Source organism: Pantoea osteomyelitidis, assembly GCF_044342975.1.
GTDB classification, from domain to species: domain Bacteria; phylum Pseudomonadota; class Gammaproteobacteria; order Enterobacterales; family Enterobacteriaceae; genus Pantoea; species Pantoea osteomyelitidis.
Genome location: NZ_JBGFSN010000004.1, coordinates 1,650,292 through 1,707,962 on the forward strand (window position 1 = coordinate 1,650,292; position 57,671 = coordinate 1,707,962).

Below are 57,671 nucleotides of genomic sequence, written 5' to 3' on the forward strand. Positions count from 1 at the left end.
CCACGGGGTGTTCGGCAGCAGACCAATCTGTACGAAAATACCGGCAACCGGAACGTCGTGGGTGGTCTGATTAACGCGGTCAACATACTGCAGGCTGGTAACCTTGCTGCCGTCGCCTTTCACTTCGGTAGTTTGCGCGTTCAGAATCACGTCAACGTTACGCAGGCTACGCAATTTATTTTGCAGCACCTGGTCAGCGCGCATTTCGCCAGCGAATTCCAGCAGGGTGACATGTTCAACGATGCCCGCCAGATCGATCGCCGCTTCCACGCCGGAGTTACCGCCGCCGATCACTGCAACGCGTTTGCCTTTGAACAGCGGGCCGTCGCAGTGCGGGCAGTAGGTTACGCCGCGGGTGCGATACTCTTCTTCACCCGGTACGCCCATGTTACGCCAGCGCGCGCCGGTCGCGATGATGATGCTGCGTGATTTCAGTACCGCGCCGGTAGCGGTTTCAATCGCATGCAGGCCGCCTGCTGAGGCTGCCGGGATCAGCTTGATTGCGCTCTGCGCTTCGATCACGTCAACGTTATAGTCGTCTACGTGCGAACGCAGCGCGCCAGCCAGCTTAGAACCTTCCGTTTTCGGTACGGAGATGTAGTTTTCAATATCTACGGTGTCAAGAACCTGACCACCGAAGCGCTCGCCCATCAGGCCGGTACGGATACCTTTACGTGCTGAGTAGATCGCTGCCGCCGCGCCCGCCGGGCCGCTGCCGACAATCAGCACGTCGTAGGCATCGCGCTTGTTCAGCTCTTCCGCCGCACGTTTGTCCGCATTGGTGTCCACTTTACCGACAATTTCCGCCAGGCTCATACGGCCCTGACCAAACTCTTTGCCGTTCAGGTAAACAGCCGGCACGCCCATCACGTTGCGTTCCTGAATCTCATTCTGGAACACGCCGCCATCGATCGCGGTGTGGCTGACGCGGGGGTTAATCACCGCCATCAGGTTCAGCGCCTGCACCACGTCCGGGCAGTTGTGACAGGAGAGCGAATAATAGGTTTCGAAATGGAAGTCGCCTTCCAGCGCGGCAACCTGATCCAGCAGGCTCTGCGCTTCTTTCGAAGGATGACCGCCGGTCTGGAGCAGCGCCAGCACCAGAGAGGTAAATTCGTGGCCCAGCGGTGAACCGGCAAAACGCGGTCCGCTGTTTACGCCAGGGTTGGTGATCAAAAATGAAGGTTTGCGCACCGGACGATCGTTCTCTTCGCGGAAGCTGACTTTGTCAGACAGTCCGGCGATATCGACCAGCAGATCTCTGATTTCTGCAGATTTCGCACTGTCGTCCAGCGTGGCAATCAACTCAACAGGTTTGGTTAATTTCTCAAGATAGGCTTTGAGCTGGGTTTTTAAGTTTGTGTCGAGCATAGTGGATTCCTGGTCAAAAAATCGGGTGCCTTGGCACCCGATGTGAGAATGATCGAATTACCGGTGGAAAATCAGATTTTGCCAACCAGGTCCAGTGACGGAGCCAGGGTTGCTTCACCTTCTTTCCATTTCGCCGGGCACACTTCACCCGGGTGAGAAGCAACATACTGTGCCGCTTTCACTTTGCGCAGCAGGTCAGATGCGTCACGGCCAATACCTTCAGCAGTGATTTCGATCGCCTGGATGATGCCTTCCGGGTCAACGATAAAGGTACCGCGATCGGCCAGGCCTTGATCTTCGCGCATGATTTCGAAGTTACGGGTCAGCGCGCCAGTCGGGTCGCCGATCATCGCGTACTCGATTTTTGCAATGGTATCAGAGCTACCGTGCCAGGCTTTGTGGGTAAAGTGGGTATCGGTAGAAACGGAGTAGATATCTACGCCCAGTTTCTGGAACTCTTCGTAATGGTCAGCCACGTCACCCAGTTCGGTCGGGCAAACAAAGGTGAAGTCAGCCGGGTAGAAGAAGAAAACACTCCATTTACCTTCAACGTCTTTCTCGGTTACGTCGATAAATTCGCCGTTTTTGAACGCGGCGTTTTTAAACGGTTTGATTTTGGTGTTGATAATTGACATTCAGATGGCCTCCGTTAAAAGATGTGATGCACGTTACAGAATTTCCGGGCCAACTTCTAATACGCATTCATTATCAAATGTATAAATGAAAGCTATCAAACGGCGATAGACGCGTCCTGCTGCCCCGGTCGTGGGCATTCTACACAACATAAACAAGGATTTAATGCGATTTATCAAAACCAGGCAGAACTGCTAATTTTGTAATGTCCCCCTTTTTGCCGGAGCTTCCTTTATGCACATTCGTCCTTTCAACGAAGCGGATCGTCCTTTTCTTCGTACGCTGTTTCTGGCGTCTCGTCGCGCTAACTGGCACTGGCTGGATGGCAACCACTGGCAGCTGGAGGATTTCGACAGCGTGATTCTGGGGGAAACGGTGCTGGTTGCCGAAAAAGCGGGTCATCGCGTCGGCTTTGCCGGGCTGCTGGAAAACGATAATTTCCTGCACAGCCTTTATATCGATCCCGACTGGCAGGGCCAGGGCATCGGTAGCGCCCTGCTGGAAAAGGTTCAGCAGCGCTTTACCGGCACCGGCGCGCTTAAGTGCCTGTTAAAAAACACAGCGGCTCAGGCCTTTTATGAGAAACATGGCTGGCAGCGGGTCGCGCAGGGAGAGAGCGAGCAGGGAGAATATTTACTGATGCATTTCCCGCTGGCGCAACGCCGCACCAGCGGGAAATAAGGGGTTCAGAGCGCGCGGAAAGCGATGTCGCCCGGAATGACGTCGCCCTGCCAGTAGAGCTGGGCGGCAATGCGCCCGGCCAGCTGGCGGTAAAGCGCGGTAAAATCGCTCGTCGGACGACGGATCACCGTGGGCTCGCCATCATCGAGATCTTCCCGCAGATTAATATGCAGCGGCAGCTGGCCCAACAGCGAAATGCCATAATCCGCCGCCAGCCGCTCTGCCCCGCCGGTGCCGAAAATCGGCTCATGGAAGCCGCAGTTGCTGCAAATGTGCATGCTCATGTTTTCCACCACGCCCAGCACCGGTACATTCACCTTTTCAAACATCACGATGCCCTTGCGCGCATCGATCAAAGCGATGTCCTGCGGCGTGGTTACTACCGCCGCGCCGGTAACCGGCACGTTCTGCGCCAGCGTCAGCTGGATATCGCCGGTGCCGGGCGGCATATCCAACACCAGATAATCAAGCTCGGGCCACAGGGTTTCGTTCAGCAGCTGCATCAGTGCTTTGCTGGCCATCGGCCCGCGCCACACCATGGCGTTGTCGTCAGTCACCAGATAACCGATGGAGTTGGTGGCCAACCCATGCGCCATAATCGGCGCCATGTGCGTGCCGTCCGGCGAGGTGGGGCGCTCATTTTCCGTGCCCAGCATTGCCGGGACCGACGGGCCGTAGATATCGGCATCGAGAATGCCAACGCGCGCGCCTTCCGCCGCCAGCGCCAGCGCCAGATTCACCGCTGTGCTCGATTTACCGACGCCGCCCTTGCCGGAGCTGATAGCGATGATGTTCTTCACCCCCTTCACGCCCGGCTGGTTTTTTACTCTTTTTAAGGTGGCGATATCGTGGCGCAGCCGCCAGTCGATGGCGCTGGCGTCGGTGAGACGCAACAGTTCCGCGCTGGTCTGCTCTTTCAGCTCTTCAAATGCGCTGGCCCAGGCAAAGGGCATGATCAGTTCAACATGCAGCTTGCCATCCATCTGCGCCACATGGTGCAGCGCCTTCAGGCTGGCGAGGTTCTGTTTCAGCGTTGGGTGGACAAAGCTGCTCAGCACCTCAGCGACAATGGCGCGCAGCGCTTCGGGTGAATGGTGTTCCCGGGATTGTGAGGTCATCCCCGCTCCTTTCTTTTCTGTTTCACTCTGCCACGCAGAGGCGTGACAATAATCATATCAGATAGCCATTAAAAGTGAGCCTGCGTGACGCCGCATGACCTGCCATGTTTACGCAGCAAGAGGCTTCGGTTACCATCTAAACCCGTTTTTCATTCAACAGAAAGCTACGCAAATATGACTCAAGTCGCGAAAAAAATAATGGTAACGTGCGCTCTGCCGTACGCTAACGGTTCTATCCATCTCGGCCACATGCTCGAGCATATCCAGGCAGATATATGGGTTCGTTACCAGCGAATGCGTGGCAATCAGGTTTATTTCATCTGCGCCGACGATGCGCACGGTACGCCGATCATGCTGAAAGCGCAGCAGCTGGGCATGGCGCCGGAGCAGATGATTGCTGAAATGAGTCAGGAGCATCAGACCGACTTTGCAGGTTTTGACATCAGCTATGACAACTATCATTCGACCCATAGCGATGAAAACCGCGAGCTGTCGTCGCTGATCTATACCCGCCTGAAAGAGAACGGTTTCATTAAAAACCGCACCATCTCTCAGCTTTACGATCCGGAAAAAGGGATGTTCCTGCCGGACCGTTTTGTTAAAGGCACCTGTCCGAAATGTAAATCGCCGGATCAGTATGGCGATAACTGCGAAGTTTGCGGCTCCACCTACAGTCCGACAGAGCTGATCGACCCGAAATCGGTGGTGTCCGGCGCCACGCCGGTGATGCGCGATTCTGAGCACTTCTTCTTTGACCTGCCCTCGTTCAGCGAAATGCTGCAGGCCTGGACGCGTTCGGGCGCGCTGCAGGAGCAGGTGGCGAATAAGATGCAGGAGTGGTTTGAGTCGGGCCTGCAACAGTGGGATATCTCGCGTGATGCGCCCTACTTCGGCTTTGAGATCCCGGACGCGCCGGGCAAATATTTTTACGTCTGGCTGGACGCGCCGATCGGCTATATGGGCGCATTCAAAAACCTCTGCGACAAGCGTGGCGATATCGACTTCGATGAGTTCTGGAAAAAAGATTCCACCACCGAGCTTTATCACTTTATCGGCAAGGATATCGTCTACTTCCACAGCCTGTTCTGGCCGGCGATGCTGGAAGGCAGCAGCTTTCGCAAGCCGAACAACCTGTTTGTGCACGGCTATGTGACGGTGAACGGCGCGAAAATGTCCAAATCGCGCGGCACCTTCATTAAAGCCAGCACCTGGCTGCAACATCTGGATGCCGACAGCCTGCGCTATTACTATGCCGCCAAGCTCTCTTCGCGCATTGATGACATCGACCTCAACCTGGAAGATTTCGTCCAGCGCGTGAACGCCGATATCGTGAATAAGGTGGTTAACCTCGCTTCACGCAACGCCGGCTTTATCAACAAGCGCTTCGGCGGCAGGCTGGCGGCCGAGCTGGCGGATCCGGCGCTGTATAAAACCTTCACCGACGCCTCAGAAAGAATTGGCGAAGCCTGGGCAAGCCGCGAATATAACCGCGCTATTCGTGAAATCATGGCGCTGGCCGATATCGCCAACCGCTATGTGGATGAGCAGGCACCCTGGGTAGTGGCGAAGCAGGAAGGCCGCGATGCCGATCTGCAGGCGATCTGCTCCATGGGCATCAACCTGTTCCGTGTGCTGATGACCTGGCTGAAGCCGGTGATGCCGTCGCTGAGCGCGCGCGCCGAAGCTTTCCTGAATTGCGAACTGAGCTGGGAAGGCATTGCGCAACCGCTGCTTGATCACGACGTTTCGGCGTTTAAGGCGCTCTACAGCCGTATCGAGATGACGAAAGTTACCGCGCTGGTGGATGCCTCAAAAGAGGACGCTGCCGCCGCGAACAAGCCCGCCAGCGGTCCGCTGGCCGATGCGCCGATTGGCGACGCCATTACCATCGATGATTTCGCCAAAGTTGACATGCGTGTGGCGCTGATTGAGAAAGCGGAGCGGGTGGAAGGTTCCGATAAGCTGCTGCGCCTTGAGCTGGATCTTGGCGGTGAGAAACGTCAGATCTTCTCCGGCATTCGTGCGGCTTATCCGGATCCGGCCGTGCTGGTGGGACGTCTGACGATCGTTGTCGCGAACCTCGCGCCGCGTAAGATGCGTTTTGGCATTTCAGAGGGAATGGTGCTCTCAGCCGGTCCCGGCGGGAAAGATCTCTTTATCCTCTCCGCCGACAGCGGCGCTCAGCCGGGAATGCCGGTGAAGTAAGCGCGCTTTCCTCTTCCCCTCTCCCGTCTGTGGCGAGGGGAATCTCTCTTCTTTTCGCCTCTCCTGACAGCCATTCTCAGCTATAAATGTGATCGGTAGCACGCTAATCCAATTAAGCGTATGATAAGCACAAAGAAAACAGGAGCCTGTCATGTCCAGCGTGCTGTCTGTGATTTGGCGCTATCTGCGCGCCTTCATCATTATTTACCTCTGTCTGTATGCCGGTAACGGCGTGGCCTCGCTGTTGCCCATCACCATTCCCGGCAGCATCATCGGCATGCTGATCCTGTTTGCCCTGTTCGCCTCACGCATCGTACCGGTACGCTGGGTAAAGCCGGGGTGTCATCTGATTATTCGCAATATGGCACTGCTGTTTGTGCCGATTAGCGTCGGCGTCATTAACTACACCGATCTGCTCAGCGCTCAGTTTGGCCCTATCGTGGTCTCCTGTGTGATCAGCACCATTCTGGTATTGCTGATCGTGGGTTTCAGCTCTCATCGGCTGCACGGCCCGCGCCGGGTCTAGGAGCAGCGCGATGAGTGATATCTGGTGGTCGCTGCCGCTGACCCTGGCCGCCTTTTATCTTGCCCGCAAGCTGGCGGTCAGACTGAAAATCTCCCTGCTCAACCCGCTGCTGGTTTCGATGGCGATTATTATTCCCATCCTGCTGCTGACCCATATGCCCTATGCGCGCTACTTTGCCGGCAGCAGCATTCTGAATCAGCTTTTGCAGCCTGCGGTAGTGGCGCTGGCGCTGCCGCTGTTTGAGCAGATGCATCAAATTCGCGCGCGCTGGAAATCGATCATTAGCGTCTGCTTTGTCGGCAGCATGACGGCGATGATCTCCGGCACCGCTATCGCCCTGTGGATGGGCGCAACGCCGCAAATCGCCGCCACCATCATGCCGAAATCGGTCACCACGCCGATCGCCATGGCGGTATCGGCTTCGCTGCACGGCATTCCCGCCATCAGTGCCATCTGCGTGTTGATCGCCGGGGTGTTCGGCGCAGTGTTCGGTCATATGCTGCTCGACCTGTTCCGCATCAAAACCAAAGCCTCGCGCGGGCTGGCGATCGGCAATGCGTCACATGCGCTGGGAACCGCACGCTGCGCTGAACTGGATTTTCAGGAAGGCGCGTTCAGCTCGCTGGCATTGGTGATCTGCGGGATCATTACCTCTCTGCTGGCCCCTTTCCTGTTTCCTGTTCTGCTGCAGCTGTTTGGCTAAAACTTTGCGAGAGATCTCGCAAAGTTGAAACACGCCGAAATGCTTGCATTGTCAGAGCGATGCAGATCACATATAAATCGTTAAGCGGCACACGGCCGTCTGACAATTCTGGCGAGGCAATCATGCATTCACGTTTTCATTCCGCTTTTAGCGCCCTGGCGGAGCCGTTAAAGTCTGCTGTTCAGCCCCTGCTGGACGATGCTAACTTTCAGGCCGTGCTGACACCTGCGCAAATCGCCACGCTGCAACAGCAAACCGGTATAGAGGCTGATGCGCTGGCGCTTGCGCTGCTGCCGCTGGCGGCGGCCTGTGCACTGGCACCGGTGTCCCGTTTCAACGTCGGCGCCATTGCGCGCGGCACCAGCGGCCACTGGTATTTCGGTGCCAACATGGAGTTTCTGCATACGCCTCTGCAACAGACGGTGCATGCGGAGCAGAGCGCCATTACCCATGCCTGGCTGCGCGGTGAAGCGCGTCTGGAAACCATCACGGTAAATTACACGCCGTGCGGCCACTGCCGGCAGTTTATGAATGAGCTGAACAGCGGCACGGAAATTCGCATCAGCCTGCCCGATCGCGCCGTCAGCACGCTGGCAGATTACCTGCCGGATGCCTTTGGCCCGCGCGATTTAGCTATCAAAGCGCTGCTGCTGGATAAAGTGGATCACGGCTATGTGCCACAGGGCGATGCCCTCGCACAGGCGGCGATTCAGGCGGCCAGCGCCAGCCATGCACCCTACAGTCAGTCGCACAGCGGCGTGGCGCTGCTCAGCGCATCGGGACAAATCGTTGCCGGTCGCTACGCAGAAAATGCGGCTTTTAATCCCGCGCTGCCGCCATTGCAGGCGGCGCTGATTTTGTTAAATATGCTCGGAGAAGATTGCCAGCAGATCCAGCGCGCGGTGCTGGCCGAAGCGGAACAGGCTATCTTAACGCAGCGCGACGCCACCCTTGCCACCCTTGCCGCGCTCGGCTGCCAGCATGTTGACGTCGTGGCCCTCCGCCACGCCTGATCGCGAATGTTTTGTCTGCTTTTATTAACAAAAGCTGTACATCTCTCAGAAATTTCATAGGATCGGACGTCAGAATTCTCCTCACAACGATGAAGACTGGCGTTGCCGTGGCAGGCAGAAAGCCAGAAATAACTGAAACCGGAGCACACATTGCATGGAACTCGACTACGAGAGTAAACGTCCGCTTTATATCCCCTACGCTGGCCCGATTCTGTTGGAATTCCCGTTACTGAATAAAGGCAGCGCTTTTTCCCTGGAAGAGCGCAACGAGTTTAACCTCAACGGCCTGCTGCCTGAGGCGGTAGAGTCGATTGAGGAGCAAGCTCAGCGCGCCTGGCGTCAGTTCGAAGATTTTAAAAACAATAACGATAAGCACGTTTATCTGCGCAACATTCAGGACACCAACGAGACGCTGTTCTATCGCCTGCTGGATAACCATCTCGAAGAGATGATGCCGATCATCTATACCCCGACGGTAGGCGCGGCCTGTGAGCATTTTTCGGAAATTTATCGTCGCGCGCGCGGCGTGTTTATCTCTTATCCGAATCGTGACCGCATTGAAGATATGCTGCAAAACGCCACCAAGCAGAACGTGAAGGTTATTGTGGTCACCGATGGCGAGCGTATCCTGGGTCTCGGCGATCAGGGTATCGGTGGCATGGGCATTCCTATTGGTAAGCTTTCCCTTTATACCGCCTGCGGCGGCATCAGCCCGGCGTATACCCTGCCTGTGGTTCTGGATGTTGGTACTAATAATCAGCAGCTGCTGAACGATCCGCTCTATATGGGCTGGCGTCATCCGCGTATCACCGGCGAAGAGTACGATGCGTTCGTCAATGAGTTTATCCAGGCAGTGAAGCGCCGCTGGCCGAAAGTGCTGTTGCAGTTTGAAGATTTCGCGCAGAAAAACGCCATGCCGCTGCTGGAACGCTATCGCGATGAGATTTGCTGCTTCAACGATGATATTCAGGGCACCGCCGCCGTTACCGTAGGCACGCTGATCGCCGCCAGCCGCGCCGCCGGCAGTCTCCTGAGCGAACAGAAAGTGGTGTTCCTCGGCGCCGGTTCAGCGGGCTGCGGCATCGCCGAGCAGATTATCGCCCAGATGAAATCGGAAGGGTTAAGCAATGAAGAAGCGCGCGCCCGCGTCATGATGGTGGATCGCTTTGGCCTGCTGACCGATAAGCTGCCGAACCTGCTCGACTTCCAGAGCCGACTGGTGCAGAAGAGTGAAAATCTCAAAGGGTGGGATGTGAACAGCGATTCGATCTCGCTGCTCGACGTGGTGCGTAACGCCAAACCCGATATTCTGATCGGCGTTTCCGGTCAGCCGGGCCTGTTCACCGAAGAGATTATTCGCGAAATGCATCAGCACTGCGCTCGCCCTATCGTGATGCCGCTCTCGAATCCGACCTCGCGCGTAGAAGCCACGCCGGCAGATATTATCGCCTGGACCGACGGCGCCGCGCTGGTAGCCACCGGCAGCCCGTTCGCGCCGGTCACCTGGAAAGGCAAAACCTATCCGATTGCTCAGTGCAACAACTCCTACATTTTCCCCGGCATCGGCCTTGGAGTTATCGCCGCTGGCGCCTCACGCGTCACCGACTCGATGCTGATGACCGCCAGCCGCGCGCTGGCCGACTGCTCACCGCTGGTGAACGAAGGCGTCGGACCAGTGCTGCCGGAAATCAAGGATATTCAGGGCGTGTCCAAAGTGATCGCCATGGAAGTGGGCAAAGCGGCGCAGTTGGCAGGCGTCGCGGTGGTCACTTCAGAAGATGTGCTGTCACAGGCGATAGCCAGCAACTTCTGGCTGCCGCAGTATCGTCACTATCGTCGTACCTCGATTTGATCCGCCCTGCCGGACCTTAACCGGTCCGGCATCGCTTAAAAAAACTCCAGCCAACCGGCCTTAACTTGCTTCCCCGCTACGCCTCAAGTAGCCTTGAGCGATCAAATTTGTCTGAGGTTGGGTGCCGGGGCGCATGCTGAAACGCATTTTCTTTGGTCTGCTTTTCATCATCTTAATGATGGTGGCGGCTGCGCTCGCCCTGGATCGCTGGATTGGCTGGAAAACTGCCCCTTACATTTACGAAAATGTCGCGTCGTTACCCCATCGTCAGGTTGGCGTGGTACTTGGCACCGCCAAATATTACCGCACCGGCGTGATCAATCAGTATTATCTCTACCGCATGCAGGGTGCGCTGAATGCCTATAACAGCGGCAAGGTCAATTATCTGCTGCTGAGCGGCGATAATGCGCTGCAAAGCTACAATGAACCTATGACCATGCGGCGCGACCTGATCAAGGCGGGCGTCGCCCCGGCCGATATCGTACTGGACTACGCGGGCTTTCGTACCCTGGACTCTATCGTCCGCACACGCAAAGTGTTCGATACCAACGATTTCATTATTATTACCCAACGTTTTCACTGTGAACGCGCGCTGTTTATTGCGCTGCATCTGGGAATTCAGGCGCAGTGCTATGCGGTGCCCTCACCCAAGAACATGCTCAGCGTTCGCGTGCGCGAGGTGGCTGCGCGCCTGGGCGCGTTAGTGGATCTCTATATCATGAAGCGTGAACCACGCTTCCTCGGCCCGCTGGTTCCCATCCCGGCGGTACATGAAATTCCGCAAGACGCACCCAGCTATCCGGCGGTCACGCCGGAACAGCTGTTAGGGCTGGAACAGAAGCGCAGGTAGAGCAAGGATACGGTGAATGCATTATCTGATTGACGATAAAATACTTTTTTTCCCGCAGGAGAACCTGCTGTGCGCTGTGGATGAAAATCAATCAGACTGTAGCCTGCCACGCCCTGCCACGCTATTGCTGCTGGCATTGATCCGCTGTCCGGGAACACTTATTTCACGTGATGCGCTGATGGAGGAAGCCTGGGATGCCCATGGATTCCGCGCTTCCGGCCATAATCTTAATACCTACCTCAGCGTGTTGCGTCATGCCCTGAATGAGCTGGGCGCAGACAGTGAACTGATCAAGACCCTGCCACGTCAGGGTTTGATTATGCGCGATGTGGTGATTGCGGTTAGCGAAACGGACAAGGTTAAGGCGACAGAAAGCGAGCAGCCCGAGCCGACAGTTGCGCCGCAGCCCAACCAGCTCGAAACCTTGTCTGCCCCTCGCGTTTTTTCCCGCAACTTTATCGCCTGGTCGCTGTTACTGCTGACTGCCGCCCTGGCACTGCCCTGGTTTTTTCATGGCTCAGGTGCGCCCGAGATGCCGAAGATGAAAACCTGGCTAGCGGGGGAAGTGAAAGGCTGTCCGGTTTATGCGCTCCGACCGATTTCCGCCGATGAAAAAGCGACCCTGCTGCACGATGTCGCGCAGCTGGATAAAAATCAGCATTGCGAGACCGACCGTTATCACGCCCTGGTTGATGTGAAAGAACGTGGCAATCAGTTTCTCAGCAGCGTCGCCTTCTGCCATACCCATGAAAACGGCTACAGCGCGTGCAGCACTTACTATCAGGAAGGTAAACCGTGGCAGCAATGAAATATATTTCTTCTTTTGCGCTGGCTGCGGCGATCGCCCTGGCAGGCGTGTGGTATCAGCAGCAGCGCGCATCAGGAAGCGTGGCCTGTAACGGTCATATCAATAAGGTTTTTCAGACGGCGGAGAGCAGCCTGACGCTGGAAGGCGTGGTCACGCTGGTTTTTCATAACCCGGAAAAAGGCGACGCCCGCTTTTCCGGCTGGCTGGCGGCGGGAGAACGTCACTACCGTGTGGATCGCATCGTGACATTTACGCTTGCTGCGGAAAACGATGCGGGACTCTACCTGGCGAAAAGTACCCGGCTTGAAACTTCGCCGGATGATGACGCTCCGCCAGAGCTGATTAGAAAAGCTTCATTGCTCAGCCGCACCCACTCTTTTATTTCTATGCATAAGCTGGAGAACGGGACGCTGGTATTGGGTGACGGCCTGGTGCCTTTTCTCTACTGTACGCCAGAGCATGCCGCCTGATTGCCCCTGGTTCAAATCAACTCGCCATACTTCATACAAACCAGCAGCAGTACGGCCCAGATGGTTACACAACCAAACACGGTTAACCGCCACACCCGATGAGGATGGTTAAAAAGATAACGATCAAGAAAAGTAGTTTTATTACGCAAGTACATAATGCCTCCTGAGTTGAGGCGTACAACTTGCCAGCCCGGCCAGAAAGATCAATTTTTAGCTACAAACCCCAAAATATACAGACAAAAAATTCGCTTTCTATAAGCCTCCAGATAGTTATTCTGAAAAATATCCAGGTTCTCTTCAGCTTACGGCCTCCTGGGCAGCCGAATCACCGACCTGATATTTCTGCTTTATAAGGCAGTCCGTCGGTTGCGGACTCTGCGTTTCCCTGTAGGTTTCCTGCCACACCCTCCCTTACTGAAGACATTCTTACCCGCCACCTTTCTTTTTTCCTTACTGTGGGCAGAAACAACCTTTCTGTGCGTTTGTATATTCGACCAAATAGCGCCATAGCCAGAGTAAAAATATAAAAAATAGCTAAATAAAGAATTTTAAAACTGTATAAGTTTAAAAATGTGAAACATGTAACCAATCCAGAGATTTCCTATTACCTTAGCCGCCAGCTCTGAGCGTCCTTGAGATTTTTTTCTAACCCTCTCTGTTTAAAAAGTGAAAGGTAATAATCGTGTCTGTAAAAACACATCTGTCACGTCGTAAGCGCGTATTGCATCGCCTTACCTGGCTAAACATCTGTATTCAACTTGCTCTGCCTGTGATGGCTGGCGTCGCGCCTGCTGTCCATGCCGCGGCCATGAACGATATTCGCACCACAACCTATACGTTAGGCAGTGGCGAGAGCGCAGCGTCAGTGGCAAAAAAATACAACCTCACCGTCACTGAACTGAAAAAGTTGAACCAGCTGCGCACCTTCGCCCACGGCTTCGATCATCTGCAATCTGGCGATGAGCTGGATGTACCGGCTCAGCCGTTGACAAATGACGCTGCGCGTAGCCCCTTCGCAGTGGATCGCGAGGCGCAGTCTAGCCAGACTGAAGCTCATCTGGCACAGCTGGCGGCCCAGACCGGTCAGATGCTGGCGTCAGGCAATTCAGCCGATGCCGCTTCCAGCATGGCGCAGGGTCAGGTAACCGGCATGGCCGGTGCCGCCGCGCAGGACTGGCTGAAACGCTTTGGTAACGCCCGCGTTAGCCTGGGTACCGATCATAACTTTAACCTGGCTGACTCTTCCCTTGAGTTGCTGACCCCTTACTACGACAGCAAAGAGAATTTGGTTTATGGCCAGTGGAACGTGCATCACGCTGATAAACGCACCCAGGGCAACGTGGGTGTGGGTGTGCGTCACTTCCGCGACAGCGATATGCTGGGCGCTAACCTGTTTGCGGATTACGACTTTTCGCAGAGCCATACCCGTGCCGGTGTCGGCGTGGAGTACTGGCGCGATAACCTGAAGCTGGCCGCCAACGGTTACATGGGCCTGAGCGGCTGGAAAAATTCCGATCTGCTGCATGACTATGAAGAAAAAGTGGCTGACGGCTGGGACGTGCGTGCAGAAGGTTATCTGCCCTCTTACCCTGCGCTCGGCGCGAAGCTGCAGTATGAACAGTACTATGGCGACAAGGTTGCCCTGTTCGGTCATGACAGCCTGCAGAAAAACGCCAGCGCCCTGACCGCGGGTGTGACCTGGACGCCGGTGCCGCTGGTTACCGTCGGCGTCGATCAGCGCACCGGTCGCGAAGGCAAAAGCGAAACCGAATTCAATCTGGCGCTTAACTACCGTTTTGGCGATCGCCTGAGCGATCTGCTGGATGCGTCGCAGGTTGGAGAACGCCGTTCTCTGGCAGGCAGCCGCTACGATATGGTCGATCGTAACAATAACATCGTGCTGAAATATCGTAAGAAGCAGGTAATCAAAATGAGCATGGTGAGCCAGGTAAGCGGTGTTGCCAATGCTGAAGTGCCGCTGAACGTGCATGTTAATGCAGCCCACGGCCTGCGTGAAATCGTTTGGGATCAGTCTGAACTGGTGAACGCCGGTGGCGCGCTGAAAGGCGAAGGCTCACAGTGGTCCGTGGTGATCCCGGCCGCGCAGGCGGATGGTCGCAACAGCTGGTCAATTTCCGGCGTGGCCTACGACAACGAAGGCAACGCCTCTGAGCGCGTCTATAGCCAGGTGATTAATACCGGCGGCAACACCGGTAATGAAACTCCCGACCAGCCTCAGCTTGATCAAGCGGAAATTACTGCTGACGGCAGCACAACCCTGACGCTGACGTTGAAAGATGGCTCTGGTCAACCGCTTACCGGTCAGGCTGAACATTTGAAGTTAAATATCGCAGCGAACCCTTCACAGACCCGCGACGGGGAAGCGACTCTGCCAACCAATGATCCGTTTCAAGATAACGGCAATGGCGTTTACACCACGACGATTCACGCTAACGGCAGCCACGGAGAGTTCACTTTAACCCCCACGCTGGATGGTCAAGCCCTGCCCTCGGTCGAACTGATCGTTGATGCGGAAGAAGCAGGTGAAGAGTTTATGGCAATGGCATCTCTTACTCCTGCAACCGTTGCACCTGAGGCAACATCAACGCTCACGGTGACATTGACCGATGCAGCCAATAACGCTGTGACCGGAAAAGCCAGTAATCTTTCAGCCAGTGATGAAAATGGTCTGGCAATGGTAGGCAAATTTACTGAAGTTGAGGGCACGCCGGGAACCTATACCGCTCAGGTGACTGCTGGTAACACAGCGGGTACGGCTACGCTGAATGTCAAACTGGACGATGAGAAGTTAACCGATGCGACGCTGACTATTCAGGCAGATGAGATGCCAACTGCCGAGGTTTCGCTGACAGACCAGGCAATAGAAGCACAGAGTACAACCACGCTGACGGTGAAATTGTCTGATTCACAAGGTGCCGTGACGGGTAAAGCTGACGAGCTGAGAGCTACAGCCACAGCAGCGTCTAAAAAGGATAAAACCCCGACCATTGGTGACTTTACCGAAAGCGATGAGGCTGGCACCTATACCGCCACGGTAAATGCCAATAGCGCAAGCGGCGCATATACCCTGACGGTGACACTGGACGATGAAAATGTAGGATCAACGTCACTGACTGTTAGCGCGCCGACTGTGGTTGCAGGACCCTCAACCGCGACTCTTAAAGCTTCTTCAATTGAGGCCAACAGTGGCACAACGGAATTAACGCTGGAGTTAAAAGATGCAGATGGGAATGCGTTAAATGATCAGCAGGATGCACTGCTAGTCAGCTTTGACGGGGTTGTCATCTCCGGAACGAAGCCGACAGCAACTTCGTTTACGCAAAAAATTCTCAAGAAAGGAACTTACACTGCCATTATTACTGCCGGTAGCCATCCTGCAATATACAAGGTATATGTAAAACTGAACGGTGTGAAAGTGCAGCTCAATGAAGATGTTCCGCTGGAACTCACCGTCACCGATAGCGAATAACAATATTTTCCAGTGATGTTATTTAACGTTAAACATTGCTGATTAATCTGCGATGAGAGGGAATGTTAAGCGCGCTGCCAGTTATTCTGGCAGCGCGCTGTTTTTTTCAATGCTTTTATTTCTTCCTGGAGTACTTCAGTGAATCCAGCGCGACGGCGAAGATAATGATGCCGCCCTTGATAATATACTGCCAGTAAGGGTTTACGCCGATATAAGTCAGGCCGTAGTTGATCACGGTAAAAATAAGCACGCCGGTCACGACCCCAGCCACGGTGCCGACGCCCCCGGCAAAGGAAACCCCGCCCACCACGCAGGCGGCGATCGCATCCAGTTCATACATAAAGCCGAGGTTGTTGGTGGCGCTGCCGATACGTCCCGCTTCCAGCATCCCGCCGAAGGCGTAGAACACGCCGGAGAGCGCATAAATCAGAATCAGGTTCAGGTTAACGTTTACCCCTGACACCTTCGCCGCTTCCGGGTTGCCGCCGATGGCGAAAATGTTTTTACCAAAACGCGTTTTGTTCCACAGGATCCAGACAAACACAATCGCGATAAGGGCATAGAAAGTAATGTAGGAGAGTTTGAAATCGCCAAATCTCAGAAAGCCTTGGGTAAATTTCGAAAAGCCTGAATCAAAGCCTGCAATCGGCGATGCGCCAACGTAATCGTAATAGAGCGAGTTAATGCCGTAGACGATGATCATGGTGCCCAAGGTAGTGATAAAGGGCGTTACCTTCAGGTAAGCGATGATCACACCGTTGACCAGACCAATCACCGCGCCGATAGCGCAGACGATCAGAATGACCACCGGAATCGGCATGGTATCCATCGAGGGAAACACCTTGTTGGCGTTATCCATCGCCTGTAGCAGCGTCGCCGCCACTACCGCCGCCAGCCCGACCTGACGTCCGGCGGAAAGGTCGGTGCCTTGGGTCACAATCAGTCCCGCCACGCCGAGCGCGATAATAATACGCACGGAAGACTGGGTCAGAATGTTACTCAGGTTCATCAAACTTAAAAAGGTAGGATCCTGGAAAATAATAATAGCCAGCAAAACCAGCAGCACGACATAAATGCCGCCCTCTTTTAACCAGGTTAGCGCATTCTTTTTTGTAGTCGCTTTCATGTTAACAGCCCTTGCTTCATTAAAGGTGTAATGACGCTAAACGCAATATTTCGTTCTGCGTAGTCGTTTTGGTATCAACAATGCCCGCCACCTGGCCATTACTCATGACCAGAATACGATCGGTAATGCCTAACAGCTCCGGCATTTCGGAAGAGATAATAATGATGCCCTTCTCTTTCTTCGCCAGCTCGGCAATCAGCTGATAAATTTCAAACTTCGCCCCGACGTCAATTCCGCGCGTCGGTTCATCAAGCATCAATATTTCAGGTTGGGTTAACAGCCAGCGACCAATAATCACTTTTTGCTGGTTGCCGCCGGAGAGCGAACCAATTTGCGTCTGATGCCCCGGGGTTTTTACCCGCATCGCATCAATCACCCACTGGGTATCGCTTTTCATCCGCTTGTTATCCAGCAGCCCGATAGAGTTTTTATATTTTCTGATATTGGAAATAAGCGAGTTAAAGCCAATATCGAGAAAAGCATAAATACCGGTGGAGCGACGCTCTTCGGTCACCAGCGCAAAGCCGTGGTTAATCGCTTCGTTGGCGCTATGGTTATTAATGGCTTTGCCGTGCAGCTTAATGGTGCCGCCCGACTTTTCGCGGATACCAAACAGGGTCTCCACAATATCGGTACGTTTCGCGCCCACCAGCCCGGCGATACCCAGAATCTCCCCTTTATGCAGATCAAAAGAGACGTCACGAATCGACGGCTGTCGCAGCGAGGTCAAATTGCGCACTTCCAGGATGGTTTCCCCCGGCACGTTGGATTTGTCCGGAAAACGCTGGTTAAGCGAACGGCCGACCATCATAGAGATGATCTTATCCATATCCAGCCCTTCCAGCGGCTGGGTGGTGATCCACTGCCCGTCACGCAGAATAGTAATTTCATCGCACAGCTGAAAAATCTCTTCCATCTTGTGCGAGATATAAACAATGCCGCAACCGCGATCTTTCAGCTTACGAATAATGGTGAACAGATGGTTCACCTCTTTTTCCGTCAGCGAGGAGGTCGGCTCATCCATAATCACGATTTTGGCATCGTACGAGAACGCTTTAGCAATTTCGATCATCTGCATTTGCGAGACAGATAAATGAATTACCTTGTCGCGCGGATCGATATTAATATCCAGCTCGTCGAAGATCGCTTTGGTATCGCGATACATTTTTTCCTGATCGACAAAAAAACCTTTGCGCGGATAGCGGCCCAGCCACATGTTATCCATCACGGTGCGCTGTAATACCAGGTTCAGTTCCTGGTGCACCATAGAGACGCCGTTTTCCAGCGCTTCTTTTGAACTTTTAAAGTTTACTTCTTCACCCTGAAACAGGATGCTCCCCGTATCTTTGCTGTAAATACCAAACAGGCATTTTAATAATGTTGATTTACCGGCGCCGTTTTCGCCCATTAAGGCGTGAACGGAATGTGGCCGCACTTTTAAATTCACATTATCTAAGGCTTTTACCCCAGGAAATGATTTTGACACATTCGTCATTTCCAGCAGGTATTCACGCTGCGCGGTCGGATTTTCACTGGCCATAATTTACCTGGCTAAAAAAACGTTGGTCACGAGAAAAAAGGCGCAGCCGCTGGCTGCGCCCGGAACTGGGTTATTTCGTGAACTGCGACAGATTCTCTTTATCAACCGCTATATAAGGTACGCGGACAATCTTATCTGTCATCTTGAAGCTGGTGCCGTCGGTAGCCTGCTTGCCGTCCGCCAGGTTTTTCGCCATATCCAGCGTGGCTTTCGCCTGGTTTTCCGCATCGTTCAACACGGTCCCGGCCATCGCGCCCGATTTAACCAGCGCCAGCGCTTCCGGCAGCGCATCCACGCCGAATACCGGAATGGAAGACTTGTTGTGCGCTTTCAGCGCTTCAACCGCACCCATCGCCATCGCATCGTTGTTGGCGATGATCACTTCGATTTTGTTGGCGTTCGGGCCGGAGAGCCAGGCGTCCATTTTATCTTTCGCCTGAGCGGTATCCCACATAGCGGTATCCATCGCCAGCTGCTGCGTTTTGATGCCGTCTTTGTTCAGGGTGTCGATAACATATTTGGTACGCGCTTCGGCATCCGGATGGCCCGGCTCGCCCTTCAGCAGCACAAACTGAATCTGACCATCTTTATTAAGATCCCAGGCTGGTGTGGACTTCCAGTGTTTTTCAATCAGCTGGCCCTGGATGATGCCGGACTCTTTCGAGTCGGTACCCACATAATAAGCTTTGTCATAACCGGCCAGCACTTTGGCGTTCGGCTCTTTGTTGAAGAACACCACCGGCACGTCGTTACTGCGCGCTTTGTCGACAACCACTGCCGCCGCAGCCGGGTCAACCAGGTTAATCGCCAGCGCCTTAACCCCTTTCGCCATCAGCACGTCAATCTGATCGTTCTGTTTGGACTGGTCGTTCTGCGAGTCATTCATCAGCAGCTGAACGCCGCCAATAGTTTTGGCTTCTTTCTCAATATCTTTGCGCACCATCGACATAAAGTTATCGTCGTATTTGTAGATGGTAACGCCAATGCGTGCGTCCGCGGCATGAGCGGTTGCGCCGAACATCATACTGGCAACCAATGCAGTGAGCGTGAAAACCTTCTTATTCATAGTATCTCCGGTTTTTTTGCAGGGTAGTTCTTGCTCTGCCGCTCCGGTATGGAAGGCAGAACTAACGGTAAAAAACGATCGGCGAGGCGGGTCAATAAAATATTACGCTAAGCCGTTGGACCGCAGCCCAAATCCTGACTTCCCTGTGCGCTAACGCTTCCAGAAAGATATTGTGAAATCAGTGAATTATCTGATGAAACCACGCCAGCGGGGGGAGATGCAGCGTAACATACTGTTTCAGTCAGTAAGACGCTGCCATAATAATGAGCGCGATGTTAATTAACTGTGAAAGCAATCACAGATTGAAAGCGGTTACATTAAGCCATGTGTTAAACAGTGATGGACTGCACATTTTAGCGTGCAGCCACTGAGTGACGGCGTACCAGGGTAGGCATAAAGCAGTGCGTTTCGTTGCGATCCAGCACGCCCGCCGCGCCTTTCAGCGCCAGTTCGGTCGCCAGCTTCGCCATAGAAACAATGGGATAACGCACCGTCGTCAGCTGCGGATCGGTATAGCGCGAGATGGGAATATCATCAAAACCGATGATGGAAAAATGCTGCGGCACCTGAATGCCGTTATCTTTCAGCGCAGTAAGCGCGCCGGCCGCCATGCCGTCATTATACGCAAACGCCGCGGTCAGTTGCTGATTACGCCCCAGCAGCTCAACCATCGCCGCTTCACCGCCCTGCATATCCGGCTCTCCGCTGGCGATCCAGCTTTCCGGTGGCGTGATCCCCTGCTCTGCCAGCGCCTGCAGCCAACCTTCGCGTCGTTGCTCCCTGTCTTCAATAGCGTGACCCGAGCAGAGATAGCCGATACGCTGATGCCCCTGCTGTAACAGCATGCGCGTCGCCATCAGCGAGCCGGTGACGTTATCCAGGCAGACGCAGCGATACTCATAGCCGGGCACGCTGCGGTTAATCAACACCATACCGGGCACTTGCTCCATGAAATCAGCGAGTTCGGCGTCTGAAAGCGTTTTCGCATGTACCACCAGTGCATGACAGCGCTGACGCATCAACACCTCAATCGCATGGCGCTCTTTCTCCTCCTGATGCCAGGAGTTGCTGATTAATACATGTTTTTGCATACGCTGGGCCACGGTATCCACCGCTTTCACCAGCGCGCCAAAAAAGGGATCGGAGACGTCCATTACCACCACGCCAATGGTATCGCTGATCTGCGTCGCCAGCGCCTGCGCGTTGGCATTCGGACGATAGCCTAAAGATTCAACCGCTTGCAACACGGCATCACGGGTTTCCGGCGTGACGACGCTGCTGTTGTTCAGTACGCGCGAGACGGTCGCCACCGACACGCCAGCCTGACGAGCCACATCACGAATCGTTATCATGCAGGTGTTCCACAGAGGAGGAAAAATGCGCATTGCGCTTTATAAGATTACGCAGGCTATTCTGTCAGGCACGTCACTCACACAGCGTGAAACAGCTCACACAGATGAAAACGGTTACATACAATTTTGCAACCTTTGTGATGAAGGTCATTATCTCAGGCGGGCGTTACCGGTGGACTTTCCGGCGGCAAGGTGCGTCAGACGACGCCACAGCCACTCCAGCGGCCCCTGCGGAAAGTAGCGCAGCCAGATTACGGAAAACAGCAGGTTAACCAGCCAGATTGGCGGCACAAAGGCGAGCAGCCACAGGCGGTCGAAGTGCATAAAGAGCTGGAAGCGGTAAAACAGCGTGGTGCAGATCAGGGTTTGCAACAGATAGTTGGAGAGCGCCATACGCCCCACGCACTGAATAGCGTGGCTGATGCGCCAGCGTGAAATCTGCGGCCACCCGGCAAAGCAGAGCGCGGCATAACCGAGGCTCAGAAAGGGGCTGGCGAGATCGCGCGGCAGCTGGAGGAAGAAGCCGCTCCAGCGAAATTCCCAGCCCAGCCGCCATTGCGCAACCACGCCGGGAATGGCGATCAGCCAGCCTACAGCGAGCAGCAGCGCGCCGGTGCGGCGATAGTGCTGCGGCGTAAATTCGCCTTTCAGCCAGCCGCTGCGCATCAGCGCCGCGCCCATCATCATCAGCCCGGCCAGCTGCCAGCCATATTGCGAGGCGAGCGCCATCAGACCGGTAGAGAGATGGTCAAGACGATTCTGAATCGCCTCCCAGCCGCCAGCCAGCTTCCAGTAGCGCTCATACTCCAGAGCCGCCGCGCCCGGCAGCCAGGAACTTCCAGGATTAGGGCTGGATATCAGGCCAAATATCAGCATTACGCCGCAGCCAACCAGGTAAAGCAGCACGCCGGTGTGAAACAGCGAGCGCGTCGAGGGAACCTCGCGGATCATGCGCCAGACAATCAGGCCGATAATGCCGTAGTCGAGCAGGATATCCCCTTCCCAGAAGAACACCGCATGGATAAAGCCCAGCAGCACCAGCCAGGTGAGGCGCGACGTCAGCCAGCGCGAGCCGCGCGGCAGTTGCAGATGCAGCCCGGCGCCAAACAGCAGGGCAAACAGCGTAAGAAATTTCAGTTGGGCGAGCGCATCCATCACCGCCCATGTCCAGGCGTCAGCGGTGGAAGCATTCCCCTGCCAGGCGGGATTGAGATAGGCGGCGGCGGGCAGGCCAAAACCCACAATGTTGAGTAACAGAATACCGAGAATGGCAACGCCACGAATAAAATCCAGCGCGAGATAGCGTTGCGGCATGCGAAATCCTGTTTCAGCAGGTTAAGACGGGCGAAGCGCTTCGCCCGGCATAAGAAGTCTTAGCTGTGACGCACCGCGCGCAAAAATTCCTGGCGGGTATTCTGGCTTGATTTAAACAGGCCGCCCAGCGAGGTGGTGGTAGTTGCGCTGGTGGCATCCTTCACGCCGCGCGCCTTGACGCAGTAATGTACCGCATCAATAGAAACCGCCACGTTATTGGTGCCGAGCAGCGTTTGCAGTGCAATCAGCACCTGCTGCGTCAGACGCTCCTGCACCTGCGGGCGCTGCGCAAAGAACTGCACGATACGGTTGATTTTTGACAGGCCGATCACTTTATCTTTGGGGATATAGGCGACGGTAGCTTTACCATCAATAATGACGAAATGGTGTTCGCAGGTGCTGGTTAGCGTGATGTCGCGCACCGTCACCATCTCATCCACCTTCATTTTATTCTCAATGAGGGTGATCTTCGGGAAATTGGCGTAGTCGAGGCCGGAGAAGATTTCATCCACATACATTTTGGCGATGCGATGTGGCGTTTCCATCAGGCTGTCATCTTCAAGGTCCAGATTCAGCAACTGCATAACTTCGGTCATGTGGCCAGCAATCAAGCGTTTGCGGGTTTCGTCGTCCATTTCACGCGTCGGCGCGCGTAACGGGGTCTCCAGGCCACGCGCGACCAGCGCTTCATGAACCAGGGCGGCTTCCTGACTTAACATCGTCATTTTAGGTTTCTCCGGCAGGTGATGCTCCCGCCGGTCAGACCCGCGGGCAATATTTCTCAGCGCGTATTGTGAAGGACTCTGCAGAGGTAATCCAGCAATCAATCTGATTGGTCATGAAAGCTTTTCATTATGTTCCGCGTGCTTTTCATGGCCCCGCCAGAAGAGAAGTTTTCCCCCGATTAAGGCTTGCGATCAGTATATGCGATGATTATACTCACGAAAAGTGAATAATTCATCCATAGTTGCTTACAGGGAGAGAATAGATGGATTTAGTCCAGTTACGTATGTTCTGTTCCGTGGCCGAAAGCGGTTCGCTGGCGCGCGCGGCGGAACAGCTGCACCGCGTCCCTTCCAATCTGACCACCCGTTTACGCCAGCTCGAAGAGGAGCTGGGCGTGGATCTCTTTATCCGCGAAAAACAGCGCCTGCGCCTGTCGCCGATGGGACATAACTTTCTCTGCTACGCGCAACGCATTCTCGCCCTGAGCGACGAGGCGCTGAGCATGACGCGTGCCGGCGAGCCTGCCGGGAATTTCGCCCTGGGTTCGATGGAGAGCACCGCCGCGACGCGCCTGCCGGGCCTGCTGGCCGCCTATCATCAGCGCTATCCGGCGGTATCGCTCTCGCTGATTACCGGCACCTCGGGAGAAATTATCGATCGGGTGCGGGAAGGCACGCTGGCCGCTGCGCTGGTAGATGGTCCTGTGCTGCACGACGAGCTTAACGGCTGCATCGCTTTTCGCGAACAGATGGTGCTGATCACCAGCCTGGATCATGTGCCGATTCGCAGCGCGCGCGACGCCGCGGGCGATACGCTGTTTGCCTTTCGCAACAGCTGCTCTTACCGGCTGAAGCTGGAGGCCTGGTATCGCGACAGCAACACGCAGCCCGACAGCGTGATGGAGATTCAGTCTTATCACGCCATGATGGCCTGCGTCGCGGCGGGAGCGGGTCTGGCGAAGATACCCGCCTCAGTGCTGGCGCAGATGCCGGATCGCGCCCGCGTGCAGCAGCACGCTCTGCCTGCGCAATATCGCGATACCGCCACCTGGCTTATCTGGCGACGCGACGCCTTTACGCCCAACGTCGAGGCGCTGAAATACCTGATTATTGAACAGTTTGATGACCGTCCGCTGAATGATGAGTTACTGCATCCGTTAAAAGCGGCGGAGTAGTTGTCGATTTACGCGCTATTTTTATCTTTTACACACCATCACCGGACGTTACCGGCCCTGCCGGCACGCCCTGAAGAGAGAAGAGGGACTGCATGAACATGATCAAAACCCGCGCCGCCGTCGCCTGGGCCGCTGGCGAACCGCTGAAAATCGAAGAAGTGGATCTGATGCCGCCACAAAAAGGCGAAGTGCTGGTGCGTATCGTCGCCACCGGCGTCTGCCACACCGACGCCTATACCCTCTCCGGCACCGATCCGGAAGGCGTTTTCCCGGCCATCCTGGGCCATGAGGGCGGCGGTATTGTGGAAGCGGTAGGCGAAGGCGTGACCAGCGTGGAAGTGGGCGATCATGTGATTCCGCTTTACACGCCGGAATGCGGTAAATGTAAATTCTGTCTCTCCGGCAAAACCAACCTCTGCCAGGCGATTCGCGCCACACAGGGCAAAGGTTTGATGCCGGACGGCACGACCCGTTTCTTCAAGGATGGCAAACCCATTTTCCACTATATGGGCACTTCAACCTTCTCTGAGTACACCGTGGTGCCGGAAATTTCGCTGGCGAAAATCAGCAAAGAAGCACCGCTGGAAGAAGTCTGCCTGCTGGGCTGCGGCGTGACCACCGGCATGGGCGCGGTGATGAACACCGCCAAAGTACAGGAAGGCGACACCGTGGCGATTTTTGGTCTGGGCGGCATTGGCCTGTCGGCGATTATCGGCGCGAAAATGGCGAAAGCGGGCCGCATCATCGGTATTGATATCAATACCAGCAAGTTCGATCTGGCGCGCAAGCTGGGCGCAACCGATCTGATCAACCCGAAAGATTACGATAAGCCGATTCAGGATGTCATTGTTGAATTAACTGACGGCGGCGTCGATTTCTCCTTCGAGTGTATCGGTAATGTGAACGTGATGCGTTCCGCGCTGGAATGCTGCCATAAAGGCTGGGGCGAATCGGTGATTATCGGCGTTGCCGGCGCGGGCGAAGAGATCTCAACCCGTCCGTTCCAGCTGGTTACCGGACGCGTCTGGCGCGGCTCGGCGTTTGGCGGCGTGAAAGGTCGTTCTCAGCTGCCGGGTATCGTGCAGGATTACCTCGACGGCAAGTTTGCACTGAACGATTTTATTACCCATACCATGCCGCTGGAAGAGATTAACAATGCCTTTGACCTGATGCATGAAGGTAAATCGATCCGCTCGGTGATCCATTTCGCTAAATAAGCAGGAAAATTTTATGGCTCCCATGCTGGAATTACTGGAAGAGCATCGCATATTCGGCGGCTGGCAGCAGCGCTGGCGTCACGCGTCGGCAGTGCTGAATTGCCCGATGACTTTCAGTATCTATTTGCCGAATCCCAAAGGCGACACGCCGCCGCCGGTGGTGTGGTTTCTTGCGGGCCTGACCTGCAGCGATGAGAACTTTACTACCAAAGCGGGCGCGCAGCGCGTAGCCGCCGAGCTGGGACTGGTGCTGGTGATGCCGGATACCAGCCCGCGCGGCGAACAGGTGGCTAACGATGCGGGTTACGATTTGGGTCAAGGCGCGGGATTCTATCTCAACGCCACCGAAGCGCCCTGGTCAGCGCATTACCGCATGTTTGACTATCTCAGCGAGGAGTTGCCTGCGCTGATTAAGGATAACTTCAAGGTGAGCGAGCGTCAGTCGATCATGGGACATTCGATGGGCGGCCATGGCGCGCTGATGATGGCGTTGCGTCTGGGCGGACGCTTCGCCTCCGTCTCGGCGTTTGCACCGATCGTTAACCCGTGCGATGTACCCTGGGGTCAGAAAGCGTTTCAGGCCTATCTGGGTGACGATCGCGCCGCCTGGCGAGCCTGGGACAGCTGCCATCTGATGCGCGAGGCGCAGCATCGTCTACCGATGCTGATCGATCAGGGCGACAGCGATCAGTTCCTCGCCGATCAGCTGCAGCCGGAGCGCCTGGAGGCCGTCGCCAGCGAGACAGGTTTTCCGCTGACGCTGCGTATTCAGCCGGGGTATGACCATAGCTATTACTTTATCGCCAGCTTTGTGGAGGATCACCTGCGGTTTCATGGTCAGCATTTGCTGGCGTGAAAGAGAATACAGCCCGCTAAAGTAGCGGGCTGTACAGATGAAAGCGCAGTATAAAACTGCGCCTGAAACGGGATGACTTACTCTTTGAAAGCGGGAAACTCCATCTCGTCGTACTTCACAAAGCGCGTACCGCGCGCCAGCTTGTAACCAAACCAGATAATCAAAAACAGCGGAATGCCGATGTAGGTGGCCGCCACGCCGTACCAGTCAATACGATCGGCCAGGAATGCCTGATAGTTCTGGCCGAGGGTAATAATCAGGCAGAGCACGAAGGCGAAAATCGGTCCCAGCGGGAAGAAGCCCGAACGGTAAGGCAGATCCGCCAGATGACGCCCCTGCGCCACGTAGCCGCGACGGAAGCGATAATGACTGATGGCAATCCCCAACCAGGCGATAAAACCGGTCATTCCTGAGGTATTCAGCAGCCAGAGGTATACGTCCTGATTGCCGAATTTTGAGGTAAGGAAGCAGAGACCCGCTACCACTGTGGTGGCGATCAGCGCATTGCGCGGCACCCCGCCTTTGGAAAGCTTAGCGAAAATACGCGGCGCTTTGCCTTCGCTCGCCAGGTTAAACAGCATACGCGTCGAGGCGTACATGCCGGAGTTACCGGCCGAGAGCACCGCCGTCAGGATTACCGCGTTCATCACCGCCGCCGCTGAAAGCAGACCAGCATTCTGGAACACCAGCGTAAAGGGGCTGACGCTGATATCGGTGACGTCGTTGTGCAGCAGCTTGGGATCGGTATAGGGCAGGATCAGGCTGATGATTAAAATCGCAAACACATAAAATAGCAGAATACGCCAGAACACCTGACGCACCGCGCGCGGAATGTTTTTCGCCGGATCTTCCGACTCGCCCGCCGCGATGCCGATCAGCTCGGTTCCCTGGAAGGAGAAGCCGACAATCATCGCCACGCCAATCATCGCGCTAAAGCCACCGGCGAAAGGCGCCTCGCCCACCTGCCAGTTCTGCCAGCCCGCATTCTCCGCACCGCGCAAAATTCCGACGATCATCAATACGCCTACCGCGATAAAGATGATCACCGTGGCGACTTTGATCAGGGAGAACCAGTATTCCGCCTCACCAAAGCCTTTTACCGAGATGTAGTTCAGCAGGAACATCAGCGCCAGAAACAGCGCGCTCCAGATCCAACCCGGCGCGTCCGGAAACCAGTAGCCCATCACCAGCTGCGAGGCCACCAGATCCACCGCGATGGTCACCGCCCAGTTGTACCAGTAGTTCCAGCCAAGGGCGAAGCCAAAACCTTCTTCCACATATTTTGCGCCGTAGGTAGCAAAAGAGCCGGAAACCGGCATAAAGGCCGCCAGTTCGCCAAGGCTGGTCATCAGAAAATAAACCATCAGACCAATCAGCGCATAAGAGAGCAGCGCGCCGCCTGGGCCTGCCTGAGAGATGGTCGCGCCAGAGGCGACAAACAGGCCGGTACCAATCGATCCGCCAATGGCGATCATCGTCAGATGACGCGCCTTTAATTCGCGTCGTAACGCAGGTTGTTGTGTTGTTTTTGAGTCGTTATGCATATGTAAACGCTACGCTGGGTAAAAATGAGGCGAGATTGTAGCAGCTCATCCTGAGCTGTATAGCATTAGCGCGCTGTTATAAGTTACCTTCATAATTCCGCAGGAATTATTAGAAACCGGGGCAGCCTTATTCGCGGCAGTAGGAGAGAAAGCGGCTCAGCGCTTTGGAAATATGCTTTTGCCGGTGATGAATGCGATAGAGTGTGCGCGACAGCTTCGGCAGCGGAATGTTTAGCTCCACCAGCGTGCCCGCCTCCAGCAGATCGGCAATCACCCGGCGTGACAGGCAACTGATGCCCATACCATGGCGCACCGCATGTTTGATCGCCTCGGAGTTCCCCAGCTCCATGCCGAGATAAAACTGCGGCAGATGCGACAGCAGCAGGTAATCGACGATTTCCCGCGTGCCGGAGCCGCGCTCGCGCAGGATCCAGGGCGCGGCCGCGAGGCTGTCCAGCGTAACCGGCTGTTGCAGGATCGCCGCATCCGGCGCGGCAAACACCACCAGCTCATCCTCCAGCCAGGGCTCACTGACCAGCTCGTTCATATGACAGGGCCCTTCTATCAGGCCGACGTCAACACGGAAATCGGCCACGGCGTTGATGACATCCTGACTGTTGCCGACGCTCAGCTCCAGCGGCAGAGCAGGAAAATCGCGGCGGTAGTTGGCGATCATGCCGGGCAGCAAATAGTTGCCGATGGTGCTGCTGGCGAAAATGCGGATGGCACCGTTGTCCTCTTTAAACAGCTGCTCGATTTCGTTCGCCTGTTCCAGCAGGCCGATGGCGCGCGGATAGAGCAATCGGCCATGCTCATTTAGCACCAGCCGCTTGCCGACGCGATCAAACAGCTGAACGCCGAGCTGGTTTTCCAGATCCGCCAGCGCGGCGCTGACCGCAGACTGGGACAGCGCCAGCACCTGCGATGCCTGGGTAGTGGAGCCGCTTTTCAGCACCTCGGTAAAAACTTCTATCTGACGCAGCGTAATGTGCATGCAGGCTCCTTACATCGCGTAGTGGTTCACCAGATAAATAATCACGGCGAGCCAAATCAGCAGCATCAGTATCAGGCCGGAAAAGCTGACCACCTTTTTTCCACGCGCGCGCTGCACTTCCGCGCGCTCGGCGCTGCTGATACGCACCTCGCGCGGCAGCAGGCGCAGCAGAATCATTACGCCGAGGGGGATCAGGATGGCGTCATCCAGCAAACCCAGTATCGGAATAAAATCGGGGATCAGATCGATCGGGCTGAGCGCGTAGGCCACCAGCCCGGCCGCGAGTAGCTTATACCACCAGGGAGTGCGCGGATCGCGGCAGGCAAACCACAGCGTCAGCACATCCTTCTTTATCAGCGTGGCCCAACGACGCAAACGCGTAAACAGCATCACTCTCCCCTTACCGGTTATTCTGGTTAATTGTAAATATATTATCAATTTCACTTTTAAGCCAGCAGCATGCTGCGCATTGCAAAAGATTCCCGCCCGGCTGGCAATGATGCCATCAATCTTCCGGTTCATCGTTTCATGGGGTAGAGGCATCGAGTATGATGCACGGCTTGCATTCAGGCCACGATCAGGAGAACCGGCATGAAATATATCGGCGCACATGTCAGCGCGTCGGGCGGCGTAGAGCAGGCGGTTATTCGCGCCCACGAATTGGAAGCCACCGCGTTTGCCCTGTTTACCAAAAATCAACGTCAGTGGCGCGCCGCCCCGCTCTCTGCTGAAACCATCACGGCATTTCGTAACGCTTGTGAAAAATATGGCTACGGTCCGCAGCAGATTCTGCCGCACGACAGCTTTTTGATTAATCTCGGCCACCCGGAGATGGAGCCGCTGGAGAAATCGCGCAACGCCTTTATTGATGAGTTACAGCGCGCCGACCAGCTCGGCCTGACGCTGCTGAATTTCCACCCCGGCAGCCATCTGAAACAGATTGATGAAGAGACCTGCCTGAAGCGCATCGCCGAATCGGTGAATGTGGCGCTGGATAAAACTCAAAACGTCACTGCCGTAATCGAAAATACCGCCGGTCAGGGCAGCAACCTTGGCTTCCGCTTTGAGCATCTCGCCACCATCATTGAGCATGTGGAAGATAAGTCGCGCGTCGGCGTCTGCATCGATACCTGCCACACTTTTGCTGGCGGCTACGATCTGCGTACCGAAGCGGACTGCGAAGCGACCTTCGCTGAATTTGAGCGGGTAGTGGGTTTCGACTATCTTCGCGGCGTGCATCTTAACGATGCGAAAAGTACGCTGGGCAGCCGCGTTGACCGCCATCACAGCCTGGGCGAAGGCAACATCGGCAAAACGGTGTTCAGCTGGATGATGAAAGATGGCCGCTTCGACAACATTCCGATGATTCTGGAAACCATCGATCCGGATCGCTGGAAAGATGAAATCGCCTGGCTGAAGTCGCAGCAGGTTGCCTGAGGGTAAAACAAATAAGGGAGCCAATGGCTCCCTTTTAAATGCCTGATAAGGTGCCTGCGCAGGTAACGCAGGCAGATCGTAAAGACGCAAAAAACGTCATCCCTGGCGCGGGACGCTTTACTCCTCTGCCTGCGTTCCCTGCGCCTTACGTTTATCAGCCGTATGCAAGAAAACCGTCGCTCCCTTTTGATATCCGGCGATATCAGGCTTTCGCCAATTCGTCTTCCGGCCGTTTCAGGATCGCATAGCTGAACCCGGCCAGCGCGGTGCCAATCACAATCGCCAGCAGATAACCCAGCACCGGAGTGATAGCGCCAGGGATCAGCAGCACGAACAGACCGCCGTGCGGCGCCATGAGTTTCGCGCCAATCGCCATCGAGATCGCGCCGGTCACCGCCCCGCCCACGATACAGCAGGGCAGCACGCGCATCGGGTCACGGGCGGCAAAAGGAATCGCCCCTTCGGAGATAAAGCACAGGCCCAGCACCAGCGCTGCCTTGCCCCCTTCCTGCTGACCTTTATTAAACTTACGGCGCGCGACCAGCGTCGCCACACCCATCGCCAGCGGCGGCACCATACCGGCGGCCATAATCGCCGCCATCGGCGCATAGGTTTGCGAACTCAGCAGCCCCACGCCAAAGGCATAGGCTACCTTGTTCACCGGCCCGCCCATATCGGTACACATCATGCCGCCAAGAATCGCCCCCAGCAGCACCGCATTCGCGGTTCCCATATTGCTCAGCCAGTGCGTCAGGCCGTTCATAATGCCCGCAACCGGTTTGCCCACCACGTAGATCATCAGCAGACCGGTGATCAGGCTGGCAATCAGCGGAATAATCAAAATCGGCTTCAGCGCTTCCATACTTTGCGGCAGCTTCAGTCGACTACTGATCAACTTCGCCGCATAACCGGCAATGAAACCGGCAATAATGCCGCCGAGGAACCCGGCGTTAATGCTGGTGGCGATCATGCCGCCAATCAGGCCTGGGGTCAGGCCGGGACGATCGGCGATAGAGAAGGCGATAAAGCCCGCCAGCACCGGCACCATCAGGGCGAAGGCGCTGCCGCCGCCAATTTGCATCAGCGCAGCGGCCAGCGTGCCCTGCTCTTTAAACGCGGTGATACCGAAGGCGAAGGAGAGCGCAATGCTCAGACCGCCCGCCACCACCATTGGCAGCATGTAGGAAACACCGGTCAGCAGGTGACGATAAGCGCCGGCGCTCTCTTTTTTCTCTTCGTGACCGCCTGACGCCTGCGCACCCGAGGGCTGGAAGATTTTGGCTTCGGCCACCGCTTTATCCAGCTCCTGCGCGGTTTTCTTCAGCGCCAGGCCGGTAGAGGTGCGATACATCGGCTTACCGGCGAATTTCGCCAGATCCACTTCGATGTCTGCCGCCACGATCACCAGATCCGCTGCCGCCACCTCCTCCGGAGTAATGGCGTTACCGGCGCCCACAGAGCCGCGGGTTTCCACCTTCACCCACCAGCCGCGTTTGGTCGCTTCCGACTGGATAGCTTCGGCGGCCATAAAGGTATGCGCCACGCCGGTCGGGCAGGCGGTGATCGCCACAATGCGTTTCTGGCTGTTGGCCGGCGCGGTTGACGACACCGCGACCGGCGCGGTGGCCTGCCAGGGTTTCGCTTCCACTTTGGCGCGATTAAGGAAATTTTCCGGGTTGCGCACCGCCTCCTGGATATCGCCCAGCCAGAGCGCTTTACCGTTCAGCGCCGCATCGTCAGGAACATTGCTCCCGGCGACGATAACCAGATCGGCGGCGTCAGGATTGTCGATCAGCGTCAGTCCGGCTTTCTCTGCCGCCGCAACCATGCGCTGTTTTGCCATATAACCGGAGGCCAGCCCCAGTGAAGGATCGATCTTCAGCAGCGTTTTCATTATACCTCTCCTGCTGTCAGTTAACGGGTTGTAAGTCGACGCGCGCCATCATCGCGGCCAACTGGGTACGATCGGTAATGCCGACGTTGCTCTGGCTGACTGCCAGGGCTGCCACCGCCGTGGCGAGACGCAGCGTATGCTCACTTGATTCACGCATCAGCAGGCCGTAAATCAGGCCGCCGACCATGGAGTCGCCAGCACCCACGGTACTGACCACTTCACAGGCGGGCGGTTTGGCAAGCCATTCGCCGGAAGCGTTCACCCAGAGCGCGCCTTCCGCGCCGAGGGAGATCACCACATGGGCGATGCCCTGCTCGCGCAGCTCATGCGCCGCGCCAATCACATCGTTTAAAGCAGGTAATTTACGCCCCGCCCATATCTCCAGCTCGCGGCGATTTGGTTTCACCAGCCAGGGCGCCGCTTTCAGACCGGCGACCAGCGCTTCGCGGCTGCTGTCGAAAATAATGCAGGGACACTGGCTGCGCAGATCGCTCATCCAGCGGGTAAAGGCGTCCGGATCGACGCCAGCCGGCAGGCTGCCGCTGACGCAGACCATATCGAACTGTCCCAGCCAGGTAAGCGAGTCGTTGGTAAAGCGCTCCCAGTCCTGCGGGGTGACGTCGAAGCCGGAGAAGTTAAGATCGGTCACATCGCCGCTTTTCTCGGTCAGCTTGACGTTAATGCGCGTACGGCCCGGCACCACCTGAAAACGGTTGGCAATGCCCAGCTCGCTGAACAGCTGCTGAAAGCCATCCTGATTCTCTTTGCCGAGGAAGCCGCCAACGGTGACGTCGATGCCAAGATCTTTCAGCACTTTAGCGACGTTGATCCCTTTGCCCGCCGCGTGCAGGCCGGTGGTTTTCACCAGGTTGACCTCGCCGCGTTCGATTTCCGGCGTAAAGCCCACCAGGTCGTAAGCCGGATTCAGGGTAATCGTAGCAACGCGTCTGCTCATGCTGCCCCCTCGCCGAGGCCGCTGTTAATCGCCTCTTCAATGGCGCTCAGCGCCTGTGGCGCATCTTCGCCGCTGGCGGTAAAGCGCAGGCGATGGCCTTTTTTCACCCCCAGCGCCACTACCTTCATCAGGCTGCGGCCATTGGCCGGTTTGCCGCTGCCGTCCAGATTGGTCACGGTAATGTCGCTGTTGAACTGTTTGATCACGCTGACCAGCGCGGTACCCGGACGGGCGTGCAGCCCGTGTTCGTTGCGGATAGTGAATTCTGCGGTCAGCACGTCAGCCTGTTCATCCACCTCGCTGGTCAGCAGCGCCAGCACGCCAGCCGCATCCGCCTTCAGCAGGCGATTCGCCTTTTGCTTCAGCAGCAGATCGCTGAGGTAGCCGAGCACCTCCAGCGGACGGTCATCTGCCGCCGCCACGGTAATCAGCATGTTCACCGCTTCCCCTTGATGCTCGAAGGCGTTCGCCGCGCGGCTTACCGCTACGGCGCTGTTCAGGTTGCCCTGCTGGCTGTCGCTCAGCCAGATGCCCTGTCCCAGGCTGAGCGGACTTGCAGAGATTACGCTGGCGACGAAGCTGGCGTCGACCGCGCCCGCCGTTTGCAGGCGACCGGCGTTCAGCGCCTGCAGCGTCATCAGATCGCTGGCGGCCACGTCGACAGCAATCAGCGAGGTATCAAATTTAAATTCAGCCGATTGTTTTTCACCCATCAGCAGCGCACGCAGCTCTTCCGCCGACGCGCTTTTTAACTGCTCTGCCACGCTGTCGTCGCTGAGTACATGAGTCAGCTGGCGCAGCAGCGCCAGATGCTCATCCGATTTCGCGGCGATGCCGATCGCCACCCAGGCCGTTTGATCTTCGCCCCAGGCAATGCCCTGCGGGAACTGGAAAACCTGGACGCCGGTTTTCAGGACCAGATCGCGGGTATCGGTAGTGCCGTGGGGAATGGCGATGCCGTTGCCTAAAAAAGTGGAAGTTTGTTGTTCGCGCGCCAACATGCCCTCGACGTAGCCTTCGCTAACGTTACCGGCTGCGGTGAGCGCAGCGGCAATTTTGCGAATGGCCTCTTCTTTGTTATGGGCGTCGGCGCCGGTATGAATGGCTTGCAGATCGAGCTGGAACATATTTCTCCTCGCTTGCTGAAAGTGAATCGTTTCAGCCTGATGGCGAAAAAAGACGTTGTCGCACGGCAATAAAGTTGATGCGGACAACGCTGAAACGTTTCAAGAATTCTGGTACAGCGCGATTCGGCAGGCAAGAAAATGCGCAAACCACGTAGCAGATATTTGATGTTCCGCACACTTCAGAGAAGATTTAAGAATTTGCCAGAGTGCTGCTGAATAGTCTGCTGTAAAGAAAGCGAAAAACAGGCGGGCGTATCAGCAGTGGTTCAGCGGGATAATCAGGGCGCGGTTTCCGCTTCCAGCAGCAGCAGGTAAATCATCGCCTCGTTGCGTGTGTTTCCGCACATCTCTGCCGAAGGTTGCAGCCCCGCGCAGACCGCCGGTCGCAGCGGCGACCTAAACAGTTTGCAGCGCAGCGTCTCATCAAGCTGGATGCAGGGCGTATTGGCTGGCTTGCCGTTGGGCATACCCGGAATGGGCGAGGAGATAGAGGGGGCCGTGCAGCAAGCGCCGCACTGGCTTCGGCACAACATATTGCGCTCCTGAGGAGGGATTCGTCGGCGACAATAGCAGCCCCACTGCGGGAATGCCATGCTTCTCTTTATCTTCCCCGGCGTCGCTCGCAAAATTTCCTGCGGCGCGTCTTGCCTGTTTTACGCCGCGCGAGTAACGTTGCGCGCACTGTTTATGACTGAGCGAGAAAAGCTATGCCAAAAGCGAATGAAATCAAACGTGGGATGGCCGTTACCTGGAACGGTAAACTGCTGATGGTAAAAGATATTGATATTCAAAGCCCCAGCGCGCGCGGCGCCGCCACGCTGTACAAGATGCGCTTCACGGACGTGCGCACCGGATTAAAAGTAGAAGAGCGTTTCAAAGGCGACGATATTCTGGACGCCATCTCTCTGAGCCGCCGTGCTGTGACCTTCTCTTATGTAGACGGTGACGAATACGTGTTTATGGACGACGAAGATTACACCCCCTACAGCTTTAAAAAAGAGCAGATTGAAGATGAACTGCTGTTTATTCCCGAAGGCGGCATTCCCGGCATTCAGGTGCTGACGATGGATGGCCAGGTGCTGGCGCTGGAGCTGCCGCAAACGGTGGACATGGAAATTACCGACACCGCGCCGGGCATCAAGGGCGCTTCCGCCAGCGCACGTACCAAGCCTGCCGGCATGAGTACCGGTCTCGTGGTGCAAGTGCCGGAATATCTCAGCAACGGCGACCGCATTCGCATTCATATTCCAGAACGTCGCTATATGAGCCGCGCCGACTGATTCCTGTTGCGTCAGCCAATATTGTTATAATATAACAGTCACTTTCTCAGCAGCGTTGGGCCGCGGTCTCTCCCACGCTGCGCCATTTGATGATCAGGAGGCGAACGGTGACAAAGGTTAATTTAATCACCGGCTTTCTCGGCAGCGGTAAAACCACTACCCTGCTCCATCTGTTAACCCACAAGCCTGAAAACGAAAAATGGGCGGTGCTGGTTAATGAGTTCGGCGAAATCGGCATTGACGGCGCGTTGCTGGCTGAAGGCGGCGCAATCCTGAAAGAGATCCCTGGCGGCTGCATGTGCTGCGTTAACGGACTGCCGATGCAGGTGGGTCTGAACATGCTGCTGAAACAGGCGAAACCGGATCGGCTGCTGATTGAACCCACCGGCCTTGGCCATCCGCGACAGCTGCTGACGATGCTGACTTCCCCGGTTTATGAACCCTGGCTGACGCTGAACGCCACGCTGACACTGCTCGATCCGCGACAGCTGAGCGAGGCGCGCGTGGTGGAGAATGAAAATTTTCGCGATCAGCTGACGGCGGCGGACATTATCATCGCCAATAAGCGCGATCGCTGGAACGAGCAGGATAAAGCGCACCTCGCCGAATGGGCGCAGGCGCAGGCGGGCGAACGCCAGCTGATCGTCACCGAACATGGCAAAATCGACCCGGCGCTGCTGGATACGCCACGCGGCCCGGCGCGCGAACTGCCGCAGGCGCAGCATCATCACGCCCCTGCCGCCCCTGTATCAGGGCTGGCTGCGCTGAAGCTTGAAGGTCAGGCTCGCTGGCGGCGAGCCATGAATCAGGGTCAGGGCTACTACGCCTGCGGCTGGATTTTCGATCAGGAGACGGTCTTTGACACCATCGGGCTGCTGGAGTGGGCGCGGCTGGCCCCGGTTGAGCGGGTGAAAGGCGTGCTGCGTATTGCGGAAGGCGTGGTGAGCATTAATCGTCAGGGCATGGATTTGCAGATTGAAACGCGCCAGTCGATGCCGCCAGATAGCCGGATAGAGATGATTCATAGCAGCCAGGCTGACTGGAACAGTTTACAGAGCACATTGTTGAAGCTTCGTTTAAGCTGACCAGGGTAGGTTTTGCCGTTATTTTTTACACTGAGTCGAAAAGATGCGTGCAACTCGTCTGGTAACTATTCTTCTGCTGAATGCGCTGGGTATCGCCCTGTTTTTTTCCTGGTTTCTGCCTCCGCAGCATGGCTTCTGGTTTGCGCTGGATAAAGCGATCTTTTTTGGCTTTAACGATCGTATGGTGAATCATCCCGCCTTCGCCATGCTGGTGGCGATCACCAATTTTCGCGGTTTCGATCTGGTGTCGCTGCTGGCGATGGGCCTGCTCTGGCTCTGGTTCTGGCGTCGTGAAACGCCGCCGGGTCGCCGCCGTCTGCTGGCGATTGGCATCACCATGCTGCTGACCGCCGTCATCCTCAACCAGCTCGGCCACCTGCTGCCGGTTCAGCATGCCAGCCCAACGCTTTATTTTAAAAACGTTCACCGCGTCAGCGAATTAACCGGAATTCCGGCCAAAGACGCTTCCAGCGACAGCTTTCCGGGCGATCACGGCATGATGCTGATTATCTTCGCCTGCTTTATATGGCGCTATTTTGGCTTCCGCGCCTTTCTCGTCGCCGCAGCCATCGTGGTGATCTTCGCGCTGCCGCGCGTGATGGCTGGCGCGCACTGGTTTACCGATATCGCGGTGGGTTCGCTGTCGGTGGTGCTGGTGGGATTAAGCTGGTGGCTGCTGACGCCCGCAAGCGACAAATTGGTAAATTGGTTTTATCGCGCCCTGCCGGGCAAGCATAAACCTCAGGTCTGAATGTTTAGCGCGGGCGACATCGCTGAAAAAAGAGCGACGCCCGCGCTAATAAATACATATTATTTATTATTAGCCTGCTAATTAAAATCTCTGATAAAAGAAAACATTATGGATAAAATCTCTTCGGAATAAGCGCACTTAGCCATCGTCCAGTGGAAAATCTCTGAAAATCTCTCCTATGCCGCGAATTACCCCCTTTATTTACCCTTATTCTCGCCTTTATTTACTCATAATTGTCGATAAAGTAACCAGCGTGTTAAAGGCTGATTTCACATCGCAAAAACCTATAAGAATTTTCATAAAACCCCTCGCCACGGGGCTTTTTATCAGTTAACCTCAGTCGCAGTGAGGCAAGGCATAGCAGAAAATAAGGTTTTTTCGCAGATGAAATGTGTTCAGTAACACATTTTATTAATTAAGGAATTGTCTTAGGCTGATTTGCTTATTAATCTCATTCCGTTTTGTCATCTGGCTGGCGACAATTATGTCGTAAGGACTTCGAAGGAAAACACCCATAATGGTCAAATCTCAACCAATTCTGAGATATATATGGCGGATTGTGCCCGCAGTTGCGTTAGCCACACTCTTGTCAGCATGTAGCGGTACTCATAACGGTCAGAATGCGAAAAACGAGAATCATGAAGTTAACAACCAGAATGGTTTTTTACTTCAGGCGTCTCAGGATGAATTCGAACAGATGGTGCGGAATGTGGATATCAAATCCCGCATCATGGAGCAGTACGACGACTGGAAAGGCGTGCGTTATCGCCTGGGCGGCACCACGAAACGTGGTATTGACTGCTCTGCCTTTGTTCAGCGTACTTTTCGTGAGCAGTTCGGTTTAGATCTTCCCCGTTCCACCTGGGAACAGCGCGATACCGGTAAAGAAGTCTCCCGCAGTAAATTGCGTCCCGGCGATCTGGTATTATTCCGCGCCGGTTCAACCGGTCGGCACGTCGGCATTTATCTCGGTAATGATAATTTCGTACATGCCTCTACCAGCAGCGGCGTCATGATTTCAAATTTGAATGACAGCTACTGGAAAACGCGTTATCGCGAAGCCCGCCGCGTATTAGCCCGTAACCCCAGCTAAAAAACGTCGCCTTCGGACGTTCTCTCAGCCAGAGAAAAAAGAGACGCTGCCATCGCAGCGTTTTTTTTATTTTACTTAAAGCTTCTTTTCCCCTCCTCTCTTCTGAAAAGCGATTGCGAATCATAATAATATCGAGACATTCCCCCGGATCTCGTTATATTCTCGTTTCCTTACGCCAGAGAGCAGTTGTACGCAGTTTAATAATAAAAAGGCAAGACAGGAGAATGCACTCCATGCCACTGTCCGGGACGCTGATGCGTCATGCAACTTATCCGCGCCGTATCGCCTGGAGCAGCGCGATCGCCGGTATCGTGTTCTTTGTATTGTTCGTCTCACTGGTATTGTTGCTGACCTGGCACAAGCGGGTACGTCAGCATGACGAGCTGGCCAGCTACAGCCAGCAGGATTTACGCCAGGTGCTGAGCACGCTGGCGAAGACCCTTAACCCGTTACTGCAATATACCCGGTTCGACTGCGAGCAAATTGGCCGTGAGCTGACCACGCGCGCCGCTTTTGCCGGTAATATCCGGGCGATTCTGCTGGTGCGTGACGGCAACGCCTATTGCTCCTCCGCCACCGGTTCTTTTCTGCTGCCGGTCGATACTATCTCTTCTGAAATCGATCTCGATCGTGATAACGATTTTCGTCTGCTAAACGGCACGCCGCTTCAGCCCAATAAACCGGCGCTGGCGCTGTGGCTGAAAACCGCTGGCGAAACGCAAACCGGCGTGCTGGCCAGCATGAATCTGGCGCTGACGCCTTATCAACTGCTGGCGTCTTATCATTCGGAAATTACCGGCATGGCGGTGGTGACGCAGGATTATGCGATGGTAAGCTGGCAGTCCGGCCTGGTCAGAACGCGCGACCTGCCCGCCGCCGCGCTGACACGCATCGCGCTGCCCGATTATCCGCTGCAGTTCGTGCTCTATGGCACCACGCTGACCGCCCGCGACTACATTGGCACTACGCTTAGCGGCCTGCTGTTTGCCATGCTGGTCAGCGCAGGCTGCTGGCTGATGTTGACGCTCGCTGTGCGTCCGGGCAAAGAGATTATCCAGGGCATCAGGCGCGGCGAATTTCACGTGGAGTATCAGCCGCAGATCACCACGCTGAATAGTCAGCCTTATGGCCTGGAAGCGCTGTTGCGCTGGAATCATCCCACTAAGGGCGCGATTCCGCCAGATGCGTTTATCAGCTATGCCGAAGCGCAAAACCTGATTATTCCCCTGACGCGTCATTTGTTTCAGCTGGTAGCGCGCGATGCGCACCAATTGCGCCAGCATGTGCCGCAGGGCACGCGCATGGGGCTTAACCTTTCGCCTCTCCATCTCGCCTCTGACGATTTCCGTCGCGACGTGATGCAGTGGATCAGCACCATGCCGCAGGGGCACTTTAACTACATATTTGAAATTACCGAGCGCACCATGGTGCGCGATAAAAATGCCGGCGAGGTTTTCGCCTGGCTGCACAAAAACGAGATTAAAATTGCCATCGACGATTTCGGCACCGGTCACAGCGCGCTGATCTATCTGGAAAAATATCCGTTCGACTACCTGAAAATCGATCGCGGCTTCGTACAGAGCATCGGCACGGAAACCGTGACCTCGCCGGTACTGGATGCGGTTCTCCATCTGGCGAGAAAGCTGAATCTGAAAACCGTGGCCGAGGGAGTGGAAACCGGCGATCAGGCGAGCTGGCTGGTCAGCCGCGGCGTGACCCATCTGCAGGGTTATCTGTTCAGCCGACCGCTGAAGCCGGAAAAGCTGATCGATTACTATCGTCAGCGGGCGGTTACCCTGTAACCGCGCTACTGCTACCATAGGATGCAGATCATTATCAGGAGAGTGTCACGCTTATGCTGCTGCGCATTGCGACCGCTTTACTGCTTTGTGGCCTGATTGCGCCACTGCGTGCGGAGATCATCAACGAGAGTCAGGTCTTTTCCAAACTCGGCGTGCCGAAATATGCGACGGGTTTTATCCACTACGATTACGCTAATCCGGCCGCGCCAAAGGGCGGCAAAATGACGCTGGCGGTAGTGGGCACCTATGACAACTTCAACCGTTTCGCCTCGCGCGGCAACCCTGGCGCGGCGACAGATACCCTTTACGACGCCCTTTTCGCCACCTCTGATGATGAGCCAGGCAGCTACTATCCGCTGATTGCCGCATCGGCGCGTTATCCTGATGACTATCGCTGGATGGAAGTGACCCTCAATCCGCAGGCGCGCTTTCAGGACGGCTCGCCGGTTACCGCCAATGACGTCGCCTTCACCTTTAAAAAATTTATGGCCGAAGGGGTGCCGCAGTTCCGCGTGGCGTTTAAGGGCGTCGAGGTGAGCGCGCTGAACCCCATGACGGCGCGCATTACCCTGCCGAAAGCGGATAAGGATTTGATTCTCAGCTGGCTGACGCTGCCGGTGCTGCCGGAAAAATTCTGGCAAGATAAACCTTTTAACGAGCCGCTTGGCTACCCGCCGCTATCGGGCGGCCCGTATCGCATCACCGCCTGGAAGGTCGGGCAGTTTATCGAGTACAGCCGGGTAAAAAATTACTGGGCGGCCAGCCTGCCGGTAAACCGCGGCCGGTTTAACGTTGATACGCTGCGCTACGACTACTATCTCGATGATAACGTCGCCTTTGAAGCCTTTAAGGCAGGCGCTTTCGATCTGCGCGAAGAGTCGTCGGCGAAAAAGTGGGCGACGCAGTATCGTGGCCGCCGCTTCGACGACGGTGAAATTGTCAAAGAGGTGACGCCCAATAACGTCGCGACCGATACGCGCTGGCTCGCCTTTAATAATGAAAAGCCGCTGTTTGCCGACCGACGCGTGCGCGAAGCCCTGACGCTGGCCTTTGATTTTGAATGGATGAACAAAGCACTGTTTTATGGCGCCTGGAAACGTACGCAAAGCTATTTCCAGAACACCGACTACGCCGCGCAGGGCGTGCCGGACGCGGCTCAGCGCGCGCTGCTCGCCCCCTTCCGCGCCCAACTGCCGCCCGCGCTGTTTACCCAAGCTTTTACGCCGCCCCACTCTGACGGCAGCGGCTACGATCGGGCAAACCTGCTGCACGCGCTGGCGCTGCTGAAAGAAGCAGGATGGACGATCAAAGATCAGCAGCTGGTCAACAGCAAAACCGGCCAGCCTTTCCGCTTTGAGCTGCTGCTGCGCGGCGGCACCAGCAACGAGTGGGCGCTGCCCTTCCAGCACAGTCTGGCGCGTCTGGGCATCAGCGTCACGCTGCGCCAGGTCGATAATTCACAGTATCTGCGCCGCCTGCGCCAGGGAGATTACGATATGGTACTCGCCAACTACTACGCGATGCCCTGGCCCTCCACCTCATTGCAGTATGTCTGGCAATCTGATTTTATTGAGTCCACCTGGAATACCGCGCGGGTGAAAGATCCCATTGTCGATGATTTCGTTAAGCAGATCGTGGCGCGCCAGGGCGATCAACAGGCGCTGCTGCCGCTGGGCCAGGCGCTGGATCGCATCCTGCTGTGGAATTACTACATGATCCCGCTCTGGTATAACGCGGAGCAGCGGCTGGCATACCGGGACAAATTTTCCCATCCCGCCATCAAGCCTGCGTTCAGTACCGGGCTGGAAAACTGGTGGTACGATGCTAACAAAGCCGCGCGTCTGCCGGCTGAGCGACGTTAAGGAGAGTGGTTTGGGTGCCTATTTTCTACGCAGGCTGCTGCTGGTTATTCCTACCCTCTGGGCGATAATCACGCTCAATTTTTTTATCGTGCAGATAGCACCAGGCGGCCCGGTGGATCAGGCGCTGGCGAACATTCAGTTCGGTCAGACCAGCGGCATCCCCGGCAGCAGCAATGCCGCAGCGGGGCGCGCCAACCTGAATGGCGGCAACCCCGGCGACAGCCAGTATCGCGGCGCGCGCGGGCTTGATCCCGAAGTCATCAAGGAGATTACCCGACGTTACGGCTTCGATAAGCCGCTCTGGCAGCGCTACGTTGAGATGCTGTGGAACTATATCCGCTTCGACTTCGGCGACAGTTTGTTTCGCAGCGCCTCGGTGATCCAGCTCATCAAAGAGAGTTTGCCGGTCTCCATAAGCCTTGGCCTGTGGAGCACGTTGATTATTTATCTGGTCTCTATCCCGCTGGGGATCAAAAAAGCGGTGCGCAACGGCAGCGCTTTTGACGTCTGGAGCAGTACCTTTATCATTGTCGGCTACTCTGTTCCGGCGTTTTTGTTTGGCATCATGCTGATTGTGCTGTTCGCGGGCGGCAGCTATCTCGACTGGTTCCCGCTGCGCGGGCTGACCTCGCCGCAGTTCGACACCCTACCCTGGTACGGCAAAGCGTTGGATTATCTCTGGCACATTACCCTGCCGGTGCTGGCTACGGTGATTGGCGGCTTCGCCACCCTGACGATGCTGACGAAAAACGCCTTTCTCGATGAGGTGCGCAAACAGTATGTGGTCACCGCGCGCGCCAAAGGACTGGATGAGCGACGTATCCTTTATCATCACGTGTTTCGTAACGCCATGCTGCTGGTGATTGCCGGTTTCCCCGCCACCTTTATCAGTATGTTTTTTACCAGCTCGGTATTGATAGAAGTCATGTTCTCGCTGAACGGTCTGGGCCTGCTGGGCTATGACGCCACTATCCAGCGCGACTATCCGGTGATGTTCGGCACGCTCTATATCTTCACACTGATCGGCCTGCTGATGAATATCCTCAGCGATCTCACCTATACGCTGGTCGATCCGCGTATCGATTTCGAGGGCCGCTGATGCGTTTATCTCCCGTCAACCAGGCGCGCTGGCAGCGCTTTCGTTATAACCGGCGTGGCTACTGGTCGCTCTGGATCTTCCTGATTATCTTTCTGCTCTCGCTTTGCGCCGAACTGCTGGCGAATGACAAGCCGCTGCTGGTGCATTATCAGCAGCGCTGGTACGTGCCGCTGTTGATCAACTACAGCGAGAGCGACTACGGCGGCCCGCTGGCGACCGCTGCCGATTATCAGGATCCCTGGCTGAAACAGCGTATCGCGCAGCATGGCTGGGCGCTCTGGGCGCCGATTCGCTTCAGCGACAGCACCATTAACTTTGCCACCGAGGTACCGTTTCCCTCACCGCCCTCGCGGCAAAACTGGCTGGGGACCGATGCCAACGGCGGCGACGTGCTGGCGCGCCTGCTGTACGGCACGCGCATCTCGCTGCTGTTTGGCCTGCTGCTGACGCTGTTTTCCAGCGTGACGGGAATTGTGGTAGGCGCGGTGCAGGGCTATTTCGGCGGCAAAACTGATCTGATCGGCCAGCGGATCATCGAGGTGTGGTCCGGCATGCCGTCGCTGTTTCTGCTGATTCTGCTCTCCAGCGTAATCCAGCCCGGCTTCTGGTGGCTGCTGCTGGTCACGGTGGTGTTTGGCTGGATGAGCCTGGTCAGCGTGGTGCGCGCCGAGTTTCTGCGCACGCGTAACTTCGACTATATCCGCGCCGCGCAGGCGCTGGGGGTAAGCGACACGCGTATTATGCTGCGCCATATGCTGCCCAACGCCATGGTAGCCACCCTGACCTTTCTGCCATTTATCCTGTGCGGTTCAATTACTACCCTTACCTCGCTTGATTTTCTCGGCTTTGGTCTGCCGGTGGGATCCCCCTCGCTGGGTGAACTGCTGTTGCAGGGCAAAAATAATTTACAGGCGCCCTGGCTTGGCCTCTCCGGCTTTTTTGCGCTGGCGATCCTGCTGTCGCTGCTGATTTTTATTGGCGAAGCGGTGCGCGACGCCTTCGATCCCGCTAAAGGAGTCTGAATGACGCAGCCGCTGCTTTCCGTCAATCATCTCGCCATCGCCTTTCATCAGGGCGCGCAGCAGCGCCGGGTGGTCAACGATATTTCGCTGCGTATTGAGGCGGGTCAAACCCTGGCGCTGGTGGGTGAATCAGGATCCGGCAAGAGCATTACCGCGCTGTCGGTGATGCGTTTACTGCCCTCACCGCCGGTGGTTTATCCCGGCGGGGAGATCCTGTTTAACGGTCAGGATCTGCTGCGCGCCAGCGAGCGTACGCTGCGCGGCGTGCGCGGCAACCAGATCGCGATGATTTTTCAGGAGCCGATGGTGTCGCTCAATCCGTTGCATAACGTAGAAAAGCAGCTGTATGAGGTTTTATCGCTGCATCGCGGCATGCGGCGCGAAGCGGCGCGCGGTGAAATGCTCAGCTGTCTTGATCGGGTGGGTATCCGTCAGCCCGCATCGCGCCTGAACGATTTCCCCCATCAACTCTCCGGCGGCGAACGCCAGCGCGTGATGATCGCCATGGCGCTCCTGACGCAGCCAAAACTGCTGATCGCCGATGAGCCGACCACCGCCCTCGACGTGACGGTGCAGGCGCAGATCCTGAAACTGCTGCGCGAACTACAGCGCGAAATGAATATGGGGATGCTATTCATCACCCATAACCTGAATATTGTGCGTCAGCTGGCCGACGAGGTGACCGTGATGCGTCACGGCGAAGCGGTAGAGCATAATCGCTGCCAGCCGCTCTTCACTGCGCCACAGCATCCTTACACGCGCGAGCTGTTGCAGGCGGAACCCGAGGGCACACCTCAGCCGGTGGATGATAAGGTGGCGCCGCTGTTGCAGGTGAACAGCCTGTCGGTGGCCTTCCCGGTGCGTCGCGGCCTGCTAAAGCGCACCGTGGCGGAACATCATGCGCTGCGCGCCCTGAGCTTCAGCCTGCGGCCGGGGGAGAGTCTCGGCCTGGTAGGCGAATCGGGATCGGGCAAAAGCACCGCCGGTCTGGCGCTGCTGCGGCTTATCGCCTCGAAAGGGGAAATCTGGTTCGACAATCAGCCGCTGCATCAGCTGAACCGCCAGCAGATGCTGCCACTGCGTAAACGTATCCAGGTAGTGTTTCAGGATCCCAACTCTTCGCTGAATCCGCGCATGACGGTCGCGCAGATTATTGCCGAAGGTTTGCAGGTACACCGCCCTCTGCTTAGCGCCACGCAGCAGGAAGAAAAAGTGATCGCGGTGATGGAGGAAGTGGGACTGGAGGCGGCGAGCCGGCATCGCTATCCGGCAGAGTTTTCCGGCGGTCAGCGCCAGCGTATCGCCATTGCCCGCGCGCTGATCCTGGAACCTGAGCTGATGATTCTGGATGAGCCGACCTCATCGCTGGATCGCTCGGTGCAGAAGCAGATCCTGACGCTGCTGCGTCGCCTGCAACAGCAGCACCGGCTTGCTTACCTGTTTATCAGTCACGATTTGCAGGTGGTGCGCGCGCTCTGTCATCAACTGGTGGTGCTGCGTCAGGGCGAAGTGGTGGAACAGGGCGCGTGCGAAGCGCTGTTTGCCGCCCCACAGCAGGATTACACCCGGCAGTTGCTGGCCCTCTCGCGCTAAGCTACAGCCCGTTAAAGTTTTCCGCGATAGCCACGCCGCGATTTTTCAGGCAGCAATTGGTGGCGCTCTCATCGCTGAGCTGGATGAACAGACAGGGCTGCCCTTCACACTCGGCGATACGGCAATCTACCTGTATTTCCGCCAGCGTTTCCTGCAGCTGGCGCAGGATTTCCCACGCCGGATGACCGTCATGACTTAACAGACGCAGCGCGATAAGATCCTGTTCATTAGCAACATCACCCGCCTTATGCGCTTCGATTGCGCCCTGGTTTTCTACAGACCAGCGATAGCGCTGCGGCAGGCGATGCACAACGGAAAGTTGCGGCATATTCAAAACAAGAACCCCCAGAGACGATAACTTTATTCACGACGAAGGGCATCTGTGCGGAGCCTGAAAAAAGAGACGTCAAGGCTTGCCTTCTCATTTTTGAAACCGTGCTAAGCGGTAAAATTATTATTTGCGAGTGGACTCGCATTTTATTGCTATATGTACCGCGTTCACGTTCGGTTAACAATCATTTTAGACGCAATGTGGTTACTTTTTCATAAATTAATTTTCACATAGTGGAAACATTAAGTTTGAGCAAGGGGATGTCGGGCAGGGTAAGGAATATCTGAAGGGCGAACAGATGTTCGCCCCTGGGTCAGGCGGTTTTTTTGCGAGGTCGTGAGGCGTAGTAAAAAAGTAATAGCGAGAGCGTGGCGCAGAGCGCAATGGTGCCGACCATTGGCCAGGCGCTGTTAAAACTCACCAGCGACAGCAGCGCGCCCACCAGCGCGCCGACGCCGAAGCGCAGCGTACCCGCCAGTGAAGAGGCGGTGCCGGCCATGTGTGGGAATTCATCCAGCACCACCGCCATCGCGTTTGAAGAGACCATCGACACGCAGCCGATAAACATCGCCACGCCAAACACCAGCGGCAGAAAGCCCAAATCGAACGCGCTTACCGTCAGCAGCCACAGCCCGGTACAAAACTGGATAACCAGTCCGCAGCGGAACATCGCCAGCGGCCCGAAACGCCGAACCGAGCGGCTGTTAATCAGCGTCATCACAAACAGAAACACCACGTTCAGGCCGAAGTAGTAACCGAAGTTTTGCGGCGAAATATGGTTGAGTTCGATATAGACAAAGGGACCGGCGTTCAGAAAGGTGAACAATCCGGCAAAGGAGAAGCCGCTCGCCAGCATGTAGCTAAAGACGCGACGATGGCGAAACAGCGCAACAAAGTTACCGAGCATGGTGCGCAGGTGGAAAGGCTGGCGTTTTTCCGGCGGCAGGGTTTCACGGATCTGCGTCACCACCAGTACGGTCGTAACCACGGCAGCCAGCGACAGCGCCCAGAAGATAGCGTGCCAGTTCCACAGCAGCAGCAGCCAGCCGCCAAGGATAGGTGCCATCAGCGGCGCAATGGTGGTGATCAGCATCACAAAGGACATCATGCGCGAAAACTCCTCTTTGGAGTAGCTGTCACGCATCAGCGCATTGATCACCACGCTGGCGGCGGCGGCGGAGAGACCGTGCAGGAAGCGCATCAGAATCAGCTGATCGATGGTTTGCGCCAGGGCGCAGGAGGCGGCGGCCAGGGCAAAGATCAGAGTGCCGAGCAGGATCACCGGCTTCCGGCCATAGCTGTCCGCCAGCGGGCCATAAATCAGCTGGCCGAGGGCAAATCCCAGAATATAAAGGTTGAGCGTCATCTGAACGCTGCCCGCCGACACGGCGAATTCCCTGGCGATCTGCGGCAGCGCCGGCAGATACATGTCGATGGAAAGCGGCATCAACATGGCCAGTAGGCCGAGAATAATCACCAATCCTGTGGAAGAATTTTTTTCCTTGCGCACCGCTCTCTGCTCCTGCTTATTTAAGTTGTTTTATCTCATCGGGCAAACCAATGCTGGCGATTTCCTCGTCCGTCAGCGGACGGTATTCGCCTGGTGCCAGCTCGGCGTCCAGCGCGATGCTGCCAATCGCCTCGCGATGCAGCGCCACCACATGATTGCCCGCTGCGGCAAACATCCGCTTCACCTGGTGATAGCGCCCTTCGCTGATGGTGAGCAGCACCTCATGAGGCGTAACGATCTCCAGCACTGCCGGTTTGGTCAGGTTTTTTTCGCCGTGCAGCTGTATGCCAGCGGTAAATTGCGCCGCCACGTCATCCGCGATCGGCGATTCCAGCGTGACGCGGTAGGTTTTGTCGCAGTGGTGACGCGGCGAAGTGATACGGTGCGACCACTGACCATCATCGGTCATCAGCACCAGGCCGGTGGTATCGATATCCAGCCGCCCTGCCGCGTGCAGCTTCCATGCCATCGGCTCTTCGATAAAATAGAGGATGGTGGGATGATCGGGATCGTCGGTGGAACAGACATAGCCCTGCGGCTTGTTCAGCATAAAGTAGCGCGGCCCGCTCTGCATTTGCAGCAGATTCCCTTCATATTCCACCTCATGCTCCGGCAGAAGTTTAAAAGAGCCTTCGCGTACCACTTCACCGTTTACCGTGACTTTTTTTGCGCGCAGTTCGCGTGCGGCAATGGCACGGCTGATTTCCAGTTGCTGAGATAAGAATTTGTCGAGTCGCATTAATTCGCTTTGCCTGTTGCTACGAAGGGAAACTAAAACGGTGTTTTTAACCGTTAAAAAAGTGCGCGCAGTATAGCCTGAAGTCAGCAGCGCTAACAGTGCCGATCCTGCGGTTGCCGCGCTTTCATGGCATAATGGAGGCTGGTTTACAGAAAAGTAGAGATCCATGTCGTTTACCCTGCGTCCCTATCAACAGGAAGCGGTGGATGCCACTATCGCGCATTTCCGCCGTCACGCTGAACCTGCCGTTATTGTGCTGCCGACCGGCGCCGGTAAAAGTCTGGTGATCGCCGAACTGGCGCGGCTGGCGCGCGGTCGGGTGCTGGTGCTGGCGCATGTCAAAGAGCTGGTGGCGCAGAACCATGCCAAATATCAGGCGTATGGTCTGGAAGCGGACATTTTCGCCGCGGGCCTGCAACGCAAAGAGAGCCAGCGCAAGGTGGTGTTCGGCAGCGTGCAGTCGGTAGCGCGCAATCTGGCGCTGTTCGACAGCGCCTTTTCGCTGGTGATCGTTGATGAATGTCACCGTATCGGCGACGATCAGGCGAGTCAGTACCAGCAGATTTTTAATCATCTGCGCCAGCACAATCCGCAGCTGCGCCTGCTCGGCCTGACCGCTACCCCTTTTCGGCTCGGCAAAGGCTGGATTTACCGTTTTCATTATCACGGCATGGTGCGCGGCGACGAAAACGCGCTGTTTCGCGACTGTATCTATGAGCTGCCGCTGCGCTACATGATCAAGCATGGCTTTCTGGTGCCGCCTGAGCGGCTTGATATGCCGATCGTGCAGTATGATTTCAGCCGTCTCACTGCTCAGGCCAGCGGCCTGTTCAGCGAAGCGGATCTGAATCGCGAGCTGAAACAGCAGCAACGCGTCACGCCGCAAATTATCCGCCAGATTGTGGAGTTCGCCGAAGAGCGCCGGGGCGTGATGATTTTCGCCTCTACCGTAGAGCACGCGCGCGAAATTTTGTCGCTGCTGCCCGCGCAGAGCGCGCTGGTCTCCGCCGAAACGGCGGCCAAAGATCGTGACCGGCTGATTGCGGAATTTAAGGCGCAGCAGCTGAAGTTTCTGGTGAACGTCGCGGTGCTGACCACCGGGTTCGATGCGCCCCATGTGGATCTGATCGCGATTCTGCGCCCCACCGAGTCGGTCAGCCTTTATCAGCAGATCGTCGGACGCGGCCTGCGTCTGGCGCCGGGAAAAACCCACTGTTTGATCCTCGATTACGCCGGCAACCCGCACGATATCTTTACCCCGGAAGTGGGTGCGCCAAAAGGGGCGAGCGACAACCAGCCGGTGCAGGTGTTCTGCCCCGCCTGCGGTTTCGCCAACACCTTCTGGGGCAAAGCCACCGCTGACGGCATGGTGATTGAACATTTTGGCCGCCGCTGTCAGGGCGTGCTGGAAAATGATGAAGGCGAGCGCAGCCAGTGCGATTTTCGCTTTCGTTTTAAAAGCTGTCCCGACTGCGGCGCAGAGAACGATATCGCCGCCCGGCGCTGCCACCAGTGCGACAAAATACTGGTCGACCCCGACGATATGCTGAAAGCGGCGCTGAAGCTGAAAGATGCGCTGGTGCTGCGCTGCGGCGGCATGGAGCTGGCGCAGGGGCGCGACGAAAAAGGGGAATGGCTGAAGGCAACCTATTTCGATGAGGACGGCACCAGCGTCAGCGAGCGCTTCCGGCTACAGACCCCGGCCCAGCGCAAAGCCTTCGAGCAGCTTTTTATGCGCCCGCATCAGCGCGCGCCCGGCGTGCCGCTCGGCTGGCAGTGCGCGGCGGATATCATTGCCCTGCAGCCGCTGCTGCGCCATCCCGATTTCGTGGTGGCGCGCGCCAAAGGCCAGTTCTGGCAGGTACGCGAGAAGCTTTTCGACTATCAGGGACGCTTTCGCCGCGCCAACGAGCTGCGTTAAACGGCGGAATTATTTGTACGTGCAAGGCAATGTCGCTATAATGCCGCCCGCTTTTGCCTTCGCAAAAGCCTTGTTGAATAACCTGTCTGTTGCTGGGTCGCCTGTAACAGACGTCATAAAAGAGACATTACGATGTTCACTATCAATGCAGTAGAACGTAAAGAGCAGGGTAAGGGTGCGAGCCGCCGCCTGCGCACAGCGAACAAATTCCCGGCCATCATCTATGGTGGTTCAGAAGCCGCTGTTGCCATCGAACTGGATCACGACTCTGTGATGAACATGCAGGTTAAGCCTGAGTTCTACACCGACGTGCTGACTCTGGTTGTCGACGGTAAAGAAACCAAAGTAAAAGTGCAGGCTGTACAGCGTCACCCGTTCAAGCCGAAACTGCACCACATCGACTTCGTTCGCGCTTAATCGCGTAACGGGTTGAAAAAAAACGCCGCATCTGCGGCGTTTTTTTATGGGCGCGATTCAGCTTCCGCCGCCGGTGCGACGCTGTAACTGATCGCGCAGGTTGGGCGGCGTGCCTTTGATGGTCAGCGTATCGGTCGCGGCATCCCAAAAGATGCGTTCGCCCAGCAGCATGGCATCGAAATTGAGCGTCAGTCCCCCGCCGCTGCCGGTAAATTTTGTCAGCTGACGCAAGGTGCCACGATCCGCCGGAAAGTGTTCCTCCAGCTCGTAGCCCTGCTCCTGAGTGAAAGACTGGAAGCTTTTCTCCCCCAGCGGCGGCAGCTCTTTCGACAAATCTTCCAGCGCAATTTCTTCACCCGACTGCAGCTGCTCGTTGCAGTAGCTGTAGACCTGCTGGCGATAATTCTGGCGCTCGTTTTTATCGAGATTCGACTCGCTGCAGTAGTCATCCACCGCTTGCAGCAGGCCGCGGTTTTGCGCTTTGGTGTCGAGCCCCACGCTGGCACCGAGGAAATCCATAAAGAAATCCGCCACCTTGCGCCCTACCCGTCCGCGCAGGAAGGTGAGATAGCGCGTGGATTCCGGATTGGTTTCCCATTCGGTCAGATCGATGCGCGCCACGATATCGGCATGATTGATATCCAGATAGTGGGTGCTGCTGATATCCAGCTCTTCGTTAACACGCATGCTCGACTGGCTGCTGAGCACCGCCACCAGCAGATACTCTACCGCCAGATAACGATAGTGAACAAACAGCACCACGCCGCCTTCGGCAAAGGGATATTTCGCCAGCTCATCGCGCAGGCGACCGGTCGCCGCGCGGCTGAAGGCGAGAAAATCATCCTCCCCTTTGCGGCAGTTGCGCAGCGCGTCCGCCAGTTCGCTCTCCGCATTGAACAGGCCGTAGGCTTTGCTTTTCGCGCTGTAGACGCGGTGCAACTCCTCCACCATCGCCTCGACGGTGGCATTGGCTGGCAGCAGCGAGTCGCGCAGCACCAGCTCAAGATTGTTTTCATCGCGTTTGATTAACTGATGCAGGGCAATCTGGTCGATATCCAGACTCATGGTAGACTCTCCTTTAGGCTCAGGCGCGTATTCAAACACCGCCCGCAGCCGCTTTCAACTCCATGCGCATTTTGCGCCGTACGCTTACGATAAAAGTGCAGAAAAAAGCGCGTTGTTACGGTAATATATCGTCTTTTGAAACTTGATTAGTTGACGATATGCCTCAATCATCCCGTTACAGTGACGAACGCGTGGAAAAACTCCTCGCGGAAATGGCCCGGATTCTGGAAAAGGATCAGGCGCCCACCGATCTTTCCCTGATGGTACTGGGAAACATGGTGACCAATTTGATTAACAGCAGCGTTGCCCCTGCTCAGCGCCGCACACTGGCCCGTTCTTTCGCTGAGGCGTTGCAGGCTTCGGTACGCGAAGACAATGCCCATTAATTTAGTGATCTGACCTCATAATATGGTAACCAACCGGCAGCGCTACCGTGAAAAAGTCTCCCAGATGATCAGCTGGGGACATTGGTTTGCCCTGTTCAATATCTTCTTTGCCTTGATTTTAGGCAGCCGCTACCTGCTGGTGGCTGACTGGCCCACTTCGCTGGCCGGTCGCCTTTATGCATACAGCAGTTGGATCGGCCATTTCAGCTTTATTGTTTTCGCCGCCTATCTGCTGGTAATTTTTCCCCTGACCTTTGTGGCGATGTCGCAGCGACTGCTACGCGTGTTTTCAGCCATTCTCGCCACCGTCGGCCTGACGCTGGTGATGGTGGACAGCGCTGTTTTCAACCGTTTTCACCTGCATCTTAACCCCATGGTTTGGGAGTTGGTGATCAACCCGGACCAGAGCGAAATGGCGCGCGACTGGCAGCTGATGTTTATCAGCGTGCCGGTGATTTTCCTGGTTGAGATGCTGGTGGCGACCTGGAGCTGGCAGAAGTTACGCAGCCTGAATCGCCGAAGTTTCGGCAAGCCGCTGGCGACGCTGTTTATCATCGCTTTCTTCGCCAGCCATCTGATGTACATCTGGGCGGACGCGAATTTTTATCGTCCCATTACCATGCAGCGCGCCAATCTGCCGCTCTCCTACCCGATGACGGCGCGCCGCTTTCTGGAGAAGCACGGTCTGCTGGATGCGCAGGAGTATCAGCGCCGTCTGGTGCAGCAAGGCGATCCGGAAGCGGTTTCGGTGCAGTATCCGCTGAGCGATATTACCTTTCGCGATGCCGGTACGCGGCATAACCTGCTGGTTATCACGGTGGATGGATTGAACAACGCCAGCGAGGAGAAAGCGCTGCCTTCGCTGTCGCAGTTTGCAGCGGATAACGTACGCTTTACTCAGCACTACAGCGCCGGCACCACGCCGGAAAGCGGGCTGTTCGGCCTGTTTTACGGCATCTCGTCCAGCTATATGAATGGCGTGCTGGCTGCGCGTATGCCTTCAACCTTGCTCAGCGCATTAAACGCTCAGGGTTACCAGTTTGGTCTCTTCTCCTCTGAAGGATTCAATCAACCTCTTTACCGTCAGGCGCTGCTGGCGGATTACACCCTGCCTGTAACCGGCAAGCAGTCGAACGCTGAAACCTTTACTCAGTGGCAAAACTGGCTCAACGGACGGAAAGCGGTTACCGCGCCCTGGTTCTCCTGGGTGGCGTTCAGCGGTGTTAACGTCAGCGGTGAGAGTGTTAAAACGCGTCAGCGCAGCTATTTGCGCCAGGCCGCCTCTCTTGATGAACAGATTCGCAACGTGCTGACAACGTTGCAGCAGCGTGATTTATTGAAAAGTACGGTGGTGGTGATTACGGCTCAGCGCGGCGTGACGCTGGACGAAAGCAGCGACAACGCGGGCAGCCGCACGGCGCTGCAGGTGCCGCTGGTGGTGCACTGGCCAAACACGCCTGCGCAGCGGGTGGATCGCCTGACGGATCATCAGGATGTGATGGTGACGCTGATGCAGCGCTTGCTGCATGTGCGTACCAATCCCGTTAACTATTCGCAGGGCGAAGATCTGTTTGCCGCTCAGCGCCGTCATAACTGGGTGGTCAGCAGCGAGGGCAATAAATTAGTGGTGACCACACCGCAAATCACGCTGGTGCTGGGTAATAGCGGCAACTACAAAGCGTATGATGTTGCCGGTAAGCCGTTGAAAGATCATAAGCCGCAGCTGGCGCTGCTGCTGCAGGTGCTTACGGAAGAGAAGCGATTTATCGCTAACTGATTAATAATAAGGCAGTTAGACGGTTAGCATCTTGCAATCTGACGAATAATCAGTAGTATATCCCTCCACGTTCGGCACGTAGCGCAGCCTGGTAGCGCACTGTCATGGGGTGTCAGGGGTCGGAGGTTCAAATCCTCTCGTGCCGACCAAAATTCCCTTTAAAAGCAGCCTGTTATGGCTGCTTTTTTATTTGAGCCAAATTTAACAGGCTGAACGTTCCCGGCTATGCCTGCCACCGGTAAATCATTACTTTTTATAGCCGGTAAGCCGGGAGTAAGCCCGAACGCCCCAACGGGTTACGGCGATGAGTACGATGAGCATAGTGATAAATTTAGAAATTAATTCCCTCCTTGACGCGCAAGCAAAGTCCATAACTAAAGCGCTTCGCAATAATGTAAAGGCCACAATAAATAATGCTAAGTAAGTTACATAGTAAAAAAAGGCTTTCATCAGTTATCCTGGAAAAGTGGTAATAGAATATGCCTTTTACCAAGTACATTGTCCGCCGAAGTCACTTGATGTCTTATTTCCACCACTATTACCTCCTTTACTAAAGCTATCGGAATTGCATTGACCGGCAATCATTCCGCCAACAACACCTACCGCCATACCTGCTGGTCCACCAAGACTTCCTGCTACAAGGCCTCCGAGTATGCCCGCGCCACATGAATTAACACCGCCATAAGCCCCACCTTTTCCTTTGTTAATCCCGCCAGATCCATTGCCAACATCGCGTCCATTGGCTCCTGCACCACTGACATTAATTAGATTAATTTCATCCATTACATTCATGACTGAATTCCTTAATAATATAAAATATACCACTACAAGTGGAATATTCATCGACACGCGCAAAATTTATTTATACATTATATAACCGAGAGAGCTGTGATATTAATCACAAATCATGCATCAAATAAAAACCAAAACCCTCTGAACTCTTCTAAGTAATTTCTTACAAAGAACACCACTCGTTAGTTAGTTATTATTTAAAGAAAAATTTTAACATTACTTATTATTAATGAAATTGACCCCTACCACAGGCCAGATAAAGATCATGAATTAATTTTCATACCTGGTTTTATTATTTATACGAATCGGCTGATGCTGCGCTCTGCTAACGATAGAGGATTGTACTACACAGACATCCCTAATATCACTAGTGATTTTTAACCAAAAAGAGTCTTATCCTACCCCTTCGCATCAAACCTGACTAAAATTGAGTAAGAAGCGAAAATAAATAACAGGCAAAGCACAGCGATAAGAAATTATGTTGATTAAACTCATGCTAACTGACACAAACAGAAAAGCGAAACACTCGAGCACAAGGAGATCAGCATGAGATGGATTTTGTTGGATACCGTAATCAGCCCGGAGACAGGCACCTCCTTCTCCCGGTTAAGCACAGCCAGAAACAATCAGCTTATCGTCTGGCATGCTTATAACCGGCATATTTGTCCGGGAAAAGATGTGATTTATCGCAGCGGTAAGGTCTGGGTAAAAGGCACAGGTAAAATTCATATCATTAAAGTCCTGAAGTCGGATATTTATACCCGAGAAGCATGGGAAAACCTGAAAAAATATTGCGGCTGCGATAAATATCTCAGGGGCGAAGGCTGCACCTATATTCATCATTGTGTTATCTCCTGGTGTCCACTGGAATATCGCTGAAATTTCCTCTCTGATATTCAATCAGGCACGCCGTGCGAGACAAACAACAGAACGCTATCCGCACAGGCACATTTTTCAGCCGGAGCAGGCGCAAAATTATATGCAGCGCGGTAACATTCTGAGCACAAAAAAACGCATTTTTTTTCATATCTCCCGCTCTCCCTCTCGTCAGGCTGGCCTACGCTTTTAGGACTGTGCCTTAAACATGTTGTGGAGACGTATGAAACATCAGAATAAAAACATTGGCATTGCCCCCTATGGCGGTTCAGCGGGCGGCTGGGGTGCGTTGAAGGCGGTGGCTGATGCAATACGTGGTCAGATGTCCGTGAAGCAGGATGTGATTGCTCTGTTTAAAGTCAACCAGCCGCAGGGATTCGACTGTCCTGGCTGCGCATGGCCCGATCCGCAGCACGCCTCTTCCTTTGAGTTTTGTGAAAACGGCGCGAAAGCGGTGTCGTGGGAAGCGACCAGCAAGCGCACCACACCAGAATTCTTTGCCGCGCATACCGTCAGCGAACTCTGGCAGCGCAACGCGTTTGAGCTGGAGGGTGAAGGTCGGCTGACGCATCCGATGAAGTACGATGCGGCAACCGACACTTATCAACCCATCGAATGGGAAACCGCCTTTCGCGAGATTGGTGAAAAACTGCGTAGCTATGATGATCCCGACAGCGTGGAGTTCTATACCTCCGGCAGAGCCTCCAACGAGGCCGCTTTCCTGTGGCAGCTCTTCGCCCGCGAGTATGGTACCAACAATTTTCCTGACTGCTCCAATATGTGCCACGAGCCTACCAGCGTCGGTTTGCCGGTCTCGATCGGCGTCGGCAAAGGCACCGTTGAGCTGGAGGATTTCGACCACTGCGATCTGGTGCTCTGTATCGGCCATAACCCTGGCACCAACCATCCGCGGATGCTGGGTACGCTGCGTGAAGTCTCGAAGCGCGGCGCAACCATTGTGGCGATCAATCCGCTGCGCGAGCGTGGCCTGGAGCGCTTCACCTCGCCGCAAAGCCCGATTGAGATGCTGTCCCTCAGCTCTACCGAACTGGCCTCGACCTATTACAAGGTGCGCGTCGGCGGCGACGCCGCGATGCTGAAAGGGGTGATGAAGGTTCTGCTGACGCTGCATGACAAGGCGCTGGAGGCGGGCGAAGCGCCGGTGCTGGATGAAGCCTTTATCCATGAGCACACCGAGGGCTTCGCGGCGCTGAAGGCGGATCTGGAGGCGACCAGCTGGGAGCATATTTTCAAGGTGTCCGGCATGGAGTATGAAGAGATCCAGAACATTGCCCGCCTTTACGCCTCCTCGGAAAGAACCATTATCTGTTACGGCATGGGCATTACCCAGCATCAATACGGGACGCAAAACGTTCAGCAGATCGCGAATCTGCTGTTGATGCGCGGCAACATCGGCAAACGCGGAGCCGGTATTTGCCCGTTGCGCGGCCACTCAAACGTGCAGGGCGATCGCACCGTAGGTATTACGGAAATCCCTTCTGATACCCTGCTGGATAGCATTGAGAAAGTGTTCGGCTTTAAGCCGCCGCGCAAACATGGGCATGGCGCGGTTGCCGCCATCCAGGCAATACGCGACGGCCACTCGAAAGCGCTGCTTTGCCTCGGCGGCAACCTGGCGGAAGCGATCTCCGATCCGCAGGTCACTTTTGAAGCGATGCGCAAGCTTGATCTGGTGGTGCATATGGCGACCAAGCTCAACCGTTCTCACCTGCTGCTGGGCAAGCATAACTATCTGCTGCCGGTGCTGGGGCGCACCGAAACGGATCGGCAAGCCTCTGGCGAGCAGAGCGTAACCGTTGAGGATTCGATGTCGATGGTGCATGCCTCACGCGGCATGCTGAAGCCCGCCTCAAACTGGTTAAAATCGGAGCCTGCGCTGGTGGCCGGTCTGGCAAAAGCGACCCTGCCGAACAGTAAGGTGGAATGGGATAAGATGATCGGCGATTACAGCTTTATTCGTGACGCCATCGAAGCCGTGTTCCCCGCCTTTAAAAATTTCAATGAGCGTATCCAGAACCCAGGCGGCTTTCGTCTGTATAACGCCGCCTCTGAACGCGTCTGGCTGACGCCGGGCGGCAAGGCGCAGTTTATGGTAATGGAGGGCATCAATGAAGATCCCCGCTCGCTGAAGTGTCACGATCTGGTGCTGACCACCTTGCGCAGCCATGACCAGTACAACACCACGTTGTATGGCTTAAATGACCGCT

The 57,671-nt window shown here is 55.7% G+C and carries 51 protein-coding genes and 1 tRNA gene (2 of these 52 only partly in view); 30 read left to right on the plus strand and 22 right to left on the minus strand.

What is annotated here, in order from left to right:
* Together ahpF and ahpC are read right to left on the minus strand one after the other, a co-directional pair.
* Positions 1–1,371, minus strand: the 5' portion of a protein-coding gene (gene ahpF, locus ABU178_RS12825; protein ID WP_397215378.1) for an alkyl hydroperoxide reductase subunit F. It extends 198 nt beyond the left edge of the window; the window shows 1,371 of its 1,569 coding nt (coding positions 1–1,371); it begins with the start codon at positions 1,369–1,371; its stop codon lies off the left edge, out of view.
* A gap of 71 nt (positions 1,372–1,442) precedes the next feature.
* A complete protein-coding gene (ahpC, locus tag ABU178_RS12830; protein ID WP_397215379.1) occupies positions 1,443–2,006 on the minus strand; it encodes an alkyl hydroperoxide reductase subunit C in 564 nt (187 codons plus the stop codon).
* Positions 2,007–2,238: 232 nt separating this feature from the next.
* Between ahpC and ABU178_RS12835 the strand changes: the two genes are divergently transcribed.
* Positions 2,239–2,685, plus strand: a complete 447-nt coding sequence (locus ABU178_RS12835; protein WP_397215381.1) for a GNAT family N-acetyltransferase — start codon at positions 2,239–2,241, stop codon at positions 2,683–2,685.
* A gap of 5 nt (positions 2,686–2,690) precedes the next feature.
* On the opposite strand, the gene apbC is transcribed toward ABU178_RS12835, so the two are convergent.
* On the minus strand, positions 2,691–3,803 hold the full coding sequence (gene apbC / locus ABU178_RS12840) for an iron-sulfur cluster carrier protein ApbC (protein WP_397215383.1): 1,113 nt from the start codon (positions 3,801–3,803) through the stop codon (positions 2,691–2,693).
* 174 nt (positions 3,804–3,977) lie between these two features.
* Here apbC and metG point away from each other — a divergent pair, with 174 nt between their 5' ends.
* From metG to ABU178_RS12880, 8 genes are all read left to right on the plus strand, one after another.
* Positions 3,978–6,008 carry a methionine--tRNA ligase gene (gene metG / locus ABU178_RS12845; protein ID WP_397215385.1) on the plus strand — a complete coding sequence of 677 codons (2,031 nt, stop codon included), beginning with the start codon at positions 3,978–3,980 and terminating at the stop codon, positions 6,006–6,008.
* A 151-nt stretch (positions 6,009–6,159) separates the two neighbouring features.
* A complete protein-coding gene (locus ABU178_RS12850; RefSeq protein WP_397215386.1) occupies positions 6,160–6,534 on the plus strand; it encodes a CidA/LrgA family protein in 375 nt (124 codons plus the stop codon).
* A 10-nt stretch (positions 6,535–6,544) separates the two neighbouring features.
* A complete protein-coding gene (locus ABU178_RS12855; protein ID WP_397215388.1) occupies positions 6,545–7,237 on the plus strand; it encodes a CidB/LrgB family autolysis modulator in 693 nt (230 codons plus the stop codon).
* 122 nt (positions 7,238–7,359) lie between these two features.
* A complete protein-coding gene (gene cdd / locus ABU178_RS12860) occupies positions 7,360–8,250 on the plus strand; it encodes a cytidine deaminase (RefSeq protein ID WP_397215390.1) in 891 nt (296 codons plus the stop codon).
* 154 nt (positions 8,251–8,404) lie between these two features.
* Positions 8,405–10,102 (plus strand): NAD-dependent malic enzyme, encoded by a 1,698-nt coding sequence (locus ABU178_RS12865; protein WP_397215392.1) that lies wholly within the window; start codon positions 8,405–8,407, stop codon positions 10,100–10,102.
* A gap of 133 nt (positions 10,103–10,235) precedes the next feature.
* Entirely contained in the window at positions 10,236–10,952 is a 717-nt protein-coding gene (gene sanA / locus ABU178_RS12870) for an outer membrane permeability protein SanA (RefSeq protein ID WP_397215394.1), read from the plus strand.
* 16 nt (positions 10,953–10,968) lie between these two features.
* Entirely contained in the window at positions 10,969–11,760 is a 792-nt protein-coding gene (locus tag ABU178_RS12875; protein ID WP_397215396.1) for a transcriptional regulator, read from the plus strand.
* Positions 11,748–12,230, plus strand: a complete 483-nt coding sequence (locus ABU178_RS12880; RefSeq protein WP_397215398.1) for a hypothetical protein — start codon at positions 11,748–11,750, stop codon at positions 12,228–12,230. The genes ABU178_RS12875 and ABU178_RS12880 overlap by 13 nt, the downstream gene beginning before the upstream one ends.
* Before the next feature lie 11 nt (positions 12,231–12,241).
* Here ABU178_RS12880 and ABU178_RS12885 read toward each other — a convergent pair whose 3' ends face one another.
* Positions 12,242–12,385 (minus strand): hypothetical protein, encoded by a 144-nt coding sequence (locus ABU178_RS12885; RefSeq protein ID WP_397215400.1) that lies wholly within the window; start codon positions 12,383–12,385, stop codon positions 12,242–12,244.
* Positions 12,386–12,912: 527 nt separating this feature from the next.
* On the opposite strand from ABU178_RS12885, the gene ABU178_RS12890 reads away from it, so the two are divergent.
* On the plus strand, positions 12,913–15,720 hold the full coding sequence (locus tag ABU178_RS12890) for an inverse autotransporter beta domain-containing protein (protein ID WP_397215402.1): 2,808 nt from the start codon (positions 12,913–12,915) through the stop codon (positions 15,718–15,720).
* 115 nt (positions 15,721–15,835) lie between these two features.
* On the opposite strand, the gene mglC is transcribed toward ABU178_RS12890, so the two are convergent.
* The 6 genes from mglC to folE all read right to left on the minus strand — a co-directional run bounded on the left by mglC (position 15,836) and on the right by folE (position 22,843).
* On the minus strand, positions 15,836–16,846 hold the full coding sequence (mglC, locus tag ABU178_RS12895; protein ID WP_397215404.1) for a galactose/methyl galactoside ABC transporter permease MglC: 1,011 nt from the start codon (positions 16,844–16,846) through the stop codon (positions 15,836–15,838).
* 19 nt (positions 16,847–16,865) lie between these two features.
* Positions 16,866–18,386, minus strand: a complete 1,521-nt coding sequence (mglA, locus tag ABU178_RS12900) for a galactose/methyl galactoside ABC transporter ATP-binding protein MglA (RefSeq protein ID WP_397215406.1) — start codon at positions 18,384–18,386, stop codon at positions 16,866–16,868.
* Between the two features lie 70 nt (positions 18,387–18,456).
* The gene (mglB, locus tag ABU178_RS12905) at positions 18,457–19,452 is read right to left on the minus strand and encodes a galactose/glucose ABC transporter substrate-binding protein MglB (RefSeq protein ID WP_397215408.1); all 996 of its coding nucleotides are present in this window, start codon (positions 19,450–19,452) and stop codon (positions 18,457–18,459) included.
* A gap of 353 nt (positions 19,453–19,805) precedes the next feature.
* Complete coding sequence (galS, locus tag ABU178_RS12910; protein WP_397215410.1) at positions 19,806–20,804, minus strand: HTH-type transcriptional regulator GalS; 999 nt, start codon at positions 20,802–20,804, stop codon at positions 19,806–19,808.
* Positions 20,805–20,954: 150 nt separating this feature from the next.
* On the minus strand, positions 20,955–22,118 hold the full coding sequence (gene yeiB / locus ABU178_RS12915) for a DUF418 domain-containing protein YeiB (protein ID WP_397215412.1): 1,164 nt from the start codon (positions 22,116–22,118) through the stop codon (positions 20,955–20,957).
* Between the two features lie 59 nt (positions 22,119–22,177).
* Positions 22,178–22,843: a GTP cyclohydrolase I FolE gene (gene folE / locus ABU178_RS12920; RefSeq protein WP_397215414.1), complete on the minus strand. Its 666-nt coding sequence runs from the start codon at positions 22,841–22,843 to the stop codon at positions 22,178–22,180.
* A gap of 263 nt (positions 22,844–23,106) precedes the next feature.
* Here folE and ptrR point away from each other — a divergent pair, with 263 nt between their 5' ends.
* The 3 genes from ptrR (at position 23,107) to fghA (ending at position 26,091) form a co-directional block, all read left to right on the plus strand.
* Entirely contained in the window at positions 23,107–24,018 is a 912-nt protein-coding gene (gene ptrR, locus ABU178_RS12925; RefSeq protein WP_397215415.1) for a putrescine utilization regulator PtrR, read from the plus strand.
* Between the two features lie 92 nt (positions 24,019–24,110).
* Entirely contained in the window at positions 24,111–25,235 is a 1,125-nt protein-coding gene (locus ABU178_RS12930; RefSeq protein ID WP_397215417.1) for an S-(hydroxymethyl)glutathione dehydrogenase/class III alcohol dehydrogenase, read from the plus strand.
* 13 nt (positions 25,236–25,248) lie between these two features.
* Positions 25,249–26,091 carry an S-formylglutathione hydrolase gene (fghA, locus tag ABU178_RS12935; RefSeq protein ID WP_397215418.1) on the plus strand — a complete coding sequence of 281 codons (843 nt, stop codon included), beginning with the start codon at positions 25,249–25,251 and terminating at the stop codon, positions 26,089–26,091.
* Between the two features lie 77 nt (positions 26,092–26,168).
* On the opposite strand, the gene ABU178_RS12940 is transcribed toward fghA, so the two are convergent.
* From ABU178_RS12940 to ABU178_RS12950, 3 genes are all read right to left on the minus strand, one after another.
* Entirely contained in the window at positions 26,169–27,635 is a 1,467-nt protein-coding gene (locus tag ABU178_RS12940) for an amino acid permease (RefSeq protein WP_397215420.1), read from the minus strand.
* 127 nt (positions 27,636–27,762) lie between these two features.
* Positions 27,763–28,629, minus strand: a complete 867-nt coding sequence (yieE, locus tag ABU178_RS12945; protein ID WP_397215421.1) for a DNA-binding transcriptional regulator YeiE — start codon at positions 28,627–28,629, stop codon at positions 27,763–27,765.
* 9 nt (positions 28,630–28,638) lie between these two features.
* On the minus strand, positions 28,639–29,019 hold the full coding sequence (locus ABU178_RS12950; protein ID WP_397215422.1) for a YkvA family protein: 381 nt from the start codon (positions 29,017–29,019) through the stop codon (positions 28,639–28,641).
* Positions 29,020–29,220: 201 nt separating this feature from the next.
* On the opposite strand from ABU178_RS12950, the gene nfo reads away from it, so the two are divergent.
* Complete coding sequence (gene nfo / locus ABU178_RS12955) at positions 29,221–30,066, plus strand: deoxyribonuclease IV (RefSeq protein ID WP_397215424.1); 846 nt, start codon at positions 29,221–29,223, stop codon at positions 30,064–30,066.
* Positions 30,067–30,268: 202 nt separating this feature from the next.
* Here the strand turns inward: nfo and fruA are convergent, their stop codons facing one another.
* The 4 genes from fruA to ABU178_RS12975 all read right to left on the minus strand — a co-directional run bounded on the left by fruA (position 30,269) and on the right by ABU178_RS12975 (position 34,575).
* Positions 30,269–31,960, minus strand: a complete 1,692-nt coding sequence (gene fruA, locus ABU178_RS12960; protein WP_397215426.1) for a PTS fructose transporter subunit IIBC — start codon at positions 31,958–31,960, stop codon at positions 30,269–30,271.
* Positions 31,961–31,976: 16 nt separating this feature from the next.
* The gene (fruK, locus tag ABU178_RS12965; RefSeq protein WP_397215428.1) at positions 31,977–32,915 is read right to left on the minus strand and encodes a 1-phosphofructokinase; all 939 of its coding nucleotides are present in this window, start codon (positions 32,913–32,915) and stop codon (positions 31,977–31,979) included.
* A complete protein-coding gene (gene fruB / locus ABU178_RS12970; protein ID WP_397215429.1) occupies positions 32,912–34,042 on the minus strand; it encodes a fused PTS fructose transporter subunit IIA/HPr protein in 1,131 nt (376 codons plus the stop codon). Before fruB ends, fruK begins: the two co-directional genes overlap by 4 nt.
* 278 nt (positions 34,043–34,320) lie before the next feature.
* Entirely contained in the window at positions 34,321–34,575 is a 255-nt protein-coding gene (locus ABU178_RS12975; RefSeq protein WP_397215431.1) for a YkgJ family cysteine cluster protein, read from the minus strand.
* Between the two features lie 174 nt (positions 34,576–34,749).
* Here ABU178_RS12975 and yeiP point away from each other — a divergent pair, with 174 nt between their 5' ends.
* The 9 genes from yeiP to yejF all read left to right on the plus strand — a co-directional run bounded on the left by yeiP (position 34,750) and on the right by yejF (position 45,629).
* Positions 34,750–35,322, plus strand: coding sequence for an elongation factor P-like protein YeiP (yeiP, locus tag ABU178_RS12980; protein WP_397215433.1), 573 nt, complete (start codon positions 34,750–34,752; stop codon positions 35,320–35,322).
* Positions 35,323–35,429: 107 nt separating this feature from the next.
* Positions 35,430–36,407: a CobW family GTP-binding protein gene (locus tag ABU178_RS12985; protein WP_397215435.1), complete on the plus strand. Its 978-nt coding sequence runs from the start codon at positions 35,430–35,432 to the stop codon at positions 36,405–36,407.
* 43 nt (positions 36,408–36,450) lie between these two features.
* On the plus strand, positions 36,451–37,158 hold the full coding sequence (locus tag ABU178_RS12990) for a phosphatase PAP2 family protein (protein ID WP_397215437.1): 708 nt from the start codon (positions 36,451–36,453) through the stop codon (positions 37,156–37,158).
* Positions 37,159–37,675: 517 nt separating this feature from the next.
* The gene (mepS, locus tag ABU178_RS12995; RefSeq protein ID WP_397215439.1) at positions 37,676–38,251 is read left to right on the plus strand and encodes a bifunctional murein DD-endopeptidase/murein LD-carboxypeptidase; all 576 of its coding nucleotides are present in this window, start codon (positions 37,676–37,678) and stop codon (positions 38,249–38,251) included.
* Positions 38,252–38,484: 233 nt separating this feature from the next.
* Positions 38,485–40,053: a cyclic di-GMP phosphodiesterase gene (locus tag ABU178_RS13000; RefSeq protein ID WP_397215441.1), complete on the plus strand. Its 1,569-nt coding sequence runs from the start codon at positions 38,485–38,487 to the stop codon at positions 40,051–40,053.
* A 53-nt stretch (positions 40,054–40,106) separates the two neighbouring features.
* Positions 40,107–41,915, plus strand: a complete 1,809-nt coding sequence (locus tag ABU178_RS13005; protein ID WP_397215443.1) for an extracellular solute-binding protein — start codon at positions 40,107–40,109, stop codon at positions 41,913–41,915.
* A gap of 10 nt (positions 41,916–41,925) precedes the next feature.
* Entirely contained in the window at positions 41,926–43,014 is a 1,089-nt protein-coding gene (locus ABU178_RS13010; RefSeq protein WP_397215446.1) for a microcin C ABC transporter permease YejB, read from the plus strand.
* Complete coding sequence (locus ABU178_RS13015; RefSeq protein WP_397215448.1) at positions 43,014–44,036, plus strand: microcin C ABC transporter permease; 1,023 nt, start codon at positions 43,014–43,016, stop codon at positions 44,034–44,036. Before ABU178_RS13010 ends, ABU178_RS13015 begins: the two co-directional genes overlap by 1 nt.
* Complete coding sequence (gene yejF, locus ABU178_RS13020) at positions 44,037–45,629, plus strand: microcin C ABC transporter ATP-binding protein YejF (RefSeq protein WP_397215450.1); 1,593 nt, start codon at positions 44,037–44,039, stop codon at positions 45,627–45,629.
* A gap of 1 nt (position 45,630) precedes the next feature.
* Here the strand turns inward: yejF and ABU178_RS13025 are convergent, their stop codons facing one another.
* From ABU178_RS13025 to rsuA, 3 genes are all read right to left on the minus strand, one after another.
* Complete coding sequence (locus ABU178_RS13025; RefSeq protein WP_397215802.1) at positions 45,631–45,957, minus strand: hypothetical protein; 327 nt, start codon at positions 45,955–45,957, stop codon at positions 45,631–45,633.
* 316 nt (positions 45,958–46,273) lie between these two features.
* Complete coding sequence (locus tag ABU178_RS13030; protein WP_397215451.1) at positions 46,274–47,470, minus strand: Bcr/CflA family multidrug efflux MFS transporter; 1,197 nt, start codon at positions 47,468–47,470, stop codon at positions 46,274–46,276.
* A gap of 16 nt (positions 47,471–47,486) precedes the next feature.
* A complete protein-coding gene (gene rsuA / locus ABU178_RS13035) occupies positions 47,487–48,209 on the minus strand; it encodes a 16S rRNA pseudouridine(516) synthase RsuA (RefSeq protein WP_397215453.1) in 723 nt (240 codons plus the stop codon).
* A gap of 166 nt (positions 48,210–48,375) precedes the next feature.
* Here rsuA and ABU178_RS13040 point away from each other — a divergent pair, with 166 nt between their 5' ends.
* Together ABU178_RS13040 and rplY are read left to right on the plus strand one after the other, a co-directional pair.
* Entirely contained in the window at positions 48,376–50,130 is a 1,755-nt protein-coding gene (locus ABU178_RS13040; RefSeq protein ID WP_397215455.1) for a DEAD/DEAH box helicase, read from the plus strand.
* Positions 50,131–50,262: 132 nt separating this feature from the next.
* The gene (rplY, locus tag ABU178_RS13045) at positions 50,263–50,547 is read left to right on the plus strand and encodes a 50S ribosomal protein L25 (protein WP_397215457.1); all 285 of its coding nucleotides are present in this window, start codon (positions 50,263–50,265) and stop codon (positions 50,545–50,547) included.
* Positions 50,548–50,604: 57 nt separating this feature from the next.
* Here rplY and yejK read toward each other — a convergent pair whose 3' ends face one another.
* Positions 50,605–51,612: a nucleoid-associated protein YejK gene (yejK, locus tag ABU178_RS13050; protein ID WP_397215459.1), complete on the minus strand. Its 1,008-nt coding sequence runs from the start codon at positions 51,610–51,612 to the stop codon at positions 50,605–50,607.
* A 158-nt stretch (positions 51,613–51,770) separates the two neighbouring features.
* Here yejK and ABU178_RS13055 point away from each other — a divergent pair, with 158 nt between their 5' ends.
* From ABU178_RS13055 to ABU178_RS13065, 3 genes are all read left to right on the plus strand, one after another.
* Positions 51,771–51,998: a YejL family protein gene (locus tag ABU178_RS13055; protein WP_397215461.1), complete on the plus strand. Its 228-nt coding sequence runs from the start codon at positions 51,771–51,773 to the stop codon at positions 51,996–51,998.
* 22 nt (positions 51,999–52,020) lie between these two features.
* The gene (gene yejM / locus ABU178_RS13060; protein WP_397215463.1) at positions 52,021–53,775 is read left to right on the plus strand and encodes an LPS biosynthesis-modulating metalloenzyme YejM; all 1,755 of its coding nucleotides are present in this window, start codon (positions 52,021–52,023) and stop codon (positions 53,773–53,775) included.
* Between the two features lie 72 nt (positions 53,776–53,847).
* Positions 53,848–53,924 (plus strand) — tRNA-Pro (locus tag ABU178_RS13065).
* A 337-nt stretch (positions 53,925–54,261) separates the two neighbouring features.
* On the opposite strand, the gene ABU178_RS13070 is transcribed toward ABU178_RS13065, so the two are convergent.
* A complete protein-coding gene (locus tag ABU178_RS13070) occupies positions 54,262–54,567 on the minus strand; it encodes a hypothetical protein (RefSeq protein WP_397215465.1) in 306 nt (101 codons plus the stop codon).
* 546 nt (positions 54,568–55,113) lie between these two features.
* Between ABU178_RS13070 and ABU178_RS13075 the strand changes: the two genes are divergently transcribed.
* Both ABU178_RS13075 and ABU178_RS13080 read left to right on the plus strand, forming a co-directional pair.
* Complete coding sequence (locus ABU178_RS13075) at positions 55,114–55,446, plus strand: hypothetical protein (RefSeq protein WP_397215467.1); 333 nt, start codon at positions 55,114–55,116, stop codon at positions 55,444–55,446.
* 220 nt (positions 55,447–55,666) lie between these two features.
* On the plus strand, positions 55,667–57,671 hold the 5' portion of the coding sequence (locus tag ABU178_RS13080; protein WP_397215469.1) for an FdhF/YdeP family oxidoreductase. It continues 320 nt past the right edge of the window; 2,005 of the gene's 2,325 nt are visible here — the first part of the coding sequence; the start codon lies at positions 55,667–55,669; its stop codon lies off the right edge, out of view.

What these genes read in the sequence shown, in the direction of transcription:
- ahpC (WP_397215379.1), bottom strand. Translation starts at nt 2,006, where the DNA reads ATGTCAATTATCAACACCAAAATCAAACCGTTTAAAAACGCCGCGTTC.
- ABU178_RS12835 (WP_397215381.1), top strand. Translation starts at nt 2,239, where the DNA reads ATGCACATTCGTCCTTTCAACGAAGCGGATCGTCCTTTTCTTCGTACG.
- apbC (WP_397215383.1), bottom strand. Translation starts at nt 3,803, where the DNA reads ATGACCTCACAATCCCGGGAACACCATTCACCCGAAGCGCTGCGCGCC.
- metG (WP_397215385.1), top strand. Translation starts at nt 3,978, where the DNA reads ATGACTCAAGTCGCGAAAAAAATAATGGTAACGTGCGCTCTGCCGTAC.
- ABU178_RS12850 (WP_397215386.1), top strand. Translation starts at nt 6,160, where the DNA reads ATGTCCAGCGTGCTGTCTGTGATTTGGCGCTATCTGCGCGCCTTCATC.
- ABU178_RS12855 (WP_397215388.1), top strand. Translation starts at nt 6,545, where the DNA reads ATGAGTGATATCTGGTGGTCGCTGCCGCTGACCCTGGCCGCCTTTTAT.
- cdd (WP_397215390.1), top strand. Translation starts at nt 7,360, where the DNA reads ATGCATTCACGTTTTCATTCCGCTTTTAGCGCCCTGGCGGAGCCGTTA.
- ABU178_RS12865 (WP_397215392.1), top strand. Translation starts at nt 8,405, where the DNA reads ATGGAACTCGACTACGAGAGTAAACGTCCGCTTTATATCCCCTACGCT.
- sanA (WP_397215394.1), top strand. Translation starts at nt 10,236, where the DNA reads ATGCTGAAACGCATTTTCTTTGGTCTGCTTTTCATCATCTTAATGATG.
- ABU178_RS12875 (WP_397215396.1), top strand. Translation starts at nt 10,969, where the DNA reads ATGCATTATCTGATTGACGATAAAATACTTTTTTTCCCGCAGGAGAAC.
- ABU178_RS12885 (WP_397215400.1), bottom strand. Translation starts at nt 12,385, where the DNA reads ATGTACTTGCGTAATAAAACTACTTTTCTTGATCGTTATCTTTTTAAC.
- mglC (WP_397215404.1), bottom strand. Translation starts at nt 16,846, where the DNA reads ATGAAAGCGACTACAAAAAAGAATGCGCTAACCTGGTTAAAAGAGGGC.
- mglA (WP_397215406.1), bottom strand. Translation starts at nt 18,386, where the DNA reads ATGGCCAGTGAAAATCCGACCGCGCAGCGTGAATACCTGCTGGAAATG.
- mglB (WP_397215408.1), bottom strand. Translation starts at nt 19,452, where the DNA reads ATGAATAAGAAGGTTTTCACGCTCACTGCATTGGTTGCCAGTATGATG.
- galS (WP_397215410.1), bottom strand. Translation starts at nt 20,804, where the DNA reads ATGATAACGATTCGTGATGTGGCTCGTCAGGCTGGCGTGTCGGTGGCG.
- yeiB (WP_397215412.1), bottom strand. Translation starts at nt 22,118, where the DNA reads ATGCCGCAACGCTATCTCGCGCTGGATTTTATTCGTGGCGTTGCCATT.
- folE (WP_397215414.1), bottom strand. Translation starts at nt 22,843, where the DNA reads ATGACGATGTTAAGTCAGGAAGCCGCCCTGGTTCATGAAGCGCTGGTC.
- ptrR (WP_397215415.1), top strand. Translation starts at nt 23,107, where the DNA reads ATGGATTTAGTCCAGTTACGTATGTTCTGTTCCGTGGCCGAAAGCGGT.
- ABU178_RS12930 (WP_397215417.1), top strand. Translation starts at nt 24,111, where the DNA reads ATGAACATGATCAAAACCCGCGCCGCCGTCGCCTGGGCCGCTGGCGAA.
- fghA (WP_397215418.1), top strand. Translation starts at nt 25,249, where the DNA reads ATGGCTCCCATGCTGGAATTACTGGAAGAGCATCGCATATTCGGCGGC.
- ABU178_RS12940 (WP_397215420.1), bottom strand. Translation starts at nt 27,635, where the DNA reads ATGCATAACGACTCAAAAACAACACAACAACCTGCGTTACGACGCGAA.
- yieE (WP_397215421.1), bottom strand. Translation starts at nt 28,629, where the DNA reads ATGCACATTACGCTGCGTCAGATAGAAGTTTTTACCGAGGTGCTGAAA.
- ABU178_RS12950 (WP_397215422.1), bottom strand. Translation starts at nt 29,019, where the DNA reads ATGCTGTTTACGCGTTTGCGTCGTTGGGCCACGCTGATAAAGAAGGAT.
- nfo (WP_397215424.1), top strand. Translation starts at nt 29,221, where the DNA reads ATGAAATATATCGGCGCACATGTCAGCGCGTCGGGCGGCGTAGAGCAG.
- fruA (WP_397215426.1), bottom strand. Translation starts at nt 31,960, where the DNA reads ATGAAAACGCTGCTGAAGATCGATCCTTCACTGGGGCTGGCCTCCGGT.
- fruK (WP_397215428.1), bottom strand. Translation starts at nt 32,915, where the DNA reads ATGAGCAGACGCGTTGCTACGATTACCCTGAATCCGGCTTACGACCTG.
- fruB (WP_397215429.1), bottom strand. Translation starts at nt 34,042, where the DNA reads ATGTTCCAGCTCGATCTGCAAGCCATTCATACCGGCGCCGACGCCCAT.
- ABU178_RS12975 (WP_397215431.1), bottom strand. Translation starts at nt 34,575, where the DNA reads ATGTTGTGCCGAAGCCAGTGCGGCGCTTGCTGCACGGCCCCCTCTATC.
- yeiP (WP_397215433.1), top strand. Translation starts at nt 34,750, where the DNA reads ATGCCAAAAGCGAATGAAATCAAACGTGGGATGGCCGTTACCTGGAAC.
- ABU178_RS12990 (WP_397215437.1), top strand. Translation starts at nt 36,451, where the DNA reads ATGCGTGCAACTCGTCTGGTAACTATTCTTCTGCTGAATGCGCTGGGT.
- mepS (WP_397215439.1), top strand. Translation starts at nt 37,676, where the DNA reads ATGGTCAAATCTCAACCAATTCTGAGATATATATGGCGGATTGTGCCC.
- ABU178_RS13000 (WP_397215441.1), top strand. Translation starts at nt 38,485, where the DNA reads ATGCCACTGTCCGGGACGCTGATGCGTCATGCAACTTATCCGCGCCGT.
- ABU178_RS13005 (WP_397215443.1), top strand. Translation starts at nt 40,107, where the DNA reads ATGCTGCTGCGCATTGCGACCGCTTTACTGCTTTGTGGCCTGATTGCG.
- ABU178_RS13015 (WP_397215448.1), top strand. Translation starts at nt 43,014, where the DNA reads ATGCGTTTATCTCCCGTCAACCAGGCGCGCTGGCAGCGCTTTCGTTAT.
- yejF (WP_397215450.1), top strand. Translation starts at nt 44,037, where the DNA reads ATGACGCAGCCGCTGCTTTCCGTCAATCATCTCGCCATCGCCTTTCAT.
- ABU178_RS13025 (WP_397215802.1), bottom strand. Translation starts at nt 45,957, where the DNA reads ATGCCGCAACTTTCCGTTGTGCATCGCCTGCCGCAGCGCTATCGCTGG.
- rsuA (WP_397215453.1), bottom strand. Translation starts at nt 48,209, where the DNA reads ATGCGACTCGACAAATTCTTATCTCAGCAACTGGAAATCAGCCGTGCC.
- ABU178_RS13040 (WP_397215455.1), top strand. Translation starts at nt 48,376, where the DNA reads ATGTCGTTTACCCTGCGTCCCTATCAACAGGAAGCGGTGGATGCCACT.
- rplY (WP_397215457.1), top strand. Translation starts at nt 50,263, where the DNA reads ATGTTCACTATCAATGCAGTAGAACGTAAAGAGCAGGGTAAGGGTGCG.
- yejK (WP_397215459.1), bottom strand. Translation starts at nt 51,612, where the DNA reads ATGAGTCTGGATATCGACCAGATTGCCCTGCATCAGTTAATCAAACGC.
- ABU178_RS13055 (WP_397215461.1), top strand. Translation starts at nt 51,771, where the DNA reads ATGCCTCAATCATCCCGTTACAGTGACGAACGCGTGGAAAAACTCCTC.
- yejM (WP_397215463.1), top strand. Translation starts at nt 52,021, where the DNA reads ATGGTAACCAACCGGCAGCGCTACCGTGAAAAAGTCTCCCAGATGATC.
- ABU178_RS13070 (WP_397215465.1), bottom strand. Translation starts at nt 54,567, where the DNA reads ATGAATGTAATGGATGAAATTAATCTAATTAATGTCAGTGGTGCAGGA.
- ABU178_RS13075 (WP_397215467.1), top strand. Translation starts at nt 55,114, where the DNA reads ATGAGATGGATTTTGTTGGATACCGTAATCAGCCCGGAGACAGGCACC.